We start from the raw sequence: 55011 nt of genomic DNA, 5'->3' as shown, positions 1-55011 counted from the left end.
CTTGTCCAGCGGGTCAGACGGAGCTCATCACGATGAAAGCCATCTTCCTTCTTGTGCCCGTGAAAGCCGCTCTGGCACTCGCGCTGGCCATCGGCATGACGGTGGTGATCGCCATGGTGTTCGGCGAACTTAAGGAAGACGAGCAGAGGCATCTGGAATAGCTCTCACAGATCTCAATAGGCTGAACCGCAACGGGAGCGTCGCAGCCATGACAGGGGCCGATGAAAGGGTTGACCTGGGCCCCCTTCGCCGGGATTACGGGCGCGCCACCTTGCGTCGCAGCGACCTGCATCCCGATCCGGTGGAACAATTCCGGTGCTGGTTTGAGGAAGCCGTGGAGGCCAACCTGCTCGAGCCCAACGCCATGGTGCTGGGCAGCGTTAATGGCCAGCGCCCCAGCGCCCGCACGGTGCTGCTCAAGGCCTTTGATGCGCGGGGGTTCGTCTTTTTCACCAACACCAACAGCCGCAAGGCCCAGGAGATCGCAGCTCATCCGGCGGTGAGCTTGCTGTTTCCGTGGTATGGCCTTGAACGGCAATGCATCATCCTCGGACGAGCCGAGCGCATCAGCCTGGGCGATGCGCTGGCCTATTTCCGTTCGCGTCCCCAAGGCAGTCGCCTCGGGACCTGGGTGTCGCAGCAGAGCCGTGTGATCTCCTCCCGGCAGGTGCTGGAAGACCAGTGGCGGGCGATCACCGAACGCTTCCGGCAGGGTGAGATTCCCATGCCGCCTGCCTGGGGTGGGTATAGGGTAATCCCTGAAGAACTGGAGGTGTGGCAAGGAGGCTTGCACCGCCTGCACGATCGCTTTCGCTACCGGCGCAACGGCGATACCTGGCTGATCGAGCGGCTGGCGCCGTGAAGCAGCTGTGCCGCCGCCGGCGGATCAGGCGGCCTGCAGCTGCTGCAGCTGAGCTTCCAGCCGCTGCTGGTGCGCAGCTGCAGCCGCTGTGATTTCCAGCAGGGCAATGCACACACCCTGTGGCGCTCGATCACCGAGCAGCTGTTCAGCCTCCCCGACAGCTGCCTGCTCTATCCCGCCCACGACTACACCGGCCGCACGGTCACCTCGGTGGCAGAAGAAAAGGCCTTCAACGCCCGGCTCGGCGGCGCCGCGACGGAGCGCGATTTCGTGGGCCACATGGAGGCCATGACGCTGCCGCACCCGCACAAGATCGCCGAGGCCCTCCCGGGCAATCTGCGATCCGGCAAGCCGCGCGACGCCTCTGCTTCCGCGCCCAGCTGGGCGCCGCTGCAGCGCAGCTATGCGGGGCTGCCCGAGCTGCCGCCCAGCTGGGTGGCCGAGCACCGCGAAGCGCTGACCCTGCTTGATGTCCGCTCCGCCGAGGAATTCCACGGCCCCGACTGCCAAGTGGCCGGCAGCCTGCTGCTGCCCCTGCCGGAGCTGGAGCAGTGCAGCGGCGAGATCCCCGCGGGCAAGCCGGTGGTGGTCTGCCATTCCGGCAGCCGCTCGGCCCTGGCCACCCACCAGCTGCTCAAGGCCGGCCACAGCCAGGTGGCCAACCTGCGCGGCGGCCTCGCCCGCTGTGGCGATGAGGGTTACCCGCTCGAGGACATCGTCGCCTGATCGTTCTCCCCCGTCCGTTTCCATCCCCCCTCCACTGATCGCCATGACCCAACCCCCAATGCCCAGGAGCGGGCCATCCCGCTGCAACAGGTGGAGGGCAAATTCACGGTGACCACCAGCGCCGACTGGATCCTTGAGCAGCTGAATGGTGCCTTTGTCATCCGGCTCGATCCAGACGTCTCAAGCCAGGAGCACAGCCGCGCCGACGTCGACGCGATCACCTACATCAAACAGCGCATGAAGCTCTGTCCGGTGTCGCGCAACCTGCCGGATTCAGTGGTGAAACGCATCGACCTCTCGCTTGCAGAATGAAACCCGCAGGATCCGTGCACTCCTCCACAGGACGGATGATGATCCAATGCCCCCTGGTGCCGGTCGACACCCATGTCTGACGCTGCCTCCTTCGGCTATGCGGTGCGCCTCACGGGCCTCTGGGCTGCCTGGCTGCTGGTGATGCTGTTCCACGTGGAACTGGGCCTGATGCCCCTGTTCCATGGCCTCTCGGTGGAGATCAAGAGTCAGGTGGCGTCCTCGCGGGTGCCGCGGCTGTTCCTGGCGATGCTGTTCTATTTCCTGCTGCCGGTGGGGGCGTTTCTGGTGGCGGTGCATGCAATCGCCGATCCAGCGGGCTGGAGCGCCAGCGCCCCATGGCGGGCGGCTCAGTTCTGGTTCAGCGTGGTCTACAGCCTCACCAACGTGGTGCACCTGACGGCCGACATCCGCATCCCTGACTCCCGCACGGATCAGGTGCTGCTGATGGCGGTGCTCACCTTGATCGGTCTGCTGATCAACCAGCAGGCCTGGGCCTGGTGTCAACTCTGACGGGTGGCTACTCCGAACAGCCTGGTCTGGATTCTGGTCGGCGGGCTTGCTGATGAGCCTGGTGGCGATGGTGGGTGCCCTCACCCTGCTGCTGCCGCCCCGGCGGCTCCAGCAGCTGCTGCTGCCCCTGGTGTCGCTGGCGGCAGGGTCGCTGCTGGGTGGCGCACTGTTCCACATGCTGCCGGAGGGAATGGAAGCGATGCCATCGCGCAGCGGCAGCCTCTGCATCGCCGCCGGCTTCATGACCTTCCTGGCGCTGGAGCAGTTCCTGCAATGGCACCACTCCCATCGCCATCCCGGCAGGAGCGGACCGGATGCCGCCGCAGGCGGAGCCTCCCGCCAACCGATGGCGATCCTGGTCCTGCTGGGCGACGCCCTGCACAACTTCATTGGCGGTCTGGGTATCGCCAGCACCTTCCTGCTCAACCCTGATGCCGGTGTGGCGGCCTTCGTGGCGGCCGTGGCCCATGAGGTGCCGCAGGAGCTTGGGGATTTCGCGATCCTGGTCCACAGCGGCTGGAAGCCCCGCACCGCCCTGCGCTGGAATGTCATCTCGGCACTCACCTTCCCGCTTGGAGCGGTGATCGCCTGGCTGATCTCCCGGTCGCTGCCCGTGGGGGGCCTTGTGCTGTTTGCCTGCGGCAACTTCCTTTACATCGCCGCTTCGGATCTGGTGCCGGAGATCAAGTCGGCCCGCAGTCTGCGTGATGCCACCATCGGGTTCGTCTGGTGCAGCGCAGGTCTGCTGGTGATGATGGCGCTGGCGCAGTGATGGCCTGTGGTTGGCACCGGTGGATGAAGCGTCGGCGCTGGCATGCATTGGCGGCTGCGCTGCTGGCGCTCTGGCTGGCCTTGGTCCCGCAGGTCACCGTTGCCGGACAAGTGCTGGAGGTGTTCGTGCGCCAGGGCTGCCCCCATTGCGCCACCGCCGCGCCCAGGCAAGCCGGCGCAGCGGCAGCCAACAGCCACAGCAGCCGTAGAGAAGCGGAGAACAGCCCGGGAGATTGTCGTCCAGCGACAACCTGGCGCCGATGGAAGCAGGCCCCAGTAGGAAGCTCCGCACAAGCCGGCGGACTCTGGGGTCCGCCGGCTCGTGCGCTCCAGGGCAAGGTTCAGCGGAGGTCTCGGCGACTAACCGGCCAACGTGGTTGTCGCCTGGTGCCGATCAGAGGAAGTTAGTGCTGGCAACGGCTCGGACTGATGGGTAGCTCAGTTTTCGTGTCGCCTCCAGCGTCATCGCCCCCCGGTTGTCGCCGGCGACAACCGGGGGGCGATCAGTTCCCCTAACCGGCCAACTTGATTGACGCCAATCGGCCAAGGGGCTTGACGCGGGACAGTCGGCGGATGGCGAGGACGACGACGAGGAGTTGTTCTGATGCCCCTCGATCGACAGGACCAGAACGCCGGGGCCTGGAGGGGCAGGCCCCTTCACCGGCCCGGTCCCCAGCTGCCTGCCTTCTGCCGCACCCGCCGGCCCACCACCGTGGCCGTCACGGCCAGCAGCCTCACCGCCCTGCGCCTGCTGGTTGTGCTCGGACTGCTGTTTCAGCTCAGCACCCTGCTGTTCGTGCTCGCCGGGCCCGTGCCGCCGCAGCCGCTGGCCAGCCCCAACTCCGTCTTTCGCTCCGATGCCGGCACTGACGCCGGTGAGGTTCCCCCCATCACACCGCTTTCAGACCGATGAATCAATCAGCTCCGAATTCATCTACGCCGACTCCTTCCGCTCCGATGGCATCCCAGTCCCTGATCTCCCTTTCCTGGAATGGCACACCGATCCAGCGACGCAGCACCGACGGCTACGTCAACGCCACGGCAATGTGCCGAGCCAACGGCAAGCGGTGGACCAAATACCGCGAGTCGGACCGGGCTAACGAGTATTTGGAAGCCCTTTCGACCGAAGCCCGAATTTCGGTCCACGCTTTGATCGAGTCCCGCGCCGGAGGTGTTGATGGGGGCGAAACCTGGATTCACCCCCAGGTAGCTGTCGACCTGGCCCGGTGGATCAGCGCACCGTTCGCGGTGTGGATGGATGGCTGGTTCCTGGAGAGTCTCCAGCAGGCTCAACCGGCGCCGGTGGAATCGCCCCCGCCCCGGCTGCGAGAGGTCGAGGTGATCGCGCTGGTGGAACGCAGCATCACCCTGTTCGAGCAACTGGGCGGCCTCGATCAACTCGATCAACTCCTGTTCAAGGACATCGTGCGCAGCAACGTGCTCACCGCGAGTTCGGGACTGCTGCCCGGCGCCCCGACTGACCAAGAGCTCACCCTGGGAGATGCCTGGCTGGAGGTGTTCCAGCAAGCGCTGCCGCGCAACCAGTTCTGCGCTGCCGGCAAGCTCGTGGCCAGGGCCTACCGCCAGGAGTTCGGCGAAGAGCCCCCTTGCCGCCAACAGTTCGTTGACGGTGCCCCACGCCAGGTCAAGAGCTACCGCCGCTCCTGGTTGATCGAGACCCTCCAGCGCTTCCGCGCTCAACCGGCAGGAGGCTGATGGAGACGCCGACAACCTCATCGCGCCAGCGGGTCTGGGTCACGACAGCAGAAGCCTGCGCTGCCCTGGGCATGAGCCGCGAAACCCTCCGCCAGCTGCGGCTGCGGGGGGTGCTCACCCCCGGCAAGCACTACAGGCGTTGGGGCTGCACCCAGGGCCGGGGCCCCCTGCAGTGGCACCTCGAGAACGTGGAGGCCACCATCACCGGCTGGAGCCGGCGGCATCTGCAGCACTGACAGCCACGAAGCGGACGTAGAGTCATGTCTCTACGAGTGGCCGTGAACGGCCGAGGGCGTTCCTTGACACAGTCCAGGCCTCAAGATCGCTCAGCTGACGCCTGCCAGCACTTCCCGCAGGCGATCCGCCGATGGGGGAACAGCCTGGCGGTCAGGCTCCCGGCCGATTGCCTGCGTCAGGCCGGACTGCAGGAAGGCGATCAGATCGACATCGTCGTTGGAGCTGATGGCCGCCTGAGCCTGGAGCCTCTGCGCAAGCTGGATCGCTCTGCCCTGGCCGCTGATCTGCGCCAGCTTCAGTCAACCATGCCTCTCACCCCTTCAGTGACCGAGGAATGCCGCGGCGGTGAACGCTGGTGACGCTGAGCCATCGATGATCTATCTCGACACCAGCGTGGTGGTGGCTCTGCTGACCCCAGAAGAACGCAGTGCGCAAGCGCTCGACTGGTTTGGGCAATCGCGCGAAACCTTGATCAGCAGCGACTGGCTGATCACCGAAACCCACAGCGCCCTGGGAATCAAGCAGCGCCATCACGGCCTCAGTTCTGAAGCACGCCAGGCCGCTGGGGAGCAGTTCGAGCGCCTGCTGAAGGGCGGAGTGGAACTTCGTTCCCTCGATCGCGAGCGCTTTCACCAGGCCGCCGAGCTGCTCCAGGATTCGGCCATGGGTCTCCGGGCGGGTGACGCCTTGCATCTGGCGGTGGCGCTGCACAGCCGCTGCACCCATCTGGCCAGCTTCGATGGGCGGATGCAGCAAGCCGCGGCTGCCCTCGGAATGAGGCCAGCACTGCAATAAGTCGCCAATCCGTTGCAGGGCCTGCAGAGGAAAGCCGGTCTCAGAGGGCATCAAGGCTGACCCGCACTGGCTCCTGTCCGTCCGCCAGACGCGAGTCAGTGAGACGGTTCAGCTCCAGGTCTTCCACCAGGTCCATCAGTTCCTCGTAGGCCTTAGCCGGCACGCAATAGAACGCTGGCTCGTTGCGGTTGAGCACCGCGACGGCCATCCCATCTCCCGCAGCCACGGTGGCCATGGGGTTCTTCTTGTGCTCCGAGATGCTCACTGCGATCTCGGCCAACACGCGATGCGCCATGAACAAACCGGCCCAGCTCTTCGGTGCAGTCTGAATCGTGGGAAAGAGCCGTAAGCAACCCTCAGGGCTAAGCCGGATGCGGCCCGGGCCTTCGCCAAAGCGGAGGAGGTGTTCCTTATGCCACCAGAAAACGCTGCTCCGCCTTGGCGAAGGCGTCATCCACCACGTCATCCCCGCACCAGCGGCTGTAGGCCGCCAGGTGGGTCTGCACGCTGTGGCCCATCGCCGCGGCCACGACCTTGGGCGGCAGGTCACAGATCACGTGGGCCCGGTGGGCGTAGCCGTGCCGGCAGGAGTAGAGCACCAGCTTTTCGCCCTGAGCTTCGTAGTCGCGCTTGAGCTCCATCCAGAGGGAGCGACGCCGCAGGTACTGGCTGATGTCCTGAGCACCATGGCCGGGACGCATCGGGGGCAGGCGATCTGCTGAGAACGAGGCCTCCAGGTTCCAGGCCGCTGACCACTGGTCGCAAGGAAGCAGCCGCAGCGGCCTGGGCTTCGTCTTACCGCGAGCTGCCACTTTTTCGTAGAGGCACCAAAGGCGTCCCTGCCTGAGCTCCAGGTGCTGGATCTCCTCGGGCCGTAAGCCATAGGCAGCGATCAACTGGAAACAAAGACGCCAGCGCTGATCTGGGATCGCTTGAACCATCGCCAGGATGTGCTCCACAGCCATCGGCGTGGTGACCATGCGCTGCTGACGGGATCGGCCGATGTAGGGGCTGAGATCCTGGGGAGGACTCCACTCCTGGCTGAGTGCCCCCTGCTGCACCAGCCAACGCAGCAGCGCAGCGGTGTACTGCACCTGCAGCTGGCGTGTACGGCAGCCAGGCCGCTCTGCCCACTGCGCCGCCGTCAGTCGCAATAACGCGTCGGCATCAGCTGACCCGCCACTGGAACGATCGGCCAACAGCTCCACCATCAGGCCCATCCGAGGCCGGTACATCCGCTCCCATGTGGCGGTTTTGACCTCACCACCGCAGAGTTTGTGATCGCGGTAGAGCTCCACAAGGGCAGACCAGGCGAGGCTCTTGGCGGGATCTGCCGCAGACTGAACGAGGAAGCCCTATCGGTGGAAGCCAGCGGCGCCTGACCTGGGTAGAGCCTGATTAAAGCGTCTTCAAGATCCTCGCCGTCCTGAAACGCCGAATGCAGGGCCACCACCGCATCCCGCACTTCATCCACATGGTCCCCATCCCAGGGAATGGGCAGCAGCAGCTGGCGGCGATGTCCGCCGCCGGCGTTAGCCGTGATGTTCAGTCGGACCAGGCCGCGATGGTTGGCGACACTCCAGCCACGCCGACAACCGAGGCGAGACAAGGAGTGAGACACCCCCGCACGCAGCACCGTCTCCCAGGCAAGGGGGGCAGCCATGTGAGGAGGAACGTGAGAAGGTATGTGAGAAGGTTGCCCTCCAAGCCTGGCATGCCCGTGCAGAGCCAACCACACGCTGGAACCCCGAAAGCCGGTGCACAAGCGGCTTTCGGGAGATTTTCAAGGCCCTGCCTGAGATGCGCGATGCCGGGTTCGAACCAGCGACATCCTGCTTGTAAGGCAGGCGCTCTACCGCTGAGCTAATCGCGCGCAGAAGGCAAACTACACCCCAATATCGGCCCGGTCCCCAATTCATGGCCAGACGCTCGCCTCGGCCTGTCCAGCTCCAGCGAAAGCTGCGCTGGCAAATGGAGGCCCTTGCTGTGCAGCTGCTGTTGGTGGTGCTGAGCGGGCGCTCCCACCGCACAATGATCCGTGGGATTGCGCTGGCCCATCGCCTGGCCAGGCCCTGGCTCGTTCACCGCCATGCCACAGCAATCGAGAACCTCAAGCGCGTCTACGGCGATCAACTCAGCATGCGCCAGCGCCAATTGATTGCGCAGCGCTCAATTGATAGCTTTTTTCTATCCTGCCTGGAATCGATCATCCAACCTGTCGACAGCGCACGGATCAGCGCTGAAGGAGAGGGCCTCGAGGAGCTGTTGCGTCTGCACCGCCAAGGCCAGGGAGTGATCATCGGCTCCTTGCATCTGGGCTGCTGGGATATTGGACTGCGATGGCTGAGTCAACAGATTGACACCCTGTCGGTGATCTACCGGCCCGCCCGCAACCCCTACAGCGACCGCCTGCTCAACCAGGCCCGCAGCGCCAACAGCAACTGCGACTGGATCCCTCAAGGCAACGTCAAAGCCATGTTCCGCTGGCTGCGCAGCGGCGGCAGCCTGGTCACGATGACCGACCTCTACAGCCCCAGCAGTGAGCTGCAGGTCGATTTCCTGGGACTTTCCACCTTCTTCGCCAAGGGGCCAGCGTCCCTATCCCAGAAATCAGGTTGTCCCCTGTTTCCCGTGGCCCAAGTTCGCGAAGACAACGGCCGCTTCCGCTTGATCTTCGGGGCGCCCCTCTGGCCTGGCAGCGGCCCAACGGCCCTCGCCGCCCAGATGGCCGCCCTAGCCCGCTGGCATGAACCGTGGATCCAGGGCTATGCCGAGCAGTACTACTGGATCAACCGGCGCTGGCGCGCCGGTGATGGCAGCGGCGAACGACTGCGGCCCGTCGGCCCGCCCGCAGCGCGGGTGCTGAAGCTGGCGGCAGCGGGGCCCTGAGCGATGGCCAGCGGCCGCAGCCACGACCGCGCCACCTGGATCCTGGCGCTGCCCTTCGGAGCCCTGTGGTGGCCTTGGCTGGGGCTGGCCGGTGTTGCCGCCGCCGGAGGGGCCTTCCTGCTGGGCGGTCTGCTGCTCTCCCCCGACCTCGACACCCGCTCCAACCCCACCCAGCGCTGGGGGCCGCTGCGGCTGCTGTGGTGGCCCTACCGGCGCCTGCTGCGCCACCGCTCGCTGCTGTCCCACAGCCCGCTGCTGGGCACAGCCGGGCGCCTGATCTACCTGGCGGCCACGCTGCTGGCGATCTGCCTGCTGCTGCAACCGCTGGGGGGGCCGCCACCGCAACAGCTCCTGGCTGCGTGCGGCACCCTTTGGCAGACCCAACGCCCGCTGGTGGTGGCAGCGCTGGTGGGCCTGGAGGCCAGCAGCTGGCTGCACCTGATCCAGGACGGTGATCCCATGCCCAAAACACCGCGGCTGCTGCGAAGGTGGCGCCGACCACGCGGCCGCGTCCGATGAGCGCCCCGACCGATCCAAGCCGTGCCAATCCAAACCGTGCCGATCCAAGCCTGGCAGCCCTCGCCGAGCTGATCGCCGTGGTGGCCCAACTGCGCGATCCCGAAGGTGGCTGCCCCTGGGACATCGAGCAAACCCACGCCTCCCTGGTGCCCTACGTGCTGGAGGAGGCCCACGAGGTGGCCGATGCGATCCGCCATGGCAACGACGCGCACCTAGCCGAAGAACTGGGCGACCTGCTGCTGCAGGTGGTGCTGCACGCCCAGATCGCCAGTGAGGAAGGTCGCTTTGATCTCGCGCAAATTGCCCAGGGGCTGAACGCCAAGCTGGTGCGCCGCCACCCCCATGTGTTCGGCGAGGTCGAGGCGGCCGACAGCGCAGCAGTGCGGGCCCACTGGGAGGCGATCAAGGCCGAGGAGCAGCAGGAACGGGCCGAGTGGGCCGAAGGCGAAAGCCATGCCCCCTCAGCCAGCCCCCTCAGCGATCGCCTGGCGGGCAAGGTGCGCGGCCAGCCCGCCCTGGCCGGCGCCATGACCATCTCCAAAAAAGCCGCCGCGGCCGGCTTCGAATGGGACGACATCACAGGTGTGTGGGAGAAGGTGCACGAGGAGCTCGACGAGCTCAAGGAGGCCGTAGCGGAAGCGATGGCCAGCGGCGATCGGGCCCATGCCCAGGAGGAGCTGGGTGACGTGCTGTTCACCCTGGTGAACGTGGCCCGCTGGTGCAGTCTCGACCCCGAGGCCGGCCTGGCCGGCACCAACCGCCGCTTCCTCGATCGCTTCTCCCGCGTGGAGGCAGCCCTGGGCGGCGAGCTGCAGGGCCGCAGCATCCGCGAGCTGGAGGCGTTGTGGCAGCAGGCCAAGGCCCAGATCCGGGCTGAACACGCCCAACCGCCAGGCGGCTGAGCCCCCGCAACAACACCGTCGCGAGTTCTGTACAGGCCGTACAGATTCAGGGACACCGCCACCAACCCCTCAATCCTCCGGCAGCTGGGGACGCGAGCGCCGCTGACCCTTGATGGCACTGCGCTGTTTCTTGGCCGCCAGGCGCCGCTCCTTGGAACCCCGGGTGGGCTTGGTGGGTCGCCGCGGCGGCGGCGGTGGCTTGAGCGCCTCCTGCAGCAGCTCCACCAGGCGCCGCTGGGCCGCCACCCGGTTTTGCCACTGGGAGCGGTGTTCACTGGCGGCGATCACGATCGCCCCATCCACGAGCTTGTCCTCCAGCCGCCGCAGGGCACGGGCCTGCAACACAGGCGGCAACGCCCGGGACGCCGTCAGGTCAAACACCAGCTCCACCCGCGAGTCGGTGGTGTTCACGTTCTGGCCGCCCGGGCCGGAGGAGCGCGAAAAGCGCCAGGCCAGCTCCGCCGCCGGGATCCGCACCGCCGGGGTCACCTGCAGGTCGTCGCTGGGGCGCGCTGGGGCCATGGCCTGAGCCTGTCACGGGCGACACACCGGCGATGCGCAAGGCTGGAGATTGCAACCCCTGAGCCATGGGCTGGATCGACGAGATCTTCGACGGCGTGCGCTACGGCCTGGCCGGCCAGGTGATCGCCGAAGAGCAGTCGCCCTTCCAGCGCGTCACGATCATCGACAGCGAGCGCTACGGCAAGGGCCTGCTGCTCGATGGCTGCTGGATGACGGCTGAGCGGCAGGAGCGGCACTACCACGAGGCGATCGTGCATCCGGCCCTCTGCGGCGCGGCGAGCATCGAGCGGGTGCTGGTGATCGGTGGCGGCGATGGCGGCACCGCCCGCGAGTGCCTGCGGCACGCCGGCGTGCAGCACCTCGACATGGTGGAGATCGACGGCCTGGTTGTGGAGTGGAGCCAACAGCACCTGCCGAGCATCGGCGGTGGCTGCTGGAGTGATCCCCGCTTCCACCTCACCGTGGGCGACGGCATCGCCTGGGCCGCAGGCGCCGCCGACGCCAGCTACGACGTGGTGATCGTCGATGGCTCCGATCCGGCTGGCCCGGCCGAGGGCCTGTTCAACCGGGCCTTCTTTGAGCAATGCCGCCGCATCCTTAAGCCCGGCGGTGTGTTCGCCACCCAGAGCGAATCCCCCGAGGCCTTTCGCCAGGTGCACATCGACACGGTGAAGGTGATCCGCGAGGTGTTCGGCCACGCCGATCCGATGTATGGGTGGGTGCCGATGTATCCGAGCGGCTGGTGGAGCTGGACGTTCGCCGCCACAGGCGGCCGTCGCTATCTGCAGCCGGATCCCGCCCGCGCCGCGGCCGTGGTCGCTGGCTGTGAGATCTGGAGCCCGCGCTGGCAGCGCGGCGCCTTCGACGCCATCCCCGCCGGCATTGAGCGCGCGCTGGCCAGCTGAACCAGCCGCAATGCAGCTGCATTGCAATTGGCGACGATCGCTTGCCATGCACTGCAGAGAATCCATAGTGCCGCCATGCGCAGGAGTGCCATGGAACCGGCCGCCAATCTTGCCGCTCTGGTGCCACCTGATCGCTGGTGGCCACTACTGCCCACACGCCAGCTGAAGCGCCAACCGACCGCCCTCGAGCGCCTGGGAACCCAGATGGTGGTGTGGCGCAACGCCCGGGGCGAGGCCCATGCACACGAGCGCTTCTGCCCCCACCGCCGCGCCGACCTGGGGCGAGGCCGGATTAGCGGCACCAATCTGGTATGCAAATTCCACGGATTTGAATTTGATGGCAGCGGACAATGCCGGTTGATGCCCTGCGAGGGAAGCGCGGCCAAGATCCCACCTGGAATGGCCATTCGGCGCTTTCCAACCCTGGAAGCCCACGGATTTCTCTGGTGCTGGAGCGGGAGCCCAGACGCCATGCCCGACTCTGTCCCCTATCTGCCGGCCCTGGCCGGGGTCCCACCGCTGGCCTCGGCCGACACGGAGATGGTCTGGGAGATGCCGATCGAGCGGTCGGTGGAGCAGTTGATGGACATCCACCACACCCCCTTCACCCATCCGCTGCTGTGGCTCTCACTCAGTTCCAAACGCAACACACGCATGGTCTACGAAGACCTGCTGCTCGAGGGTGAGCACTGGCGGGGCACGGCTCGTTTCGAGCCCGATGGCGGTGGCGGCAAACCATTTCGGCTGCCCCACCAACTGCTGTTCCCCAACCAGAGCCTGCTCGACTTCGGTTACGGCATTTATCTGTACGCCACGTTGGTCCCGATCAACCGGGAGCGCTCGATTGGCTGGGTGCGCTACCTGGTGAAAGCCCCTTTCCCTCGCGCGCTCTCCGCCATCTCCAACTGGCTAGAGGCTCGCTTTGTGCAGCCGGACGACCTGGCGGTGCTGCTGGCCAACCGGCCAGCGCGTGGCGGTCTTGAGCACCAGTGCCTGGTGAAGGCAGATACCTTCATCGCCCACTGGCACCGCCGCTGGGGCCACCTGGTGCGGGGTGCCTACGACGACGAAGCCAGCAACGGCCCCTGAGCTCAGCGCCAGAGAGTCCGCAATGAGGTGAGCTGCAACCCAAACGCCGGCGCTGCCATGACAACAGCAGGAGGGCCCGGACTGACGCAGTCGGCCAGCAACACCTCAATCAGGGCCTTCGGCAAACCAGCAAATCGCAAGAGGGGGGCTAGCCAGACGGGGATCTGCAAGCGGCGCACCCGCCGCCCTCGGTTCAACAGCGCGATCAATTGATTCAGCCCGTACACCTCCGGCCCCTGCAGGTCAAAAGAGCCATCGACACCCTGTTCCAGGGCAGCCAGGATCGCGTCCACCACATCGGCCAAGGCCACAGGCGCCCAGCGCTGTCGACCGCTGCCCAACACCATGACCAAGCCACCGCCGCCGGCGATCAGGCTGCGGGCGGTGGGACCAGGCTGATCGGGCGGCCCCACAATGTGGCTGCAGCGCAGGATGGTGGTGGTCACGCCCGTGGAGCGGAGGATGGCTTCAGCCGCACCTTTGCTGGCCAGATAAGCGTTGGCTGAGCCAGCGTCTGCGCCGAGGAAGCTGAGAAACACAATCCGCCGGCAGGTTGCAGGCGAAATCGATGCCGCCACCCGCTCGCTGGTGGCGAGATTGGCGGCGGCGTAGTCACCCCGGGCTGGCTTGAGATTGCCCGCCAGATGCACCACAGCCGCTGCTGAGGCCAGAGCCTGCTCAGCCACGGGGGATGCCATCCAGTCGCTGTATTCATCACAGCCCGTGAGGCCAGCTGGGCGGCGCACCAACGCCTGTGCACGGATGCCACGGTGCTGCAACGCAGCCACCAGCGCCCGGCCGACCTGGCCGGAGGCCCCAGTGATCACAAGGGGCTCAGGGATTGGGCACATCACCATCGCAACGTGGCTGCAAACGTGTCATCGACCAGCCATGCGACGGCGGGTGCCCTCGGTTTAGCCAGACAACGGCGATCTGACTTCCCGAGGGCTGCCGATCAAACTGATGGGATCCAGATCATGCGATCCCTGCACAGCTCGGCCTTGAACGCTCTTTTGACCAACGCTTTGTTCGACACCGACGGCGCCATCTACATGGGCAGCCAGCGCGACCCGGCCGGCTGCCGGGTGGGCCTGTTCGGCGTGCCCTACGACGGCACCACCTCCTTCCGCCCCGGCACCCGCTTCGGGCCGGGCGCGATCCGCGAGGTGAGCAGCGGCCTGGAGAGCTACTGCCCCCAACTCGACCGCGATCTGGAGGAGCTCGCCATCGCTGATCTAGGCGCCGTGGAGATCCCCTTCGGCGCCCCCGAGCCGGTGGTGGCGGCGGTGAAGCAGGCCACCGAGGCCGTGCTGGCCATGGGCCTCAAGCCGCTGATGCTCGGCGGCGAGCACTCGATCAGCTCCGGCGCCGTAGCGGCCGTGGCGGCCCAGCACCCGGATCTGGTGCTGGTGCAACTCGATGCCCACGCCGACCTGCGCCACGAGTGGCTCGGCGCCCACCACAGCCACGCCTGCGCCATGCGCCGCTGCCTGGAAGTGCTGCCCAGCCAGCAGCTGCTGCAGATCGCCATCCGCAGCGGCACCCGCGAGGAGTTCAGCGAACTGCGCCAGAGCGGCCGTCTGGTGGCGATCGAGCGGATGGCCGAAGCGCTCAAGCCCCTGCGCGGCCAGCCTCTCTACCTCACCGTGGATCTGGATTGGTTTGATCCGGCGGTGATGGCCGGCACCGGCACCCCCGAGCCTGGCGGCTTCCTCTGGCGGGATTTCGCCGCCATGGTGGAAGAGCTGCGCCACCACAACCTGGTGGCCGCCGACGTGGTGGAGCTAGCGCCCCAGCTGGATCCCACCGGGGTGAGCAGCGTGCTAGCGGCCAAGGTGGTGCGCAGCCTGATGTTCTTGCTGGATCGCTGAGCCGAAAGGGCCTTCAGTAACAACAGGTGCCGCTGGTGCGTTGCTCCCGCAGGCGCTCATGCTGCTGGCTGATCAGCAGCACCGCCAGGGTGGGGTGGTTGTGCAACAAGTTGAGGAAGCGCAGCCGATCGAGCCGCAGAAGTTCCACCGGCGTGCGGGCCAGGGCGTCGTTGCGGTAGATGCCATCGCGCCACACGATGTCCTGGTAGCTGCACAGCTCACCGGGCCGGTAGCAGAGCTTGTCCCCGGCTTCGCTAATCACTTCGATGATGCCGCGCCGCACGCCGTAGATGGCATCAGCTCGGTTGCCCCGGGAAAACACCTTGGCGCCGGTGGGGAGGGTGAGAACCTCGCAATCCACCTGAGCTGCCATCAGCTCGATCGACGTATTGATTGCCGGAGATGCCACCACGCCCGTCACCCCCTTCAAAACATTTGCCTCCTTAATACAACCTAGCCGCCTCGCAGTGCCCAGACTTGGCCTACAAAAGCAGGCCACTTGAAGCAAGCTTCACATTTGCTTCAGCTTTCTGCCAGTGCCGACTCGAGGCTGAGCTGCTGGTTCGGCTGCGCTGACGCTCCTCCTCCAGAAGCTGGCGCGGCCATCACGGGCAACCGCGGCGGACGGGCGGTCCAGTGATGACACCAGAGTTCTGCCGCCAACTCGGGATGGATCGGCAACCGCCGCAGCTGGCACCAGCCAAACTCCCCCCCCGTGGGAGGAGCGCAGTGGCGGCAGCTACGGCAGCAAGGGCGCGAACCCATCCAGGCAGGACTTGGGTCTCTCAAGGTATGGACGACTGCCGCCTCCGGGTAGCCGGAAAACCGAATCTTCCGAGTTCCTTCTGGATTCCCGCCATGGCTGCATAGGATCCGCCCCATGGGCCTCCAGCACACTCCCCTATATGACGCCGCCACGGCGGCTGGCGGCCGGATGGTGCCCTTCGCCGGCTGGGAGATGGCCGTGCAGTTCACCGGCCTGGTGGCCGAACACCACGCCGTTCGACGCCAGTGCGGGGTGTTCGACATCTCCCACATGGGCGTGCTCAGCCTGCGGGGCGATGGCGCCAAGGATGCCCTGCAGGCCTTGGTGCCCAGCGACCTCTTCCGCATCGGCCCCGGTGAAGCCTGCTACACGGTGCTGCTCAATGCGCAGGGCGGCATCCGCGACGACCTGATCGTTTACGACCAAGGCCGGATCGCCGATACCGACGCGCTCTTGGTGGTGATCAACGCCGCCTGCGCCGAGGCCGACACGGCCTGGATCCGCAGCCAGCTGGAACCCCAGGGCATCACGGTGGCCGACCACAAGGGCGATGGGGTGCTGCTGGCCCTACAGGGGCCGGAGGCGGCAGGCCGGCTGGAAGCGCTGGCAGGCACCAGCCTTGCTGGCCTACCCCGCTTCGGCCACCGCAACCTCGATCTGCCAGGGATCGGAACGGCTTTTGTGGGCCGCACCGGCTACACCGGCGAGGACGGCTTAGAGCTGCTGCTGCCCCGCCCGGCGGGCCTAGCCCTCTGGCAGCGGTTCCTGGACAGCGGCGTCACCCCCTGCGGCCTCGGTGCCCGGGACACCCTGCGCCTGGAGGCAGCCATGCACCTCTACGGCGCCGACATGGATGCCACCACCACACCCCTGGACGTGGGGCTGGGCTGGCTGGTGCACCTGGAGATGCCCAAGCCTTTCATTGGCCGCGCAGTGCTGGAGCGCCAGACCACCGAGGGCGTGAAGCGCCGACTGGTGGGCCTGAAGCTGCAGGGCCGCGCCATCCCCCGCCATGGCTACCCGGTGCTGGCCGCCGCGGCCGCTGCGGGAACCACGCCGCTCGGCACGGTCACCAGTGGCGGCTGGTCGCCGAGCCTGGAAGCGGGCATCGCTTTGGCCCTGGTGCCCGCCGAGCTGGCTAAGCCGGGCACCGAGCTGGCGGTGGAGATCCGCGGCAAGGCCGAGCCAGCCCTGGTGGTGAAGCGGCCCTTTTACCGGCGCTAAACATTCAGCTGTCGCCAATTCTGTACAGCCTGTACGGACTTCAGGACGGTCCACCCATCTGAGCTGCTGGGGAGCCCTCAGATGGGACAATCGCGAATCCCAGACCCGATCCCAGATGCGCAGCCACGGATGCGGCGACCTGCGCCACGACGCCAGCGGCCAGGCCGTTCAGCTCTGCGGCTGGGTGGACCGCAGCCGTGACCACGGCGGCGTGATCTTCATCGACCTGCGCGACCGCAGCGGCACCGTGCAGATCACCGTCGACCCGGACAACGGCGCTGCGATGTTTGCCGTGGCCGAGCACCTGCGCAATGAAACGGTGATCCAGGTGCAGGGCACGGTGCGCGAGCGCCCCGCCGACGCCATCAACGACAAGCTGGCCACCGGCCGCATCGAGGTGCTGGCCAGCGCCATCACCGTGCTCAATGCCGTGAAGGGCAACCTGCCCTTCCCCGTGTCGGTGCACGACGAGGAGAACACCCGCGAAGAGCTGCGGCTGCGCCACCGCTATCTCGATCTGCGCCGCGAGCGCATGAACGGCAACCTGCGCCTGCGCGCCCAGACGATTCAAGCCGCCCGCCGCTTCCTGGAAGACCAGGGCTTCATCGAGGTGGAAACGCCGGTTCTCACCCGCTCCACCCCCGAAGGCGCCCGCGACTACCTGGTGCCATCCCGGGTGTGCGGCGGCGAGTGGTTCGCCCTACCCCAGTCGCCCCAGCTGTTCAAGCAGCTGCTGATGGTGGGCGGCATCGAGCGCTACTACCAGGTGGCCCGCTGCTTTCGCGACGAAGACCTGCGCGCCGATCGCCAGCCTGAATTCACCCAGCTGGACATCGAGATGAGCTTCATGGGCCAGGAGGAGATCCTGGAGCTCAACGAAGCCCTGATCGCCAGCATCTGGAAAAGCGTGAGGGGTGTGGAACTGCCCCGCCCCTTCCCACGCCTCACCTGGCACGAGGCCATGGCGCGCTATGGCACCGACCGGCCCGACACCCGCTACGGACTGGAACTCTCCGATGTCTCCGACCTGGTGGCCGACATGGGCTTCAAGGTGTTCAGCGGTGCGGTGGCCGCCGGTGGCTCGGTGAAGTGCATCGCCGTGCCCGGCGGCAATGACGCCATCAGCAACGTGCGCATCAAGCCCGGCGGCGATGTGTTCAGCGAGGCCCAGAAGGCCGGTGCCGGTGGGCTGGCCTTCATCCGCGTGCGCGAGGGCGGCGAGATCGACACCATCGGCGCCATCAAGGACAACCTCACAGACGCCAAGAAGGCCGAACTGCTGGCCCGCACCGGGGCCGAGCCCGGCACCCTGCTGCTGTTCGGCGCCGGCGACACCGCCACGGTGAACAAGGCCCTCGATCGGGTGCGCCAGTTTCTGGCCCGCGAGCTGGGCCTGGTGAAGCCCGACCGCGACAACGACAGCTGGAACTTTCTCTGGGTGGTGGATTTCCCGATGTTTGAGTTCAACTCAGACGAGAACCGCCTCGAGGCCCTGCACCACCCCTTCTGCGCCCCCAACGCAGACGATCTCAGCAACGACCCGGCCGCCTGGGCCACCACCCTGCCCACGGCCCGCGCCCAGGCCTACGACCTGGTGCTCAACGGCCTGGAGCTGGGCGGCGGCTCCCTGCGCATCCACGATTCGGCCCTGCAGCGCCAGGTGCTGCAAACCATCGGCCTGCCCCTCGAAGAAGCCAACCAACAGTTCGGCTTCCTGATGGACGCCCTCGACATGGGCGCCCCGCCCCACGGCGGCCTGGCCTTCGGCGTGGACCGGATCGTGATGCTGCTGGCCGGCGAGGAGTCGATCCGCGACACCATCGCCTTCCCGAAAACCCAGCAAGCCCGCTGCCTGATGACCCAGGCTCCGGCCGGGGTGTCTGGCAAGCAGCTGGAGGAGCTGCACGTGGCCAGCACCTGGGTGGACGAGGAAGCTGGCTGAAAACCAAAACAAATCGGGGGAATCAACGCCTCCGCCCCCATGCGGGCAACGGTGAAGCAACCACCGACCGTTGCGGTTGCCCAACACCCCCGCCATCACCGACCTGGTGCGGCTCTATCTCCAGGACATCGGCCGGGTTGACCTGCTGAGCCAGGAGGAGGAGCTCACCCTGGCTCGCCTGGTGCAGCGGCGCGAGCGACTTCTGCAGGAGGGAGCTGAGCCCGAGCTGGCTGCAGGCGAACGGCGCCAGGCCTTGTACCGCGGCAAGCGGGCCAAGGAGCGGATGATCCAGGCCAACCTGCGACTGGTGGTGGCGGTGGCCAAGAAGTACCAGCGTCGCGGCCTGGAACTGCTGGATCTGGTGCAGGAAGGCGCCCTCGGGCTGGAGCGGGCCGTGGAGCGCTACGACCCAACCCGCGGGTTTCGCTTCAGCACCTACGCCTACTGGTGGATACGCCAGGGGATCACCCGGGCCATCGCCAGCCAAAGCCGCACGATCCGGCTACCTGTGCACATCACCGAGAAGCTCAACCGGATCAAGCGCGCCCAGCGGGAGCTCACTGCCCGCCTCGGCCGCACCCCAACCGTGGCCGAGATCGCCCGGGATCTGGAACTCAGCGAAGCAGCGGTACGCCAGACCCTGCTGCAGGTGCCCCGCCCCGTCTCCCTGGAAGGGCGAGTGGGAAAGGACCAGGACACGGAGTTGGGCGATCTGCTGGAGGACAGCCACAGCACACCGGAGCAGGAGCTGGCCCGCGAGCAACTCCACAACGACCTCACAGCCCTGCTGGAGGAGCTGAACAGCCGTGAGGCCGAAGTGATCCGCCAGCGGTTTGGCCTGGAGGACGACACACCCCGCACCCTGACAGAAATCGGAGAAGCCCTGCACCTGTCCCGGGAGCGGGTGCGCCAGATCGAATCGCGGGCCCTGCTGAAGCTGCGTCAGCCCCAGAACCGCTGCCGGGTGAAGGATTACCTGGGCAGCCTCGACTAAACCAGCCAAACCGGGCTAAAACGAAGTCACTACGGATAAGCCGCCATGGCCAACACCGCACCCCCGATTGACATCGGCATCCCCGAGCCCCAGCGCCTGCAGATCGCCGAGGGGCTAGGCCGGGTGCTGGCCGATTCCACCGTGCTCTACGCCAAGACCCACGGCTTCCACTGGAACGTCACCGGGCCGATGTTCAACACCCTGCACCTGATGTTCATGGAGCAGTACACCGAGCTGTGGATGGCCCTCGACGCCATCGCCGAACGCATCCGCGCCCTGGGCTGCCCGGCACCCTTCGGCGGCGCCACCTACGGCCAGCTCTCCTCCATCCCCGAAACCCAGGGCATCCCAGCCGCCCTGGAGATGGTGCGCGAGCTGGTGCTGGGCCATGAGGCCGTGGCCCGCACGATCCGCAGCGTGATGGTTACCGCCGACGCGGCCAACGACCAGCCCACCGCCGACCTGCTCACCCAGCGGCTGCAGATCCACGAGAAGACCGCCTGGATGCTGCGCAGCTTGCTGGAGGGTTGACGGAGTGCCGATTGGGCGTCTGGCTTCCGCCGAGCGAAAGCCTCCAGGGCTGAGCGGGCCCAAGCCCTCCCCCGGCTCCTGCGGGGTCTGGCTGCGGTGAGCGCGGTGTTGCCCGCGCAGCAGGCGTGACCGCCGAACCCAGCCAGCCCCGCAGGCGCAAGGGAGCCTTGGAACGCCCGGTACATTGAGGGATCGGTCTAGGGATATGAGCAAGTTCGTCTTCGTCACCGGCGGTGTGGTGTCGAGCATCGGCAAGGGCATCGTGGCCGCGAGCCTTGGGCGGCTGCTCAAGAGCCGCGGTTACAGCGTCTCGATCCTCAAGCTTGACCCGTATCTGAACGTGGATCCGGGCACGATGAGCCCCTACCAGCACGGTGAGGTGTTCGTCACCGAAGACGGCGCCGAGACCGACCTCGACCTAGGCCATTACGAGCGCTTTACCGACACGGCCATGTCGCGTCTCAACAGCGTGACCACCGGTTCGATCTACCAGTCGGTGATCAACAAGGAGCGCCGTGGCGACTACAACGGCGGCACCGTGCAGGTGATTCCCCATATCACCGGCGAGATCCGCGAGCGCATCCAGCGGGTCGCTGCCAACTCGGGCGCCGACGTGGTGATCGGGGAGATCGGCGGCACGGTGGGCGACATCGAATCGCTGCCGTTTCTGGAGGCGATCCGGGAATTCCGGGGCGATGTGGGGCGCCACGACCTGGCCTACGTGCACGTCACCCTGCTGCCCTTCATTGGCACCTCGGGCGAACTGAAAACCAAGCCCACCCAGCACTCGGTGAAGGAGCTGCGCTCGATCGGCATCCAGCCAGATGTGCTGGTGTGCCGCAGCGACCGGCCGGTGAGTGAGGAGCTGCGGCGCAAGATCGGCGGCTTCTGCGGCGTCCCCGAACGGGCGGTGATCCAGGCCCTCGATGCCGACAGCATTTACGCCGTGCCGCTGGCCATGGAGCAGGAGGGCCTCTGCCGCGAGGTGCTCGACGTGCTGCAGCTCAGCAACGCTGAAAGTGACATGGCCCGCTGGCAGGAGCTGGTAACCAAGCTGCGGCACCCGGGCCCGGCCGTGAAGGTGGCCCTGGTGGGCAAGTACGTGCAGCTCAACGACGCCTACCTCTCGGTGGTGGAGGCGCTGCGCCATGCCTGCCTGGATCGGGACGCCTCCCTCGACCTGCACTGGATCTGCGCCGAACAGATCGAAACCCAGGGCGCCGAAACCCTGCTGGCAGGCATGGATGCGGTGGTGGTGCCCGGTGGATTTGGCAATCGGGGCGTAGACGGCAAGGTGGCGGCGATCCGCTGGGCGCGGGAGCAGCGGGTGCCCTTCCTGGGCCTGTGCCTGGGCATGCAGTGCGCCGTGATCGAGTGGGCCCGCAACCAGGCCGGTCTGGCCGATGCCACCAGCGCCGAACTGGATCCCGACACGGCCCACCCGGTGATTCACCTGCTGCCCGAGCAGCAGGACGTGGTGGACCTGGGCGGCACGATGCGGCTCGGCGTCTACCCCTGCCGCCTGGCGGCAGGCACCCTGGGCCAGAGCCTCTATGGCGATGAGGTGGTGTACGAGCGCCACCGCCATCGCTATGAGTTCAACAACGCCTACCGCAACCTGTTCCTGGAATCGGGCTACGCCATCAGCGGCACCTCTCCGGACGGCCGGCTGGTGGAGCTGATCGAGCTCAAAGACCACCCCTTCTTCACCGCCTGCCAGTACCACCCCGAATTCCTCTCCCGCCCGGGCAAGCCCCATCCGCTCTTCCGTGGCCTGATCGAAGCCGCCCAGCAGCGGCTGCCGCGGTCGCCCCAGGAAGCCCTCGCCAGCACCAACGCCGTTGCATGACGGGCACCCTGCCCATGGTGGAAACCTTCCACTCCCTGCAGGGGGAAGGCCTCCACGCCGGCCGCAGCGCCTTCTTCATCCGGCTGGGCGGGTGCAACGTGGGCTGCAGCTGGTGCGACACCAAGCACTCCTGGCCCGCGGACGTGCACCCGCAGCGACGCCTGTCGGCACTCGCTGCCGAAGCCCAGGCCGCCGCGATCACCGGAGCCGCCTTTGTGGTGATCACCGGCGGAGAACCGCTACACCACGATCTGGCACCCCTGTGCAACGCGCTGGCTGCCGCAGGGCTGCCGCTGCACTTGGAAACCAGTGGCGTCGATCCGCTGAGCGGCCGCTTTGCCTGGGTCACGCTCTCGCCGAAGGCCCACCGGCCGCCGCTGGCGGAGTTGCTGGCGGCCTGCGATGAGCTGAAGGTGGTGGTGCACGGGCCGGAGGATCTGGACTTCGCGGAAGCGATGGCCACCCAAGCCCAAGCAGCCCGCGGCGGCAACGCCAGCCCCCAGCTCCTGCTTCAGCCAGGCTGGGACTCCGCCAGCGGCCAGGCCCAAGCGATCGACTACGTGCGCCAGCACCCCCAATGGCGGCTCAGCCTGCAGAGCCACAAGCTGCTGGGGCTGCGCTGATCAGATGCGCCGGAGCGCGTCCGTTTTGTCTTTAAACCCACCCAGCAGCAGCTGCAGGTAGCTCACCTTGCGCAGCTTGATGTTGGCGATGAGGCTCATGCCCACCTGCAGAGGCAGGATCTGGCCGCCCTTGAGCTTGAACTGCTGGGAATCGAGGCCCACGATCGCCGGAAAGCGATAGACCTGATTGCGTTCATCCGGCGGTAGGGCATCGGAGCCGATGCTCTTAAGCGTGCCCGCCAACACGCCGAAATCGGTGGCCGGGAAGGAATCGATCGAAATATCCACCGGCTTGCCCACCCGCACAAAGCCGATATCAGAGCTGGCGATCTCCACCTTAGCCTGCAGATCGGAGAAGGGCACGATCTTCATCACCGGCTCACTAGTTTGCGCCACAAAGCCCGCACCCTTGGGCTTGAGATCAAACACCAGCCCATCCACAGGAGAGCGCAAATCCTGATAGCGGATGTTCACCGAGATCTCGGTGAGGCGGCTGCGCAGATCGGCCAACTCGCCATTGAGCTGCTGCACCTGCTGCTGCAAGATCGCCGTTTGACGGAGGCGATCCATCTGTACCTTCGCAAGCTGCCCTTCCACCTCGCGCACCTTGTTGTTCTGCTGCAACACCTGCAGCTCCGCGGCAGCACCAGAGCTCTTCAAGGAATCCAAACGCTCGAGAATCTGACGCTCCAGCACCAGATTGCGGCGCAACACCTGTTGCTCAGTGTCGTTGAAGCTGAGATAGCGGCTGAGCTCCAGCTGTTTAAGCTGTTGTTGCTCTTGCTTGGCTGCGATTCCCTGGCGAACGCTGGCCTGCCGGTCGACAGAGGCTTCGTTGTCGAGTCGCATCAACACCTGGCCCTTTTTCACCCGATCACCCTCCTTCACGAGCAGCTCATCCAACACTCCGCCTGCCGGCATCTGCACCGTTTTCACATTGCCGATCGGCTCGAGCTGACCCGGCGCAATCACCACCTCATCGGTCTGGGCCAACGCCAGCCAGGCCAGGGCCGCACCAGTGGTGCCCATCAAGGTCCAGATGATCGTGCGCACCAAAAAGCGCGATTGCTGCAGCCCGAGCTCCTCGCGGTTGGATTGCACCCGCCGTTCGATGGCGGATTGGGCGGCACGCACCAGCGCGCCAGGCTTCAGGAAAGGAGACATCAGACGGATTCCTGCTGGCGGTAGAGGGCGAAATAACGACCGCGCTGCTCGATCAAAGCGTCGTGGGTGCCGGTTTCCACCACAGCACCCTCATGCAGCATCACGATCCGTTCAGCCCGCCGAATCGTGGAGAGCCGGTGCGTGATGAAAAACACCGTGCAGTGCTGCAAGCCATCCAGCAGGTTTTCACAAACGCGGCGCTCGGTGTCGTAGTCGAGCGCGCTGGTGGCCTCATCCAGCACCAGCAGACGCGGCTTGGAGAGCAAGGTGCGCGCCAGAGCCAGTCGTTGACGCTGGCCGCCAGAGATGTTGCCGCCCCGCTCGCCCACGTTGGCGCTGTACCCTCCCGGCAACTCCATGATGAAGTCGTGGGCGCAGGCCAGGCGCGCTGCTTGCACAATCGCTTCGCTGCTGGCATCGGGGTCAGTGAGGGCGATGTTTTCAGCCACTGATCCGGAAAACAACAGCGGCTCCTGGGGCACGATGCCGATCTGACGCCGCAAGGAATACAGCTCCACCTTGTCGATGTCGTAGCCATCGATCAGGATCCGGCCGCTGTTAGGGGCATAAAGACGCGAGAGCATCTTGGTGAGGGTGCTCTTGCCGCTCCCGCTCTGGCCCACCACTCCCACAAACGTGCCAGCCGCAATGGTGAGGTCGATGTGGTTGAGCACCAGCGGCCCGCCGGGCGTAAACGAGAAGCACACATCGTTGAAGCGCACCTCACCCTCGATCGGCGGCAGCGGAATCTTGCCTTTGTCGGCCTCATCCGATTCCTCCGGCGTATCCACCACATCAGCAAGCCGCTCAAAGCTCACCTTCAGCTCCTGGATGTTTTGCCAGATCGAGGAGAGCCGCAGCATCGGCTGGGTCACGTAGCCCGAGATGATGCGGAAAGCAATCAGCTGGCCCAGGCTCATCTCACCCTTGAGCACCAGCGTGGCCCCCACCCACAGCACCAACAGCTGCGAGAGCTTCTGCAACACCTTGGAGGTTTCGGTGAGAACCGTGCCCGTCACGGTTTTTTCAAAGGTGCGGGCGATGTAGTTGTTGTAGAGGCTCTGCCACTTCCAGCGGCTGATCATCTCCACGTTCTGAGCCTTCACCGTTTGGATGCCAGTGAGCACCTCCACCAGGTGGCTCTGGGTGCGGGCATTGTCCTGGGCTGCGTCGCGGTATTGGCGGCGAAACAGAGGCGCCCCCACCACCGTGAGGCCCACCTGAATCGGCAACACGCACAGGGCGATCAAGGTGAGCAGCCAGCTGTAGAGCAGCATCACCACCACGTAGATCACCGAGAAGGCGGCATCCAACAGCGTGGTGAGAGCCTGGCCAGTGAGGAAATTGCGGATCTTCTCCAGCTCGGCGATGCGGGTGCCGAGCTCACCCACCGGGCGGCGATCGAAATAGCCCAGCGGCAATCGCAGCAGGTGATCGATCACCTCAGAACCCAGCCGCAGATCGATGCGGTTGGTGGTTTCCGTAAAAAGAAAGGTGCGCAACGCGCCGATCACACCCTCCAACAACGTCACCACCACCAGGGCAATGCCGAGGACCTGCAGTGTGTCGAGGCTGCGCTGAGAGATCACCTTGTCGATGATCACCTGGATCAACAAGGGATTGGCCAGGCTGAACAGCTGCACCACAAACGAGGCCAGCAGCACCTGCAGCAGGATGCCGCGGTAGCGCCGCAGCGCTGGCCAGAACCAGGCAAAGCCGAAGCGTTGCTCGGGGGTGGTGTTGCGCCGCTCCAGCAAGAGAAACTCGATGCCTTCGGGGAAGACATCCGGCAACGCCTCAGGCGGCACCTGCACCATGCCCTCCCGCGGCGAGGCCACTTGCAGACCGCGGGCATTGGCAGCGCGCACCAGAGCAAAGCCCTCTTTCCAGGGGATCAGGGCCGGGGTTTGCAAGCGGGTGCCCTGACTGGTGGGCACCCGCAAGCCACTCACGTGCAGACCCATCATCGCGGCGATATTGCCGCAGAGCTGCAGGTCTGGGGTCTGGCCGCGACGCAGGGCATCGCGCAGGATCTTCTCGATCGCATCCCGCCGGAAGGGCAGCTCCAGCTCCGCCGCCAGCATCTGGAAGCAGGCCAGAGTTTCCTCGAGCGGCCCCTCGCCGCGCAGCAAGCGGAAGGGCTTCTGGTCGCGCTCGCCCAGATCCAGGCCAGAAGCCAGCGGTCCGGTCCCAAGTCCCCCTGCCGATGCAGCACCAATGGGCACCAAAGCTCCGGCCGCAACAGGTTCGGCCTCCACCAGCTCAGGGCTGCTGGCAAGCGGCTCCAGCCAGTTGGCGGCGATGGCGATCAGGCGGGCCGGCAGGGGTGGCTTGGCGGCGGGAGGACCGGCGGCGGGATCCAGCCGGGAGCCAAGCGGGTGAACGGGCAGGTTGTTGCTGGCGGCCAACAGAGCCAGAGAAGCAGGCAAAGCGGCCAGGGCAGCCTGGGTTGGCTGCACCAGCACGGCCGAGTGGCGTGCCTCCTGCAGCAGTGCCGGCAGGCTGCTCTGCGAGCGGGGGTGGGCCTCCACCAGCAGCTGCACCAGGCCAGCCAGTTCGGCAGTAAACAGCTGCCCGCCGCACCACTGGGCAAAGCTGGGCTCACGCTCGAGCAGCTGCAGCACCAGGGCATCGGGCAGGGCCAGGGCCTCCAGCTCACTGGCGGCGCTCACCTCTTCACAGGCCTGCACGCGCAGCAGCGAGGCCAGGCCCACCACATCGCCAGGCCCCAGCTTCTCGAGCGTGGTGAGGCGGCCCTGATCCCGACCCAGGAGGCGCGCCTGACCGGCACTGATCCAGAGGATCTCGCTGGGGATCAGGCTGCTATGGCAGAGCGGCTGGCCCGCGCCGAAACGGCGTGGGCTGGCGGCAGAGGCCAGGGCGGCGGCACCCTCGGGGCTAAGGGCCTGGAAAGCGGGATGGCTGCCGAGCAGCGCGGCGGGGGTGGCGGCAGGGCTCATGCGAGCTGCTCCTCACTGCCGGGCAGCACCAGCGGCCGCAGCTGCTCGAGCTGAGCGGCCACCTCGGCCTCCAGCCAGTCGTCAAAAAGTTCCTGACTCATTTGTTCAGCCATGACCTCATCAAACGTGGCCGGAGTGAGCGATTCCACCCGAAACACCAGCCACCAGCTCTCGATCCGAAACGGCTCCTGCACCAGCCCTGGCGTTGCGGTGCGCAGTCGCTCCACCAGCATGGGGTGGGCCTGGGTGAGAGGAGCTGGCCCCACCACACCGCGCGTGCTGCGCTCCGGGCCCTCCGAATACTCAGCTGCCAAATCGGCGAAATTGGCCGCCCCTTCATCCAAGCGCAGGTAGAGCTCACGGGCCAGCCCCTCATCGCCGAGGCGAATCAGGCTGTACACCACCCGATCGAGCTGAGTTTTGCGCTCGAGAAAGCGGGCCTCCGCCTTGGGCTTGTAGAGCCGATCGCAGTGGCGCCGCAGCCGCAGCGGTCGCTCGATCAAGGCACTGAGGGCCTCTGGGCTGAGCAGTTGGGCCTGACGAAACAGCTCAAGCTCCTCGGCGCTGCCGATGCGCCGCTCCCGGGCAAAGGCGGCGAGCGCCAGCTGCCGCTCGTCCTCGCCGAGCTGCTCTTGGGCGAGGACGTTGACAATCAAGCGTTGACGCAAGTACGGCCAAAGCAAGCCTTCCTCAGCCAATCGGGCCAAGGAAGCTAGGGGCAAACCTGCAAACTCAGACATCAAACAGCTATAGCCCCACTAGCAAGAGTAAGTCAACGAGAAAGTGAGATTCAAGGTCCTTAGGATAATGCCATTTCGCATAGTAACGAGTCTTATTTGGCAGCGCTATCGCTTCACAGCTTGCTCCTGCCGCGTCTCGGCCTTCCATAGACGCCAGCGCACCTGCAGATCCTTTGGGGTGTAAATCACGATCGGCAGGCTGGCGTTGTAGGGCACCACGGTGGGCTGACCAGCCAAAGGCACGAAGGCCCTGCGCTTGGGCTGATCGGGTGGGCAGGCCATGCGCGTTGAAGCGGAGAGATCGCCGCCGCTGACGCGGTAAACGCGGTAGCCCCTTCCGGGCAGGCTCTCGTAGCGGATGCGGCCGCGCAACAGCTGGCGGTTGCAATCCACCTCCAACTCCCGGCCCACGATCAACTCCACCCGCCAGTCGGCCGGGTTGGGGGAGATCACTGGATCGCTACTGGGGCGCAGCACTCCGGGCAACTGGATCACCCAACGGGATTCACCGGGAGCTGGCGCCGGATAGGGCTTGAGATCGAGGCGCGGAATCGCCGAGGCCGGTGTGACGGCCAGCGCCAGCGGCAGTGCGGCCGCCGCAGCAGCCAAGGTCGCCGCGCGACCCCAAAGCATCCCCATTGAGTTATCTCAGCACTGCCGCCATCGTGGCGGGATTGAGCGCCGCTGGCCTCAGGGAAGATGTACATCTGTACAACCTCTGTGAGCGACTCGCGAAGCAGACCCTCGCCCTGGCCGTTTCGCATCCGTGACCATGCCCACTCCGCCCCTGGCCATCGCCCTGCTCTCCGGCGGTTTGGATTCCGCCACCGCCGCGGCCCTGGCGGGCGAGGCCGGCCACCGCGTGATCGGGCTCTCCTTCGATTACGGCCAACGCCACCGCCGCGAACTGGAAGCCGCCACGGAGCTGGCCGTCGCCCTGGGCCTCGAGGAACACCACACCATCGCCGTCAACCTGGCGGCCTGGGGCGGCTCTTCCCTCACGGATGGAGCCCTGGCCATCCCCATCGATGGCGTCGAGGCAGGTGTGATTCCCAGCACCTACGTGCCGGGCCGCAACACTGTGTTCATCGCCCTGGGGCTGAGCCTGGCTGAAGCCCGCGGCGCCGAGCGGCTGGTGCTGGGAGTAAACGCCGTCGACTATTCCGGCTATCCCGACTGCCGCCCCGACTACCTGGCCGCCTTCCAGACCCTGGCCAACCTGGCCAGCAAGGCCGGTCGCGAAGGCCACGGCGCCCAACTCTGGGCGCCGCTGGTGAGCTGGAGCAAGACGCGCATCGTGCAGGAAGCCCTGCGGCTGGGGGTGCCGATTGCAACCACCTGGAGCTGCTACGCCGGCGGCGAGCAACCCTGCGGCGTGTGCGACAGCTGCCGCATCCGCGATGCCGCCCTGATCGAAGCCGGACGACCCGACCTGGCCAGCCACCCGACGGCCCCATGAGCCAGCGCCACCCCCTGTCCTGGCGGGAGCCCTGGCCGTTGGTGCAGGCCCTGGCCGCGGCACTGGGCAGCGAAGGGCTGGTGTGGCTCGATGGCGATGGCAGCCCCCAGGGCCGCTGCAGCCGCCTGGGCCTGGCACCACTGGAGCAACGGGTGTGCCGAGGGTTACCGGGCCAGGCCGGGGCAGAGGATCCCTTTGCCGAGTTGGCCGCCCTGGCCGAGGGCGGCGGCCACTGGATGGGCTGGCTGAGCTACGAAGCCGGGGCCTGGGTGGAACCGGCCTCCCACTGGCATCACCCCGACATGGCCCTGCTCTGGGCCGCCCGCCACGACCCGGTGCTGGTGATCGACCACGAGGCCCGGGAGCAGTGGCTCGAAGGCGAAGATCCAACCCGGCTGGCCGCCTTTGCGACGCTGCTGGCTGGCCTGGATCTGGACGGGGCAGGCACCCACACCCCGGCAGACCCGCCACAGGCAGCCATCCCCCCGACGGCCTGGCACTGGCACACCCCACCCGAGCGCTTCGCCGAGCAGGTGGCGCAGATCCTCAGCTGGATCGCCGCCGGCGATCTCTTCCAGGCCAACCTCACCGCCTGCTGTGAGCACCAGCTGGAGGGCGCCGCCGATCCCCTGGCGCTCTACGGCCGCCTGCGCCGCGCCTGCGCCGCACCCTTCGGTGGCCTGGCGATCGCTGGTGCCGCAGCAGCCGGAGAAGCGGTGCTGTCGGCCTCGCCGGAGCGCTTTCTGCGGGTGGATGGGGCCGGGCTGGTGGAAACCCGGCCGATCAAGGGCACCCGGCCGCGCCACCGCGACCCCGAGGCCGATGCGGATGCCGCCGCCGACCTGGTCTGCAGCCCCAAGGACCGGGCCGAAAACGTGATGATCGTCGATCTGCTGCGCAACGACCTGGGCCGGGTGTGTGTGCCGGGCTCGATCCAGGTACCCCAGCTGGTGGGTCTGGAGAGCTACCGCCAGGTGCACCACCTCACCTCCGTGGTGCAGGGCCAGCTGCGAAATGGGCTCACCGCGATCGATCTGCTACGGGCCTGCTGGCCGGGGGGGTCGATCACCGGCGCCCCCAAGATCCGCGCCTGTGAGCGGCTGCATGGCCTTGAGCCGGTGCCCCGCGGGCCCTACTGCGGCTCCCTCTTCCGGTTGGGGAGCGATGGCAGCTTCGACAGCAGCATCCTGATCCGCTCACTGCTGCTGCGCGGCCAGCGGCTGCGGGCCCATGCCGGCTGCGGCATCGTGGCCGACTCCGATCCCGGCGGGGAAGCCGAAGAACTGGGTTGGAAGCTGCAACCGCTGCTGGAGGCCCTGGCATGAGCAGTCCAGCTGCGACCATCGCCTGGCTGGCCGACCCCTCGGGGCCAGGGTGCTGGGGCCCGCCGGAAGATCTGGCGCTGCCGATCAGCGATCGGGGCCTGCTGCTGGCCGATGGCGTGTTTGAAACGCTGCTGGTGGAGGGGGGCCGCGCCTGGCTGCTGGAGGAGCACCTCGATCGCTGGCAGCGCTCCGCTGCCCTGCTGGCCCTGCCGCCCCCACCGGGCGTGGCGATCGTGAAACCCCTGATCACAGAAGCCAGCCGCCGCAGTGGCATCGGCAGTGGCATCAGGAGTGGCATCAGGAGTGGCGCCCTGCGGCTCAACTGGAGTCGGGGCTCAGGGAGAAACTCAGGCAGCGGGGCAGGGAGCCGCGGGATCGCCATTCCTAATGCGTGCACCCCGCGCTTCTGGCTACAGCTCAGTGCCATCGAGCCGTGTTTTGAGCCGGTGCGGGTGATCGTCAGCCCCACCGAAGAGCGCAGCGCCACCAGCCTGCTGAGCCGTTGCAAGAGCTTCGCCTACGGGCCCTCGATCCAGGCCCGCCGCCAGGCCCAGGAGGCCGGCGCCGATGACGCCCTGCTGCGCAGCTCCGCTGGCGGGCTCTGCTGCGGCACCACCGCCAACCTGCTGGTGCGCCGCAACAGCAGCTGGATCACGCCGCCGCTAAGCCATGGCTGCCTGCCGGGCGTCATGCGGCAGCGGGCTCTCGATCGCAGCCTGCTGGTGGAGCAGCCGATCCAGGAGCAGGATCTGGCCCGCTGCGAAGCGGCCTGGTTGATCAACAGCCTGGGCTGCCGGCCGATCAGCCACCTGGATGCCACCCCCTTGGCCGGCGAGGGCACAGGCAGCAGCCTTGGCGGTGAGGCCGAGACGTTCTGGCGGCAACTGCTCCTGCCCAGGCGAGGATGATCACATGACGACTCGTTGATGACCAGCTCCGGACTCTCCCGCCAGCTGGGGCTGCGCAGCCTCACCCTCGCCGTGGTCACCAGCACCATCGGCTCGGGCTGGCTGTTTGCCCCCTTCTATGCCGCCCGCAGTGCTGGCCCGGCCGCTCTCGGCGCCTGGCTGTTGGGCGGCGTGCTGGCCTTCAGCCTGGCCCTGGTGTTTGCCGAGCTGGGCTCCCTGGTGAGCAGTTCCGGCGCCCTGGCCCAAATCCCCCTGCTCAGCCACGGCCGCACCGCCGGCTTCATCGGCGGCTGGAGCGCCTGGATCGCCTACCTGGCCCTGCCCACCATCGAGGTGCTGGCGGTGTTGCAATACCTGGCCAGCAGCTTTCCCTGGCTCACCGTGGCGGCCACCACCAGCCAGGGCGGGGCCGGCCAGGTGCTGAGCGGCCCAGGGCTGGCCCTGGCCACGGCCCTGCTGGTGGTGCTGGCCTGGATCAACCTGGCGGGCGTGGGCTGGTTGGCCCGCTGGATCGATGGGCTCACGACCTGGAAGCTGGCCATCCCCCTATTGATCTCGGTCACCCTGATGCTGGCCTCGGGCCATTGGGGCAACCTGCGCGCCATCCCCCAGGCCCCCGCCCAAACCCTGCAAGGCATGGTCACGGCGATCAGCAGCGGCGGCATCCTGTTTTCCCTGCTGGGATTCCGCACCGCCATGGATCTGGCCGGCGAGGCCCGCCGGCCCCAGCGCACCGTGCCCCTGGCGATGGCCCTCGGCCTGGGCATGTCCCTGGCCGTTTACGTGATCCTGCAGTTGGCCTTCCTGGTGTCCGTTCCCCCCGACCAGCTCGCCGGCGGCTGGGCCCGGCTGCAACTCAGCGCCCATGGCGGACCGCTGGTGGCCCTGGCCATGGGCCTGGGCCTCGGCTGGGTGGCGCGGCTGCTGCTGCTTGATGCGGTGATCTCCCCCAGCGCCACGGCCATGACCTACATGGGCGCCTCGGCCCGGGTGGGCTGGATGATGGGGCGCTGTGGGCTGCTGCCGGGCAGCCTCGGACGACTCAACCGTCAGGCCGTACCTTCGGTGGCGCTGCTGGTGAGTTTGGCCATGGGGGTGCTGATGCTGCTCAGCGGCCCCAGCTGGCAAACCGTGGTGAGCTTCCTAACGGCCACCTTGGTGATCGCCCTGGCCATGGGCCCGGTGAGCCTGATCGCCTTGCGAGAGCAGCTGCCCCAGGCCCACCGCGCCTACCGCCTGCCCGGTGCCCGCCTGTGGTGCCCCGCCGCCTTCGTGCTGGCCACCTGGGCGATCAGCTGGTGCGGCAGCAGCGCCCTGCGCGGCGCCAGCCTGATCGTGCTGGTGCCGGCGAGCCTGTTTGCTCTGGCTGATCGGCAGCAACTGCGCCAGGGCCTGTGGTGGTTTCTCTACCTGGGCGGCATCGTGGCCATCACCAGCATCGAGCTGGGGCTGACGAGCCAGCTCAGCGTGTTGGCGGCCTGGGCCCTGGTGGTGTTTCCCATCGCCACCCACTCACGGCTGGCGCAGGCCCACCCGGATGCCCAGGTCGAGCCCACTCAGTTGCAACCCGATCAGTTGCAGCCCATCGTCGAGATGCGGTAGGTGAAACCGGTAGCGGCTTGATCGGCACTGGCGCCGATCTTGAAGTTGAGCTGGCTCACGGTCTTGCCGGGGATCGCCGGGAAGGGGCCCCACATCCGACCCGTTCCCACCTGGGGTGCAAACGACTCGTTGATCACCTGCAGGCTGGAGCCATCGGTGAACTTCAGGTATCCCTGAATCGGATAGGTGGCACTCACCGAGGAGTTGGCGGTGAAGAAAAACTTGTAGCTGCCGTAAGGCTGGGTGACGAAGAAATCGGTGTTCCAGTTGGGGCGGCCAAAGGGATTGCCCGGCCCAATCGTCTTGGTGATGATGTTGGTGACGCCATCGCCACCAACGGGGGCCAGGAACTGACAGGTCTGCGCCTGGGCCGGCAAGGAGCCCGCCAGGAGACCTGTGCTGCAGAGACCTGCGGCGGCGGCGGCAACAAAAGAAGAGCGCATCAACAATCCAAAGCGTGAACTTGAGGCCCAGTCCTAGCCAGGGAGCAGGGACTCGACAACCAACCCGTCACCAGGCCCAATCACCAGACCCAAAGCTTCAAACGCTCAGGAAGCGCTGGATCATCTCCTTGCTGAGGTCGGCGGTGGAGCCACTGGCCACGATGCCCCCCTTCTGCATGGCGTAATACCAATCGGCCTGGCGCACGAAGCTGGCGTGGTGCTCGACCAGCAACACGGAAATCCCCGTCTCGCGAATGATCCGAGCCACGGCGCGCTGAATGTCGAGTACCACGGAGGGCTGGATGCCTTCGGTGGGCTCATCGAGCAGCAAGAGGCGGGGCTTGCCCAATAGGGCGCGGGCAATCGCCAGCTGCTGCTGCTGGCCGCCGGAGAGGTCGCCACCGCGGCGGGCCAAAAACGTTTCCAACACGGGAAACAGCTCAAACACCAGCGGATCGATGTGGCGATGGCGCGCCATCCCCCCCGGTAGAGCTTCCAAGCCCAGCAACAGGTTTTCGCGCACGGTGAGCTGGGGGATGATCTCCCGCCCCTGGGGCACGTAGCCGATGCCGGCCCGGGCCCGGCGATGGGGCGGCAGACCGCCGCAGGCGCTGCCAGCCAGGTCGATGCGACCGCTGCGCTGGGGCACCAGACCGATGATCGACTTGAGCAGGGTCGTCTTGCCGACGCCATTGAGCCCGATCAAGCAGGCCATCTGACCCGGCGCGATCGAGAGATCGACGTTGCGGAGGATATGGCTCTCCCCGTAGTAGACGTTCAGCCCGCGCACGCTCAGCAGGTGGCCGGCCTCGTCCTGGGGGGGATAGGAGTGAGAGGTCATGGTGGGGGAAGAGATCATGCGTCTGCCTCAACGCCGCTGTCCTCAACGCCGCTGTCCTCGACGCCGAGGTACACCTCAATCACGCGGGGATCGCTCTGCACTGCATCCATCGGGCCCTCACACAGCACGTGGCCCTCGTGCAGCACGGTGACCGGGCAATCGAGCTCGCGGATGAAGTCCATGTCGTGCTCAATCACCAGCACGGTGTGGTCACCGGCCAGGCTGCGCAGCAGAGCCCCGGTGCGCTCGGTTTCCTCCTCGGACAGGCCGGCGACGGGCTCATCCACCAGCAGCACGTAGGGATCCTGGGCCAGCAACATGGCGATCTCAAGCCACTGCTTCTGGCCGTGGGACAAGCTGCCAGCCCGCTGGGAGGCATGGGCCTCCAGACCAACCACCGCCAGCAACTGCTGCACCCGATCGCGCTGGCGGCTGTCCAGACCGCCGAACAACAGGCTGAAGGGGGCGTGGCTGCCCTTCACGGCCAGCTCGAGATTGCGCCGAGGGGTGAGGTTTTGATATACCCGTGGCGTTTGAAACTTGCGGCCGATGCCGAGCCGGGCGATGCGGTGCTCGGCAATCCCCAGCAGCGAGCGCCCTCGAAACACAACATCCCCTTTGGTGGGGCGCACCTTGCCGGTGATCACATCGAGGAAGGTGGTTTTGCCAGCACCATTGGGACCGATTACGGCCCGCAACTCACCGGGAGCCAACGACAGATTGAGGTCGTTGAGCGCCAAGAAGCCATCGAAGCTGACGCTCACCTGGCGCAGTTCAAGCACTGGAGTGGAAGCGGACACCGTCATGGGGCACCTCCGGGGATAGAGCCAAGGGCCTCGCGTTCGGCCTGCACGGCGGGGTCGAGATCCAGGCCGGGATAGGTGGGTGCCAGTGGCGGCCAGCCCACCATCGCCTGGATCTGACGGGGGCCGCCCTGGCGGCACCAGCCGACCAGACCATCGGGCAGGGCCGTGACCACCAACAGGAACAGACCACCCTGGATGAACAACCAGGTTTCCGGCAGCTGCTCACTCACCAGGCTCTTGGCGTAGTTGATCAGCACGGCGCCGAGCACCGCACCGATCAGGGTGCCGCGGCCGCCCACCGCAACCCAGATCACCATCTCGATCGAGAAGGGCACCGCCATGTATTGGGGCGAGACGATGCCCGACTGCACGGTGTAGAGCGCACCGCTGACACCAGCCATGGCACCCGCGATGGCGAACACCAGGGTCTTGTAGGCGGTGGGGTTGTAGCCGGTGAAACGCAGCCGCGGCTCGTCGTCGCGGATGGCGATCAGGGCATCGCCAAAGCGGCCGCGGGTGATCCAGCGGCACAGCGCCCAGGCTGCCACCACCAGCACCAAGGTGAGCCAGAAGAGGTTGCGCTGCATGGCGTCGCTGCCCACCAGCTCCCCGAAAATCCGAGCCGTATCAGTTTTGAGACCGTTGGTGCCGTTGATCAACTTCTGCTGGCCATTGAAGAAGTTGAAAAACACCAGCAAGGCCGCCTGGGTGAGGATCGAGAAATAGACCCCCTTGATGCGGTTACGAAAGACCAGATAGCCGAGCACTCCGGCCACCAGGGCCGGCAGCACCCAGATGCATAAACCGGTAAACAGCGGTGAATGGAAGGGTTGCCAGAAAGCCGGCAGGGCCTTCACGCCATACAGGCCAAAGAACTCCGGCAATTCACCGGGTGGCAAGGCAAGCAGCTGCAGGTGCATGCCAACGGCATACCCACCGAGGGCAAAGAAAATGCCTTGCCCCAGGCTCAGCATCCCGGTGAAGCCCCAGATCAAATCGATCCCCAGGGCCACAATCCCCAAGGAAAGAAAACGGCCCAGCAGATTGAGCCGGAACGGCGGCAGGATCGCCGGAAGAATCAGGCCGGCTGCCACAAGCAACAGCCAGGGCAGCCAGGTGCGCCATTTCGCCATGGCTCAGGCCTCCACCATGCGGCCCTTCTGCGGAAACAGACCAGCCGGCCTGAACTGCAGAAACACCACAACCAAAGCAAACACGAGCACCTTGGCCATCGAGGTGGTGGCGAAGAAGGTGATCAGCTCATTGAGGCCAGCGGGCATGGCGGGCCACACCAACAACAGCGAACCCGAACCGATCACGTAGCTGAGCACGCCGATGCCCAGGGCCGCCACCACGGTGCCGAGGAGTTTGCCAACCCCGCCGAGCACCACCACCATGAAACAGTCGACGATGTAATTGCCGCCCAGGTTGGGGCCTACCGAACCCAGCAGGGTTACCGCCACACCGGCCACACCGGCCAAACCGGATCCCACCAAAAAGGTGAGCGCGTCGACGGTTTCGGTGGGAATCCCCAGGCAGTCACTCATCGAGCGGTTTTGGGTGACGGCGCGAATGCGGATCCCCCAGACACTCTTCTGCAGAAACCAATGCACGGCCACCAGGGCCAGGGCCGTGAGGGCAATGATGAATAGACGGGCCGTGGGCATGTTGACGGCACCGAGATCGACCGAGCCCCGCAACCAAACCGGTGCGGTGACATCAATGTTGCGGGCACTGAACCAGGGCTGATCCAGCACCCGCACGCCACCCAAACCAGAAGCCAGGGCGATGCCAACCAGGCCGGCGATCACCCAGGTGGCCACTCCAAGCACAGGCGCCCAGCGGCGCTGCCCCCAGGGCCTGGGCAACAGCCGCGGCGCCACCAGGCCCAGGGCGACGGCCACCAGCAGGCCAATCACAAAAGCACTGCTCACCGATCGCACGAACTGCTGCAGGATCAGGCTTACGCCCCAGGTGGCCAGCAACGTTTCCAGGGGCCGGCCATAGAGACGACGAATCACCGTTTTCTCCAGCAGCAAACCAGCCAGGCCACTCACCAGAAAGGCCAGCGGAATCGCCACCAGGATGTAGAGCGGGAAGATCCCCTGTAGCGGTCCATTTTTGAAGAGGTTTTGCACCACAAACGTGGTGTACGCGCCCAGCATCATCAACTCGCCGTGGGCCATGTTGATGACACCCATCAAGCCGAAGACCACGGCCAATCCCAGGGCCGCCAGCACCAGCACCGAGCCGATGGCCAGGCCGTTGAAGAGTGTGTCGTAAAGAAGATCCATGGCGCCCAGTAGGGCTCAGCAAAGGGAAATCACAGGAAATAAAAGAGGGGGAGACAATGCTCCCCCCGGTCATGACGCAATTGGCGAGCCCAGGGCTCACATCTTGAACTTGCCAGCGTCGGGGCGGTTCTGGGTCCAGTCGCAGGTGAAGCCCTTGGTTTCGGGCACGTACTGATTCCAGGCCACGGGCTTCACGAAGCCTTTGTTCTCGAGGATCTTGAACATGCCATCCTTCTGCACCTCACCGATCAGCACGAGCTTCTCGACGTGGTGGTTGGGCTGCACGGTCACCTTGCCCTCGGGAGCATCGAAGCTCACCCCAATCAGGGCCTCGCGCACCTTGTTGTCATCAACGCTATTGGCCTTCTCGGCAGCAGCAGCCCAGAGGTACACCATCATGTAGGCGGCTTCAGCGGGATCACTGGTGACCCGGCTGTCGCCGTACTTGGCCTTGAAGTTTTTGGTGAACTCCTTGGAGGCCGGGGTGTCGAGGCTCTGGAAGTAGTTCCAGGCCGCATAGGTGCCTTCGAGATATTCAGGCCCAATCGCGGCGATCTCCTCTTCGGCGATCGAGAAGCTCATGATCGAGTAGCCATTGGCCGGGGTGATCCCAGCGGCCTTCATCTGTTTGAAGAAGGCCACGTTGCTGTCGCCGTTGAGGGTGTTGACGATCACACCGCCCTTGGGCAAGGCCTGCTTGATCTTGGCAATGATCGGAGCCACTTCCGTGTTGCCGAGGGGCAGGTAGTCCTCGCCCACCACCTTGCCGCCGTTGGCCTTGAGCTGCTCCTTCATGATCGTGTTGGCGGTACGTGGATACACGTAGTCCGAGCCCACCAGGAAGAAATCTTTGCCCTTGTTCTGCAGCAGCCAGTCCACGGCAGGCTCGGCCTGCTGGTTGGGTGCTGCACCGCTGTAGAAGATGTTCTTGGAACACTCCTGACCTTCGTACTGAATCGGGTAGAAGAGGAAGTGGTCCTTGGCCTCAAACACCGGCAGCATCGCCTTGCGGCTGGCGGAGGTCCAGCCACCGAAGACGACGGCCACCTGGTCCTGATCGATCAGCTTCTTGGCCTTCTCAGCAAAGGTGGGCCAATCGGAAGCACCGTCTTCCTCAACAGGGACGATCTTGAGCTTCTTGCCATCGACCAACACGCCACCCTTGGCGTTGATCTCATCGATGGCCATCAACTCGGCTTCGGCCACCGTGTTTTCGGAGATGGCCATGGTGCCGGAGCGGGAGTGAAGGATGCCCACCTTCACTTCGCCGTCAAAGTCCCCGGAGGCCTGCTCACCGCCACCACAGGCCACCAGCGACAGGCTGGCCGCCACCGCCGTGGCACCGGCGACATAACGGAAGGCCGCCTTGCGCATGAGGGAAGGATGCATAAAAACTCCTACGAAAAAACCGCTGAATGTGCCGCTGCTGTTCAGCGGTGCTGTGGAACGTATCCAGCCGAACGGGTTGCGCTGTGTAGCGGTTGCAACGATTCCTTCAACCGCTGCAACGAAGGCATCAACACAACTGAATCCATCACAACAAAGCAACATTCAGCGGCAGCGCTGTCTGTGGCGATGGCTACCAAATCAGGGCAACTGGGCCCACAGAAACTGCTCCACAGCATCCAGCCCCTCACCAGTGCGGATGTTGGTGAAGCACCAGGGGCGCCCGCCACGCATGCGCTCGGTGTCGGCCTCCATCACCGCAAGGCTGGCGCCCACCATCGGCGCCAGGTCGATCTTGTTGATCACGAGCAGGTCGGAGCGGGTGATGCCCGGCCCGCCCTTGCGCGGGATCTTGTCGCCGGCGGCCACATCAATCACGTAAATGCAGAGGTCCACGAGCTCGGGGCTGAAGCTGGCGGCCAGGTTGTCGCCGCCGCTCTCCACCAGCACCAGATCCAGATCGGGAAACGCCGCCTCCAGCTCCGCCACCGCCGCCCGGTTGATCGAGCAGTCTTCGCGGATGGCGGTATGGGGGCAGCCGCCCGTTTCCACACCGCGGATGCGCTCGGGCTCCAGGGCTCCTGCGCGGGTGAGGAACTGGGCGTCCTCCTGGGTGTAGATGTCGTTGGTGACCACCGCCAGCTGCAGCCGATCGCGCAGCCGCCGGCAGAGGGCCTCCACCAGGGCGGTTTTGCCCGAGCCCACCGGCCCGGCCACGCCCACCCGCAGCTTGCTCATCCGAGGCCCTCAGCTGCGAAACAGCCTGGAATAGAGCTCGGCATGGCGCAACTGGGCCAGGCCCGATCCCACGCCTCCGCTCCAGAGCGCATCAGGATCAGCGACCGCCAGCTCAGCGGCGCGGGCGGCAATCAACGGCGCCAGCCCGAGCTGCAACCGCTGGCCCTCGGTGGCCCCCAGGGGTACAAGGCGCACGGCGGCGCTGATCTGGTTGGCCGTCCAGCCGTAGAGATAAGCCTCCTCCAGCGCAGGGGAGCCGATCTCCAGGCACAGCCCCGCCCAAGCGAAGGCCGCCGGCCAGGCCAGGGATGGCGGCGCTGCCCCAGGCTCCAGCTCTGGCAGGGGCCAGCCCAGATCAGCCAGCAGCTGCAGCAGCGACGCCCCCATCTGGCGCTGCTGAGCCCGCAGCTCCGGTGCTTCCCGCAGGGCCAGCAGCCACCCATCAAGATCGCGCATGGCTGTGGCCCCGCCGGCATCGCCCTGACGCCAGCGCTCCAACCCCTCAGCCAGCGCAGCGAGGGCGGCAGCTTCCAGCGCCAGGGTGCCCCGCTCCAGTTCGGCCCGCAGCCAGGGCAACAGGGCCGCTGCATCGCTCAGGCGACCCTGCTGAACCAGCACCTCCAGGCCCTCGGAATAGCTGAAGGCGCCCACCGGCAGGGCCGGGCTCACCAGCTGCAACAGCCGCAACCGGGCCGCCGCCGGCCCGCCGGCCCCCTCAGTGGTCATGGTCACTGGCATGGGAATGAGCGTGCCCCGCATAGGCCCCCGCTTCCGGGCAGAACGGTGCCCGCAGCCGCCGCAACTCAAGCCCGCGATGCTCCAGCAGATCGGCCAGCACGCTGTCGTGGAGCAGCAGCAACCGATCGGCGTGGATCTCCATCGCCACGTGGCGATTGCCCAGGTGATAGGCCGCCTGCAGCAGGGCCAAGCTGTCGTGCGAGCCAATCTCCAGCACATCCTCCTCAGCTGCCACCACCTCCACTGCCACCCCCGGCGAAGACACCCCCAGCGAGGCGTCAGAAGCCTGCGCCGGCAACAACCACTCACCCGGCCGCAGGGGTTCCTGGCGGGGGAGCTGCAACAGCACCTCCTGGCCTTCCTGGCACACCCGCCGTCCTCGCAACTGGCTGCGCTCGTGGGCTCGCAGCGGCAGGCGCCAGTGCTGGGCCAGCTGGCCCGGCCTGGAGGCCTCGCGGGCAATCAGCTGAAGTGGCCCCGGGAGCTGGTCAGCCATGGCAGCCAATGGGTGTGCAGTGGTCCTTCCAAGCGTGATCCATCCTGGAGCGATCCAATTAAGGCGTGAGGCGGGGATCCTGCACCACCTCAAGCAGCTTCTGGCGGCTCAACTGGGAACGCACCACCAAGGGCAGGGGATCGGCGCCCATCGTCACGCCGCCCTCTTTCTGCGCTGACGGCACCAGAGCCGGGGCCGGGCCGTCCGTGCGCAGATGACGATCAAAAAAGGCCAGGCTCAAACCCCTCAGCTCTGTTCGGGCCAAGGCCCTGTCCGGCCCCAGCAGAATCGCGGGCAAGCTGGCAGGGCCATCCAGGAACGAGAGATGGGTGCCGTGCTGCTGCATCACCAGCAGGGAATCCGGCTGCCTGATTGCCGAATAAGGCACAAGCTGCTGGGACGCAGCCGGAGCAAAAACATCCTGGCTGCCGGCGATCACCAGCAGGGGTACCGCCACGTCTGCCATCGACGCCGCACTGAAGATCGGATTGGTGACCGGGTTCACGGCCACGGCCACCCGCACCCTGGGATCGCAGAAGTCGCGCCGCTCCACCACCTCGCCAGGGGCCTGGCACTGCCAGATCACCGCTGGATTCAGCACTAGCCGGGCGGGATCCGCCAGGGCCCTGCAGCCCTGCTTGAGGTGGTCCCAATCGAGGCTGGCGCCAGCCAGGACCACCGCGGTGTAGCCACCGAGCGACTGGCCCAGCACCCCCACAGCATCGGTGCGCACCCGTTCACCCCAACGGCTCTGCACCTGATCGATCAGGTCGCTCACGGTGTGGGGTTGGCCGTACCAGGCGTTGGGCTGGGGAATCGTGCCGGTGCCCCGAATCGCCGCCTGTATCGCCTGGCCACTGGTGAAGGGGAAGTTGAGCGCAGCCACCGCATAGCCGTGGGACGCCAGGTGCTGGCCCAGGTAGAGCAGGGCGTTCATCTCTGTGTTCAAGCCGGGGGCCAGCACCACAAGGGGGGCTGGGGCCGGAGCCTGCGGCAGGTAGGCCAGGGCCTCGACCTGGCTGCCATCACGACCAACGAACCCAAAGGATTCGGTGCTGAAGTGGCGTTGCCCTGAACCTGCCCAGGCCTCCAAACTGAAACCATCCGGCGGCGATCCAGCGCCCAGCGCCAGCATGCGGGGATACAGCTGACTGAGCAGATTCTGTTCGTGGCTGATCTGCTCAGCCAACGACTGCACCGCCGCGAGATTCACCCCCAGGCTCGGCAGCGGATAGGCCTCCAACACATCAATCAGCCGCAGCTGTCCATCGCCCGCCTCAGCCGCCGCCTGGATCAAGGCGGACGACACAGCGGCCTGGGCAACAGCCGGGGGCCGATCCAGCACCTTCACCAACTGCTGAAGAATGCGCTCCCCCAGCGGCCTGGAGAGAAAGTTGGCCACCATCACCGTCGTGACGGGGAGCGGCTGGCTCAGGGCGGTGCGCAGGTCCTCACGCTGGGCTGGCTTGAGGCGATCGAGAAAGAAGCGCAGGTCGGGGTTGATCGCACCAGTCCGGGCGAAATCCGCCAGGGCCGGCACCGCAACCGAGCGTTCCAGCTCCCCCAGTCGGGCCGTGACCCGCTGGGCTGCCGATGCCGGCGCGCCTGCCAGGCTGCAGCCAGCCAGCAGGAACGCCAGCCGCCATGACCAGCTCCATCGCCAGCGTTCTCTCGATCGCCAGCGTTCCATGGTGATGGCCTTACACAAAATCACCCTAGGAAAGAGGCTCGAACGCGCCAATGGTGGCTTTGCAAGCAGCAGAAGCAACAGCCGAATCCTCCTGGCAGGCCAAGGCCTGGCTGGAACTGGATCGGCCCGGCTCCGGCGGCGCTGGCGAGCGGGTGCAGCACCAGGCCGGAGCGCGCGCCCCACTGAAGTGGCTGCGGGCCACCCACCACAGCGATGGCTCGCTGGAATTGCCCCTGCTGCACACCGCCGGCGGCCTGGTGGGGGGCGACCGGCTGGAGCTGCGGGTGCACAGCCACAACCAGGCCCGGGCCCTGCTTACCAGCGTGGCGGCCCAGAAGGTGTATGGATCGGTCGGGCGCTTCCGCAGCCAGCCCCAGGGCCGCTGGGCTCACCAACAGCTCAGTTTTGAGCTGGACGGCCACAGCTGGCTCGACTGGATGCCGCAGGAACTGGTGATGTACAGCGGCGCCCTGCTGGAGCAGCGGATCGCCGTGCGCCTGGCCGAGGGCGCCAGTTTCCTGGCCAGCGACGTGGTGCGACTGGGCCGCAGCTCCGCCGGAGAAGACCTGGGGGAGGGCTGCTGGCGCTCGCGACTGGAGATCAGCCGCCGGAGCGGCAATAGCAATCGTTGGGAACTGGTCGATGCGGTCAGCCTGGAAAGGACCAGCCTGGACGGGGAGCACGGCATGGCCGGCCAGCCGGTGTTCGGCACGCTGGTGTGGATCGCACCGAGCACCCTCGACCCGGCGAGCCGCGCCGCCGTGCTGGCCCAGGCGCGCAACAGCAGGGCAGGCCTGAGCGGCACCATGGCCTGCGGCCTGCTGGAGTCGGGGCTGATAGCCCGCTACCGGGGAGACTCAAGCCAGGCGGCCCGGTTCTGGTTCACCCGCATCTGGTCGGGCGTCCATCGGGTGTGTGGCCATCCCGCCCCGCCGATCCCGCGGGTGTGGCCGTTTCAGGAACAGCCCCTGGCAGCACCCCCAGGAGGTTCAAGCTGAACGGGACGCCAGAGCCCGTCCCTGCCAGAGTTGGGCCATGCGAATTGGGCGATGCACCTCACCCCCCAGGAAAAGGACAAGCTGCTGATCGTCACCGCCGCCCTGCTGGCGGAGCGGCGGCTGAACCGCGGCCTGAAGCTCAACCACCCCGAGGCCGTGGCCTGGCTCAGCTTCCAGGTGCTGGAAGGCGCCCGCGATGGCAAAAGCGTGGCTGCCCTGATGGCCGAGGGCAGCACCTGGCTCAGCCGCGACCAGGTGATGGAAGGCATTCCAGAGCTGGTGAGCGAGGTGCAAATCGAAGCGATGTTTCCCGACGGCACCAAGCTCGTGACCCTGCACGACCCCATCCGCTGATCCCCCCACACCCTGATGGCCCCCCTAATCCCCGGCGAACTGCTCCCCGAACCCGGCGACCTCGAGCTCAACGCCGGCCGGCCCGTCACCACCGTGCTGGTGGCCAACAGCGGCGATCGGCCGGTGCAGGTGGGATCCCACTTCCACTTTCATGAGGCCAATAGCGCCCTCAGATTCGACCGTGACGCCACCCGCGGCCTGCGGCTCGACATCCCCGCCGGCACGGCGATCCGCTTCGAGCCCGGCGACAGCCGCGAGGTGCAGCTGGTGCCGTTTGCCGGCGAGCGCCGCGTGTTCGGCTTCAACGGCCTGGTGAACGGCCCCCTCGACTGACGCGCGACCCCCGCATCCCCAACCCATGGCCTACCGCATCTCCCGCCGCGCCTACGCCGAGACCTACGGCCCCACCACCGGCGATCGGCTGCGGCTGGCCGACACCGAGCTGATCCTGGAGGTGGAGCAGGACTTCACCGTTTACGGCGATGAGGTGAAATTCGGCGGCGGCAAGGTGATCCGCGACGGCATGGGCCAGGCCCAAACCACCCGAGCCGAAGGTGCCGTGGACACGGTGATCACCAACGCCCTGATCCTGGATTGGTGGGGGATCGTGAAGGCCGACATCGGCATCCGCGACGGCCGCATCTGCGCCATCGGCAAGGCCGGCAACCCCGACACCCAGGCCGGCGTGACCATCGTGGTGGGCCCCGGCACCGAGGCGATCGCCGGCGAGGGCCACATCCTCACCGCCGGCTCGATCGACAGCCACATCCACTTCATCTGCCCCCAGCAGATCGAAACGGCCCTGGCCAGTGGCGTCACCACCCTGCTGGGCGGCGGCACGGGCCCGGCCACCGGCACCAACGCCACCACCTGCACCCCCGGCGCCTTCCACCTGGCCCGCATGCTGCAGGCCGCCGAGGGGCTGCCGGTGAACCTGGGCTTCTACGGCAAGGGCAACGCCTCCACCCCCGAGGCGCTCGAGGAGCAGGTGCGGGCTGGCGCCTGCGGCCTCAAGCTGCATGAAGACTGGGGCACCACCCCGGCGGCGATCGACTGCTGCCTCACGGTGGCCGACCAGCTCGACGTGCAGGTGTGCATCCACTCCGACACCCTCAACGAGGCGGGTTTCGTGGAGGACACCATCCGGGCCATCGGCGGCCGCACGATCCACACCTTCCACACCGAAGGAGCCGGCGGCGGCCACGCCCCCGACATCATCAAGATCTGCGGCGAGGCCAACGTGTTGCCCAGCAGCACCAACCCCACCCGGCCCTACACGGTGAACACCCTCGAGGAGCACCTCGACATGCTGATGGTGTGCCACCACCTGGATCCCAAGATCCCGGAGGATGTGGCCTTCGCCGAGTCGCGCATCCGCCGCGAAACGATCGCCGCCGAAGACATCCTCCACGACCTGGGCGCCTTCTCGATCATCGCCAGCGACTCCCAGGCCATGGGCCGGGTGGGCGAGGTGATCACCCGCACCTTCCAGACCGCCCACAAGATGAAGGTGCAGCGGGGGCCGCTGCCGGAAGACAGCTCACGCAACGACAACACCCGGCTCAAGCGCTACATCGCCAAAACCACGATCAATCCGGCGATCGCCCACGGGCTCGACTCCCAGATCGGCTCGGTGGAGGTGGGCAAGCTGGCCGATCTGGTGCTGTGGAAGCCGGGCTTCTTCGGGGTAAAACCGGAGCTGGTGATCAAGGGCGGCTCAATCGTGTGGGCCCAGATGGGTGATGCCAACGCCTCGATTCCCACCCCCGGACCGGTGCACGGCCGGCCGATGTTCGCCGCCTTTGGCGCGGCCCTAGCCCCCAGCTGCCTCACCTTCTTGAGCCAGGCGGCCCTCGATGCCGATGTGCCCCGCCAGCTGGGCCTGAAGCGGCCCTGCGTGCCGGTGGTGAACACCCGGAGCGGCATCGGCAAGGCCGCGATGAGGAACAACACTGCCCTGCCCAAAGTGGAGGTGGACCCCCAGACCTACGAGGTATTCGCCGACGGCCAACTGCTCACCTGCGAGCCCGCCGAGGTGCTGCCGATGGCCCAGCGCTACTTTCTTTTGTAGCGAGATCTGCTGTTGCTGATCTTTCGTAGCAACCCACACCGGCACTGACCCCCACGGCTGGACATGATCCCGCCACGCCCAGTGGTCCGGCATGTTTACCGAATACAAACCCAGTGGGGGCTACGACGAATACTTCAGCGCCGTCGATGTGCCGCGCAGCGCCCTGAGCCCCCTGCTGTCCTCCCTGGGCCAACTGGGCCTCGATGAACTCAACCGCAACCACGCCGCGGCCGGCGTGCTGCTGCGGCGCCTGGGGGCCACCTTTCGCCTCAACGGCTCCGGCAGCCATGTTGGTGAGCGCATCCTTCCCTTCGACCCCCTGCCCCGCCTGATCAGCAGCGGCGACTGGCGGACCCTGGAGCGAGGCCTGTTTCAGCGCCTCGAGGCCATTGACCTCTTCTTGGCCGACGTCTACGGGCCCCAGCGGATCCTGGGCGACGGCGTGATTCCCCGCGAAGACGTCGAAAGCTCCCAGGGCTGGCGCCCCCAGCTGCAGGGATTCGAGCCGCCCCTGGGCCGCTGGTGCCACATCTCCGGCCTGGATCTGGTGCGCGACGGCCAGGGCACCTGGCGCGTGCTGGAAGACAACCTGCGCTGTCCCTCAGGCGTGGCCTACTTCCTGGAAAACCGGCGGGTGATGAAGCGGATGTTCCCGAGCCTGTTCTCAGGGCGCACGGTGCAACCGATCGACGACTACCCCTCCCACCTGCTGCAGACCCTGCGGGAGCTCGCCCCCTGGACCGACACCCCCAAGGTGGTGCTGCTCACCCCCGGGGTGTTCAACAGCGCCTATTTCGAGCACAGCTACCTGGCCCAACAGATGGGCATCCAGCTGGTGGAAGGGCGCGATCTGGTGTGCCAAGACGACCGGGTGTGGATGCGCAGCACTGCCGGCCTCGAACCGGTGGATGTGATCTACCGGCGCATCGACGACGACTTCCTCGATCCAGCGGTGTTCCGCAGCGATTCGATGCTGGGAGTGCGCGGCCTGATGTCGGCCTACCGGGCCGGCCGGGTGGCGATCGCCAATGCGCCCGGTACCGGCGTCGCCGACGACAAGCTGATCTACGCCTACGTGCCGGAGATGATCCGCTACTACCTGGGCGAAGAACCGATCATCGAAAACGTGCCCACCTATCTCTGCTCCCGGGAGGACGACCGCACCTATGTGCTGGCCCACCTGGGTGAGCTGGTGGTGAAGGCGGTGGCCGAGGCCGGCGGCTACGGCATGTTGATTGGCCCCCATGCCAGTGGCGAGGAGATCGCTGAATTCGCCGCCAAGATCCAGGCCGATCCCCGCAATTACATCGCCCAGCCCACCCTGGAGCTCTCCACCGTTCCGTCGTTGAGCGAGGGCGAACTGTTCCCCTGCCACGTCGATCTGCGGCCCTACGTGCTGCGCGGCAAGGGGGCCTGGGTCAGCCCCGGCGGCCTCACCCGCGTGGCCCTGCGCCGGGGTTCGCTGGTGGTGAACTCCTCCCAGGGGGGCGGTTGCAAGGACACCTGGATCGTCAGCGAGAACGAGGAGGCCTTGCCATGCTGAGCCGCGTTGCCGATTCGCTCTACTGGATCAACCGCTACGTGGAGCGAGCCGAAAACATCTCGCGCTTTGTGGAGGTGAGCGAAGCCATGGCACTCGACTGCCCGCCCGGCAGTGCCGAGCCCTGGTTGCCCTTGGTGGATGCCAGTGGCGAACGGGAGCTGTTTGATCGCCTCTATCCAACCGGTGGAGCCGACCAGGTGGTGGAGTTTCTGGTGCGGGCCGAGGACAACCCCAACAGCGTGGTGAACTGCATCGCCATCGCCCGGGAAAACGCCCGTCAGATCCGCGAGGTGATCACCACCGAAATGTGGGAGCAACTCAACGACATCTATTGGACCCTGCTCGACAACGAGGGCTTCTGGAAGCAGCCGCCCCAGGAGCAGCTGCGCGACATCCGCCGCGCTTGCCAACTCTTCTATGGCATCACCGATGCCACCCTCAGCCGCGACCTCTCCTGGCAGTTCAGCCGGCTGGGACGGGTGCTGGAGCGGGCTGAAAAAACGACCCGCATCCTCGATGTGAAGTACTTCCTGCTGCTGCCCTCCCCCGATGAGGTGGGTGGCGTGCTGGATGAACTGCAGTGGATCTCCCTGCTGCGCAGCGCCGGGGCTTATCAGATGTTCCGCCAGTCGCGCCAGCAGGCGATCGAACCCAAAGCGGTGGCGTCCTTTCTGCTGCTCGACCCGATCTTCCCGCGGTCGGTGCGCTACTGCCTCGAGCGCATCAACGAAGCCCTCAAGATCGTGCGCGGCCAAGCAGTGCCTGGGGCTCCGGATGATCTGGAATGCCTCAGTGGGCTGACCCTGGCCCGCTGGAGCTACACCTCCATCGACGAGCTGATCGCCGGAGGACTGCATGAATCGATTGACGCCCTGCAGAGCGACCTCAACCGACTCCATGATCTGATCGAGCAGCGCTACTTCATCGCCGAGCCCGCATGCGTGCCCGCGTAATCCACACCTTCACCTACCGGTACAGCGCACCCGTGCTGCTGGGACCACACCGCTTCTGCCTGAAGCCCAGGGGCCATGGATTCCAGCGACTGTTGGATTTCCAGCTGGCCATCAGCCCGGAGCCGGGGCGGCTCTATCCCCTAGTGGCGGCCAGTGGTGATGAGATTTTGCGGGCCCGCTTCAGTGGTGCCGCAGACGCCTTCACCGTGCGGGCCAGCAGCCTGGTGGACACCGAAACAGCGCCGCTGCTGCAGGCCTGCCTGGAAGACAACGAGCCGCTGCTGCCCTATCCGGTGGGCCATCTGAACGGCGACCTGGCCGGCAGCCTCGAGGGCTGGCTACCCAATGGCCAGCACGATCCCGCGGCGGTGGACGTGGCCCAGGAAGCCCTGATGGGGAGCGATCAGCGGGCCTTGATGTTTCTGCAGCAGCTGGTGGAAATGATCCAAGACCGGGTCAAATACACCCAGCGCCACGTGGGCCCCGCCTGGCCTGCCGGGCGCACCCTCAAGGAGCGGGTGGGCTCCTGCCGCGACCTGGCCATGCTGATGGTGGAATCCTGCCGCTGCGTCGGGCTGCCGGCCCGCTTCGTGAGCGGCTACCACCTGGTGGAGCCGAAACCCGAGCGCTACGACCTACACGCCTGGGCGGAGGTGTACCTGCCCGGCGCCGGCTGGCGGGGCTTCGACCCCAGCGGCATAGGTGTGATCGACGATCGCTACATCACCCTGGCCACCTCCTCCAAGCCCGAACTCACGGCCGCCATCACGGGCAGCTTCTCCGGCCCCGCCGGCGTTGAAAGCGCCCTGGAGTGGAGCATTGAAGCGGAGATTGAGGAGCCGGCGCTTACCAGCTCACTCCATGCAACTTCGGCAGGGGTGCCGTCTTGAAGGTGGTGGCAAACAGCCGGGGAATGCGACGGCTGTTGTAAACGCGGAATTCGCGCAGCACCGATGCACCCTCCTCGCGCACGGCCTGGTTGAGCACCACCGAGCCATCGTGATCGGACACCGAGCGATGGAAGGTGCCGGGGGGAATGCGCAGGATGTCGCCACCGGTCTCGAGGCGCACGATGTGGAAGGGATAGTTCCAGCCGAAATTCACCAGATAAAAGGTGCGCCCGCCATGCAGGGCCAGCAGGTTGTCCTCCTGGTGGGGATGCAGATAGAACTGCCAGGCACCGGTCTTCTCCTCATCGGGGGGGCTAACCGCCGGACCGGAGTGGATCACCAGATCGCGGGCATTCGAGCTGGCGACGGTGATGTCGAAAAAGCGAACTGCCGGGGTATCGCGAAACTTCTCATAGGGGACCAGCTCAAACATCGGCGCCGTCTTGGGGGTGGCGGACATGGGAAGAGGTGCCGACCAACCGGCACCAAAGCAATGGCTTAATGAACCGTACGACCCCTGATCCCGGCCGTTGCATCGACTACCCAATCCCCGTTCCCACAGGCCAGTTCCCTGGCTGGTTGCGCGTGGCTGGCTCAGAAGGGGATCGGCATCTCCACCGCCGCCGGCTCGGGAGCACAGGACGCCACCCGTTGATTCACCACTTCCCCGATCACCACGATCGAGGGGGAGGCCAACTCCGCGCGGCACACCTCAACCGCCAGCTGGGCCAACTCGGCAATCACCCAGCGCTGGCCGCGCACCGTGCCCTGTTGCACCGCAGCAGCGGGCGTCGACGGATCGAGGCCACCGGCGATCAACTCTTCGCAGATGTGGGGCAGGTTGTGCAGCCCCATATAAATCACCAGGCCGTCGCTGCTGCGGGCCAGGCCGCGCCAGTCGACGCTGGGCCGGGCCTTGTCGATCTCCTCATGGCCGGTCACAAACGTGACGGAGCTGCCGGCCCGCCGGTGGGTCACGGGAATGCCCACGTAGGCCGGAGCAGCGATGCCCGCGGTCACCCCCGGCACCACCTCCACGGGCACCCCCTGGCGCTCCAGGTGGGCGGCTTCCTCACCGCCGCGGCCAAACAAAAACGGATCGCCGCCCTTGAGGCGCACCACGCAGCGGCACCGGCCCGCCAGCTCCACCAGCACCGCATTGGTGGAGGGCTGGGGCACCGAGTGGTGGCCGCGGCGCTTGCCCACGAAATGCTTCTCGGCGCTGTCCGGCACCAGGGCCAGCACCTCGCGCGGCACGAGCGAGTCGTACACCAGCGCGTCGCACTGCTGCAGCAGGCGCTGGGCCTTCACCGTGAGCAGATCGGGATCCCCCGGGCCCGCCCCCACCAGATACACCGTGCCCGGCGGGTTGGCGCCGCTCATGGCAGGGCCTCCAGCTCGGCCAGCAGCAGCTGACGAAAGCGAGCGCGCTGCAACAACGGCGGACCCACCAGGGAGGCGAGGCTGTCGGTGAGCCGGTTGGCGGCCAGGGCCAGGGGCAGCAGAGGCGGCGGTGCTGGAGCGCCGGAGAGCGGGGCTGGGATCAGGCTGCTCAGGAGACCCTCGCCACTGGGGTCACTGTATGAAGCGGGCACGCAGCGGGCGCCGGTGCACGCCTCCAGATGGGCGAGGAAACGCCGGGCCAGAGGGCCCTCCAGGGGATGGTGCAGCAGCAGGGGCTGGGGGGGCGGCTGAGCGGGTGGCTGGGCCGCTCGCTCGCACAGCTCCGCCATCTCGGCGGCCAGGGCGCGTTGCCAGGCGGGCCAGGCGCCTAAGAAAGGCAGCCGCCGCACGGGGCCCTGAAGCCGCCAATGGGCGGCAATGGCGGGAATGTCGTGGCGCACATGGCCGCCTGGCAGGAGCATCAGGGGCACCAGGGTGAGCGGCAACGCGCTGGCCTCGCCCACAGCAGCAGGTCGCCCGGGGGGCTCGCCGGTGAGGGCCTGTAGCAACACCGGCGCTCGCCGACGCCGCTCCAGCTCAGCCGCCAGCTCCAGCAGCTCCGGAGGCACCACCCCGCCGGCGCGGCCGTGCACCACCAGCAGCAGGGAGCTGGCCAGGGCCTGGGGGAGGGACAGAGCCGCCAGCCGCCGCTGACGCCGCTGCTCCACCGCAGCATCCAGGGGCACACCTGCCAGGGCGACCAACTGGGCACGGGCCGCGGGCAAACGGGCCAGCAAATCGACGGCTGCAGCGGCGAGCGACGAATCGTGGTCGGTGGCGAGGCGGCGCAGCCAGTTGGCCAGGGCGGCCTGCGGCCAGGCACTGAGGCCAACGGCCAACCCCTCCAGGGCCGCGCGCCGCACCGCACCGGGCTGCGGAGCCAAGGCCCAACGGGCCAAGAGCGCCCCGTCCTGGGGCTGGCGCTGGAAGCCCAGCAACGGCAACAGGCAAGCGCTCATCTCAGGGGCTCCAGACTGGTCTGGACTGGCCAGGCGATCCCGCAGCCAGGCCGCCAGCAAAGGATCGCGAACCCCGCCGATCAATGCCGGCCAGCGGGGATCAGGGCTGGGTAGCTGCCACCACCAACGCAGCAGGCGCAGGGCCGATGGCCCATCTAGGCGTTCTGCCAGCACCGTGAGGACGTCAACATCGACGGCAACGGAGCCAGCCTCAATCGCGGCCACCCAGCCAGCGGCTTGCCACCCGGACGTCCGGCGCCAGCGCTGCAGCTCCGGCAAGCGATCCGGATGGCCGCAAGGTGGCAACCGCAACGGCGCATCGGCGTGGTTCAAACGATGCATACCGCCGGGTCGGGAAAGCTTGGCAAAATGGCGAGGCTGCGGTGCTGGATCTGGCCCCGGAGAGGTTGGATCAACAATTCACGCTGGCATTGGCCGGCGGCGGGCGCCGAAGCGCTCCACCAGCAACTGCTCCAGCACATCCGGCAGGTCGCTGAGCGGCACGCCCTTGTCGTGCAGCTCGGCCAGCTTCGGCTCGGCATCCATCGAGCCGCCCAGAAAAATCTTGGCGGCCTCCACCATCTCGCCGTCCTTGCGGGCCTTGGCGCCCATCAGGCCGATCTGGCCCATGTAGGGCTGGCCGCAGGCGTTGGGGCAGCCGGTCCAGTGCATCCGCACCGCATGGGGCAGCTCGACGCGCTGCTCCAGCTCCTCCAGCACCGCCTGGGCGGCTCCCTTGGTGGGGATCAGGGCGAAGCTGCAGTAGGCGTTGCCGGTGCAGCTCACCGCCTCGGCCTGCAGGGGCGAGGGATCGGGGCGGAAGCGCTGCAGCAGCGGTTCGGCCAGCAGGGCCTCGAGACGCTCGGCCGGCACATTCACAATCAGGGCGTTCTGGGCCTCGGTGAGCCGCAGCTCGCCGCTGCCATAGATGCGGGCCAGCCGGGCCAGCTCCACCATCCCCTCGGCATCCAGGCGCCCCATCGGCACATGCAGCCCCGCCCAGTGCAGGCCCTGCTGCTTTTGAGATTGCACACCCAGGCCATCGCGGGGCGCCCGGGTCACCAGATGGCTGCCGTCGTGGGCGGCAGCGGTGGCGGGATCGCCGCCTAACTCCGCCCAGGTGCTGAGCACCGCCTGGCGATAGCTCTCCACACCCAGCTGGTCGATCAGATACATCAACCGGCTCTTGTTGCGCTGCTGGCGATTGCCGGAGCGCTCGTAGTGGCGCAGCACCGCCAGGGTGAAGCCGGGTAGCTGCTCGGCCGGCAGCCACAGCCCCAGCGGGATCGCCAGTTCGTTGCGCTGGGCCGAGAAGAAACCGCCCACCATCACCGTGAAGCCCAGCGCGCCGTTGTGGTGGGCCGGCAGGAAGGCCAGGTCGTTGTGGAGGAGAAAGCTGTCGGGGGCGCCGCCGACGGCCACGTTGAACTTGCGGGGCAGGTTGCGCGGGCCGGCCGGACCCAGCAGCGCCGCCTGGATGGCGTCCACCAGGGGCCGGGTGTCGACGATTTCCTCAGGATCGATGCCGGCCAGGGGATTGCCGGTGACGTTGCGCGGGTTGTCGTGGCCCGACTGGCGGCTGGTCAGTCCCACCCCCTCCAGCGCCGCCATCAAGGGCGCCATGTCTTCGAGCAGCAAGCCCCGCAGCTGGATGTTCTGGCGGGTGGTGAGGTCGGCACTGCCGTGCTCGCCGCAGCGGTCGATCACATCGGCCAGCACCGCCAGCTGCTCGGCGCTGATCACGCCATTGGGCAGGCGCAGCCGCACCATAAAGCGCCCAGGGGTCACCGGCCGGAAGAAGATGCCCAGCCACTTCAGCCGGATCGTGAGGGTGGCCTCGTCCAGGGCTTCCCAGCCCTGGCGGCCCAGCTCCTCCAATCGGGGCGCCAACTCGAGGCCGCAGAGATCGGCTTTGGCCTGCTCCACCTTGCTGAGCACAGGCGGGGAAGAAACAGAAACGCTGGTCATTGGCGGCAGCGGGGGCGCAAAGGAACGTCGGACGTCCCAGGCAGGCCGGGAAGGGCCTGTGGGACCCGAGCAAGCGCCGATGAGAGCTACGCCGTCGGGAACAAAAACAGGGAAGTGGCACCCATGGCGGCGGCGCAGACTTCCGTGCTGGATGATTTCCTTGCTGAAAATCAACGAGATTGTGCGCTGAGGCGCCCGCTGTCCGTGTCGCAACCGCTACCGAACATCAGCAGCCGCCGAGACCAACAGCTGCAGGCCCTCGGAGGGGCTCGGGCCCAGTTCCGCGAGCTGATCGGCAAGGTGGGCAGTGGCGAACACACCAGCACCGGACTCAGCCGGGACGAGGCCCGCATCGCCACAGACCTGATGCTCCAAGGCAAGGTGAGCGAAGCCCAGCTGGGTGCCTTTCTGATCGCCCACCGCATCCGCAGGCCGCTGCCCATTGAGCTGGCGGGCATGCTCGATAGCTACAGACAGAACGGCCCGGTGCTGGAAACCCCAGGCAAGCGGGCGCTCAGTTTCGGGGTGCCCTACGACGGCCGCAGCCGCACCGCACCGCTGCTGCCGCTGCTGGCGCTGCTGCTGGCCAGCAGCGGGCTGCCGGTGGTGCTGCATGGCGGTGATCCGATGCCGGTGAAATACGGCGTCACCCTGGCGGAACTGTTTGCAGCGCTCGGCATCACCTGGCGCGGGCTCACACTCACTGCTGTGCAGGAGAGGTTGGATCTGCACAACCTGGCACTCACCCACCAGCCCGACCACTTCCCGGCGGCCGAGCGCCTGGTGCCGGCCCGCGATGAAATCGGCAAGCGTCCGCCGGTGGCCAGCCTGGAACTGCTGTGGACACCCCACCGGGACCAGCATCTGTTGATCAGCGGCTTCGTGCATCCCCCCACGGAGAAGCGGGCCTGGGAAGCGCTGGAGCTGGCCGGCGAGGCCGACGTGCTCACCGTGAAGGGACTGGAGGGGTCCACCGACCTCCCCTCCAGCCGCGCCGGCATCACCGCCCGGCTGCGCCAGGGAAGCGTGGAGAGGCTGTTGCTGCACCCGCGCGACCACGGCCTCCATGGCGATGACGTGGCCTGGGAAAGCCTGGCAACCTGGCAAGCGCAGGCGCTGGCTGCGCTGACAAGCGAAGGCCCCCTGGCCGGGCCACTGCTCTGGAATCTGGGCGCTTACCTCTGGCTCAGCGATCAGATCGACAGCCTGCCCGCAGCCCTCGAACAGGCCCGCGCCCTGCTGGCAGCCCGCAGTGGCGAGCGCCTCCGGCAGACATTGGCCAATCGGTAGCAACCGCCACTCTCCCCTGGCGGGCCAGCGTGGTGTCTTAGTTGGGTCGGTCAGCTCATGCGCCGACCTGATCTTTTGGCCGGTTCGGTGCGCTTTGTTGTGGAGCCCGACCGGAGTGCAGTTCGCCATCACTCCGGCAGCATCCACGCCGCTCCGCAACACATGTCCAATTTTTCGCGCCGCAAGTTTCTGCTCACTGCCGCTGGCTCGGCGGCCGGTGCCCTCTGGCTCGCCGCCTGTGGCGGCCCTGGCAAGAAACCTGAAATTCAAGCCACCAGCTCGGCCAGCGGCGTTGACGCTCCCGAAGTCCCAGGCGCCACCCTGGGCTTCATCGCCC

General features: G+C 66.8%; 59 protein-coding genes and 1 tRNA gene (1 of these 60 running past the window's edge). 36 read left to right on the top strand and 24 right to left on the bottom strand.

The features are described 5' to 3' along the window. Positions 1-32 precede the first annotated feature (32 nt). From KBY70_RS09780 to KBY70_RS09730, 11 genes are all read left to right on the top strand, one after another. Complete coding sequence (locus tag KBY70_RS09780; protein ID WP_254988351.1) at positions 33-161, top strand: hypothetical protein; 129 nt, start codon at positions 33-35, stop codon at positions 159-161. Positions 162-208: 47 nt separating this feature from the next. Further along, complete coding sequence (pdxH, locus tag KBY70_RS09775) at positions 209-862, top strand: pyridoxamine 5'-phosphate oxidase (protein WP_254988350.1); 654 nt, start codon at positions 209-211, stop codon at positions 860-862. A 69-nt stretch (positions 863-931) separates the two neighbouring features. Continuing rightward, entirely contained in the window at positions 932-1588 is a 657-nt protein-coding gene (locus tag KBY70_RS09770) for a rhodanese-like domain-containing protein (RefSeq protein WP_315859727.1), read from the top strand. A 90-nt stretch (positions 1589-1678) separates the two neighbouring features. Next, complete coding sequence (locus KBY70_RS09765; protein WP_094558868.1) at positions 1679-1900, top strand: hypothetical protein; 222 nt, start codon at positions 1679-1681, stop codon at positions 1898-1900. Between the two features lie 72 nt (positions 1901-1972). Then, positions 1973-2410 carry a hypothetical protein gene (locus tag KBY70_RS09760; protein WP_254988349.1) on the top strand — a complete coding sequence of 146 codons (438 nt, stop codon included), beginning with the start codon at positions 1973-1975 and terminating at the stop codon, positions 2408-2410. 46 nt (positions 2411-2456) lie between these two features. Further along, positions 2457-3182: a ZIP family metal transporter gene (locus KBY70_RS09755; RefSeq protein ID WP_409996048.1), complete on the top strand. Its 726-nt coding sequence runs from the start codon at positions 2457-2459 to the stop codon at positions 3180-3182. 603 nt (positions 3183-3785) lie between these two features. Beyond that, positions 3786-4094: a hypothetical protein gene (locus KBY70_RS09750; protein WP_094558870.1), complete on the top strand. Its 309-nt coding sequence runs from the start codon at positions 3786-3788 to the stop codon at positions 4092-4094. A 44-nt stretch (positions 4095-4138) separates the two neighbouring features. Beyond that, entirely contained in the window at positions 4139-4897 is a 759-nt protein-coding gene (locus KBY70_RS09745) for a KilA-N domain-containing protein (RefSeq protein WP_254988348.1), read from the top strand. Then, positions 4897-5133, top strand: coding sequence for a helix-turn-helix domain-containing protein (locus KBY70_RS09740; RefSeq protein ID WP_143592814.1), 237 nt, complete (start codon positions 4897-4899; stop codon positions 5131-5133). Before KBY70_RS09745 ends, KBY70_RS09740 begins: the two co-directional genes overlap by 1 nt. Positions 5134-5157: 24 nt before the next feature. Beyond that, positions 5158-5493: an AbrB/MazE/SpoVT family DNA-binding domain-containing protein gene (locus KBY70_RS09735; protein WP_094558872.1), complete on the top strand. Its 336-nt coding sequence runs from the start codon at positions 5158-5160 to the stop codon at positions 5491-5493. Then, a complete protein-coding gene (locus KBY70_RS09730) occupies positions 5480-5929 on the top strand; it encodes a type II toxin-antitoxin system VapC family toxin (protein WP_233128372.1) in 450 nt (149 codons plus the stop codon). The genes KBY70_RS09735 and KBY70_RS09730 overlap by 14 nt, the downstream gene beginning before the upstream one ends. Before the next feature lie 40 nt (positions 5930-5969). Here KBY70_RS09730 and KBY70_RS09725 read toward each other — a convergent pair whose 3' ends face one another. The 3 genes from KBY70_RS09725 to KBY70_RS09715 form a co-directional block, all read right to left on the bottom strand. Further along, positions 5970-6224 carry a type II toxin-antitoxin system Phd/YefM family antitoxin gene (locus KBY70_RS09725; RefSeq protein WP_094558873.1) on the bottom strand — a complete coding sequence of 85 codons (255 nt, stop codon included), beginning with the start codon at positions 6222-6224 and terminating at the stop codon, positions 5970-5972. A 115-nt stretch (positions 6225-6339) separates the two neighbouring features. Continuing rightward, entirely contained in the window at positions 6340-7227 is an 888-nt protein-coding gene (locus tag KBY70_RS09720; RefSeq protein WP_254988346.1) for a hypothetical protein, read from the bottom strand. A gap of 503 nt (positions 7228-7730) precedes the next feature. Further along, positions 7731-7802: transfer RNA gene (locus KBY70_RS09715), tRNA-Val, on the bottom strand. A 98-nt stretch (positions 7803-7900) separates the two neighbouring features. Here KBY70_RS09715 and KBY70_RS09710 point away from each other — a divergent pair. The 3 genes from KBY70_RS09710 to mazG are packed head-to-tail and all read left to right on the top strand — an operon-like array spanning position 7901 to position 10239. After that, the gene (locus tag KBY70_RS09710) at positions 7901-8818 is read left to right on the top strand and encodes a lysophospholipid acyltransferase family protein (RefSeq protein WP_158217010.1); all 918 of its coding nucleotides are present in this window, start codon (positions 7901-7903) and stop codon (positions 8816-8818) included. Between the two features lie 3 nt (positions 8819-8821). Beyond that, positions 8822-9337, top strand: a complete 516-nt coding sequence (locus tag KBY70_RS09705; protein WP_254988345.1) for a DUF2227 family putative metal-binding protein — start codon at positions 8822-8824, stop codon at positions 9335-9337. Then, positions 9334-10239, top strand: coding sequence for a nucleoside triphosphate pyrophosphohydrolase (gene mazG, locus KBY70_RS09700; protein ID WP_254988343.1), 906 nt, complete (start codon positions 9334-9336; stop codon positions 10237-10239). Before KBY70_RS09705 ends, mazG begins: the two co-directional genes overlap by 4 nt. 69 nt (positions 10240-10308) lie before the next feature. Here mazG and arfB read toward each other — a convergent pair whose 3' ends face one another. Next, positions 10309-10761, bottom strand: a complete 453-nt coding sequence (gene arfB / locus KBY70_RS09695) for an alternative ribosome rescue aminoacyl-tRNA hydrolase ArfB (RefSeq protein WP_254988342.1) — start codon at positions 10759-10761, stop codon at positions 10309-10311. Positions 10762-10826: 65 nt separating this feature from the next. Between arfB and speE the strand changes: the two genes are divergently transcribed. Then, positions 10827-11666, top strand: coding sequence for a polyamine aminopropyltransferase (speE, locus tag KBY70_RS09690; protein ID WP_254988340.1), 840 nt, complete (start codon positions 10827-10829; stop codon positions 11664-11666). Positions 11667-11741: 75 nt separating this feature from the next. Continuing rightward, entirely contained in the window at positions 11742-12755 is a 1014-nt protein-coding gene (locus tag KBY70_RS09685; RefSeq protein WP_254988339.1) for a Rieske 2Fe-2S domain-containing protein, read from the top strand. A gap of 2 nt (positions 12756-12757) precedes the next feature. Here the strand turns inward: KBY70_RS09685 and KBY70_RS09680 are convergent, their stop codons facing one another. Continuing rightward, entirely contained in the window at positions 12758-13606 is an 849-nt protein-coding gene (locus KBY70_RS09680) for an SDR family oxidoreductase (RefSeq protein ID WP_254988337.1), read from the bottom strand. A gap of 201 nt (positions 13607-13807) precedes the next feature. Between KBY70_RS09680 and speB the strand changes: the two genes are divergently transcribed. Next, a complete protein-coding gene (gene speB, locus KBY70_RS09675) occupies positions 13808-14626 on the top strand; it encodes an agmatinase (RefSeq protein WP_254988359.1) in 819 nt (272 codons plus the stop codon). Between the two features lie 13 nt (positions 14627-14639). Here the strand turns inward: speB and KBY70_RS09670 are convergent, their stop codons facing one another. Further along, positions 14640-14987, bottom strand: coding sequence for a cyclic nucleotide-binding domain-containing protein (locus KBY70_RS09670; RefSeq protein ID WP_254988336.1), 348 nt, complete (start codon positions 14985-14987; stop codon positions 14640-14642). Between the two features lie 519 nt (positions 14988-15506). Here KBY70_RS09670 and gcvT point away from each other — a divergent pair. The 6 genes from gcvT (at position 15507) to KBY70_RS09635 (ending at position 22555) form a co-directional block, all read left to right on the top strand. Beyond that, on the top strand, positions 15507-16616 hold the full coding sequence (gcvT, locus tag KBY70_RS09660) for a glycine cleavage system aminomethyltransferase GcvT (protein WP_094558883.1): 1110 nt from the start codon (positions 15507-15509) through the stop codon (positions 16614-16616). 115 nt (positions 16617-16731) lie between these two features. After that, positions 16732-18558 (top strand): aspartate--tRNA ligase, encoded by a 1827-nt coding sequence (gene aspS / locus KBY70_RS09655; RefSeq protein WP_254988335.1) that lies wholly within the window; start codon positions 16732-16734, stop codon positions 18556-18558. A 76-nt stretch (positions 18559-18634) separates the two neighbouring features. Then, positions 18635-19552: an RNA polymerase sigma factor, RpoD/SigA family gene (locus tag KBY70_RS09650; protein ID WP_315859723.1), complete on the top strand. Its 918-nt coding sequence runs from the start codon at positions 18635-18637 to the stop codon at positions 19550-19552. 45 nt (positions 19553-19597) lie between these two features. Continuing rightward, a complete protein-coding gene (locus KBY70_RS09645; protein WP_094558886.1) occupies positions 19598-20083 on the top strand; it encodes a Dps family protein in 486 nt (161 codons plus the stop codon). Between the two features lie 205 nt (positions 20084-20288). Then, positions 20289-21932: a CTP synthase gene (locus KBY70_RS09640; protein WP_254988333.1), complete on the top strand. Its 1644-nt coding sequence runs from the start codon at positions 20289-20291 to the stop codon at positions 21930-21932. Further along, positions 21929-22555 carry a 7-carboxy-7-deazaguanine synthase QueE gene (locus KBY70_RS09635; RefSeq protein ID WP_254988331.1) on the top strand — a complete coding sequence of 209 codons (627 nt, stop codon included), beginning with the start codon at positions 21929-21931 and terminating at the stop codon, positions 22553-22555. The genes KBY70_RS09640 and KBY70_RS09635 overlap by 4 nt, the downstream gene beginning before the upstream one ends. Here the strand turns inward: KBY70_RS09635 and KBY70_RS09630 are convergent, their stop codons facing one another. The 4 genes from KBY70_RS09630 to KBY70_RS09615 all read right to left on the bottom strand — a co-directional run bounded on the left by KBY70_RS09630 (position 22556) and on the right by KBY70_RS09615 (position 28052). Next, positions 22556-23719 carry an HlyD family secretion protein gene (locus KBY70_RS09630; protein ID WP_254988329.1) on the bottom strand — a complete coding sequence of 388 codons (1164 nt, stop codon included), beginning with the start codon at positions 23717-23719 and terminating at the stop codon, positions 22556-22558. Next, on the bottom strand, positions 23719-26679 hold the full coding sequence (locus KBY70_RS09625) for a peptidase domain-containing ABC transporter (RefSeq protein ID WP_254988327.1): 2961 nt from the start codon (positions 26677-26679) through the stop codon (positions 23719-23721). Before KBY70_RS09625 ends, KBY70_RS09630 begins: the two co-directional genes overlap by 1 nt. Next, positions 26676-27335, bottom strand: coding sequence for a peptidylprolyl isomerase (locus tag KBY70_RS09620; protein WP_254988325.1), 660 nt, complete (start codon positions 27333-27335; stop codon positions 26676-26678). Before KBY70_RS09620 ends, KBY70_RS09625 begins: the two co-directional genes overlap by 4 nt. 189 nt (positions 27336-27524) lie before the next feature. Continuing rightward, positions 27525-28052: an ecotin family protein gene (locus KBY70_RS09615; protein ID WP_254988324.1), complete on the bottom strand. Its 528-nt coding sequence runs from the start codon at positions 28050-28052 to the stop codon at positions 27525-27527. A gap of 139 nt (positions 28053-28191) precedes the next feature. On the opposite strand from KBY70_RS09615, the gene queC reads away from it, so the two are divergent. From queC to KBY70_RS09595, 4 genes are read left to right on the top strand one after another with little or no spacing between them, the layout of a single operon-like run. Further along, positions 28192-28878: a 7-cyano-7-deazaguanine synthase QueC gene (gene queC, locus KBY70_RS09610; RefSeq protein ID WP_254988357.1), complete on the top strand. Its 687-nt coding sequence runs from the start codon at positions 28192-28194 to the stop codon at positions 28876-28878. Continuing rightward, a complete protein-coding gene (locus KBY70_RS09605; protein WP_254988323.1) occupies positions 28875-30203 on the top strand; it encodes an anthranilate synthase component I family protein in 1329 nt (442 codons plus the stop codon). The genes queC and KBY70_RS09605 overlap by 4 nt, the downstream gene beginning before the upstream one ends. Beyond that, on the top strand, positions 30200-31111 hold the full coding sequence (locus KBY70_RS09600) for an aminotransferase class IV (RefSeq protein ID WP_254988322.1): 912 nt from the start codon (positions 30200-30202) through the stop codon (positions 31109-31111). Before KBY70_RS09605 ends, KBY70_RS09600 begins: the two co-directional genes overlap by 4 nt. An 18-nt stretch (positions 31112-31129) precedes the next feature. After that, the gene (locus tag KBY70_RS09595) at positions 31130-32713 is read left to right on the top strand and encodes an APC family permease (protein ID WP_254988321.1); all 1584 of its coding nucleotides are present in this window, start codon (positions 31130-31132) and stop codon (positions 32711-32713) included. Here the strand turns inward: KBY70_RS09595 and KBY70_RS09590 are convergent. The 10 genes from KBY70_RS09590 to KBY70_RS09545 form a co-directional block, all read right to left on the bottom strand. Beyond that, positions 32683-33156 (bottom strand): hypothetical protein, encoded by a 474-nt coding sequence (locus KBY70_RS09590; RefSeq protein WP_254988320.1) that lies wholly within the window; start codon positions 33154-33156, stop codon positions 32683-32685. The two genes, KBY70_RS09595 and KBY70_RS09590, sit on opposite strands and share 31 nt — an antisense overlap. 97 nt (positions 33157-33253) lie before the next feature. Then, positions 33254-33997 (bottom strand): urea ABC transporter ATP-binding subunit UrtE, encoded by a 744-nt coding sequence (gene urtE / locus KBY70_RS09585; protein WP_094558894.1) that lies wholly within the window; start codon positions 33995-33997, stop codon positions 33254-33256. Positions 33998-34011: 14 nt separating this feature from the next. After that, the gene (gene urtD, locus KBY70_RS09580; RefSeq protein WP_094558895.1) at positions 34012-34803 is read right to left on the bottom strand and encodes an urea ABC transporter ATP-binding protein UrtD; all 792 of its coding nucleotides are present in this window, start codon (positions 34801-34803) and stop codon (positions 34012-34014) included. Beyond that, positions 34800-35936: an urea ABC transporter permease subunit UrtC gene (urtC, locus tag KBY70_RS09575; protein WP_254988319.1), complete on the bottom strand. Its 1137-nt coding sequence runs from the start codon at positions 35934-35936 to the stop codon at positions 34800-34802. The genes urtD and urtC overlap by 4 nt, the downstream gene beginning before the upstream one ends. 3 nt (positions 35937-35939) lie before the next feature. After that, complete coding sequence (locus tag KBY70_RS09570; protein ID WP_094558897.1) at positions 35940-37097, bottom strand: ABC transporter permease subunit; 1158 nt, start codon at positions 37095-37097, stop codon at positions 35940-35942. Between the two features lie 96 nt (positions 37098-37193). Continuing rightward, complete coding sequence (gene urtA, locus KBY70_RS09565) at positions 37194-38486, bottom strand: urea ABC transporter substrate-binding protein (RefSeq protein ID WP_369801999.1); 1293 nt, start codon at positions 38484-38486, stop codon at positions 37194-37196. A gap of 198 nt (positions 38487-38684) precedes the next feature. Beyond that, positions 38685-39281: an urease accessory protein UreG gene (gene ureG, locus KBY70_RS09560; RefSeq protein ID WP_094558899.1), complete on the bottom strand. Its 597-nt coding sequence runs from the start codon at positions 39279-39281 to the stop codon at positions 38685-38687. A gap of 9 nt (positions 39282-39290) precedes the next feature. Next, positions 39291-40007: an urease accessory protein UreF gene (locus KBY70_RS09555; protein ID WP_094558900.1), complete on the bottom strand. Its 717-nt coding sequence runs from the start codon at positions 40005-40007 to the stop codon at positions 39291-39293. Continuing rightward, positions 39997-40515, bottom strand: a complete 519-nt coding sequence (gene ureE, locus KBY70_RS09550; RefSeq protein ID WP_254988317.1) for an urease accessory protein UreE — start codon at positions 40513-40515, stop codon at positions 39997-39999. Before ureE ends, KBY70_RS09555 begins: the two co-directional genes overlap by 11 nt. Before the next feature lie 58 nt (positions 40516-40573). Continuing rightward, positions 40574-42205, bottom strand: coding sequence for an alpha/beta hydrolase (locus tag KBY70_RS09545; RefSeq protein ID WP_254988316.1), 1632 nt, complete (start codon positions 42203-42205; stop codon positions 40574-40576). A 53-nt stretch (positions 42206-42258) separates the two neighbouring features. Between KBY70_RS09545 and KBY70_RS09540 the strand changes: the two genes are divergently transcribed. From KBY70_RS09540 to KBY70_RS09510, 7 genes are all read left to right on the top strand, one after another. Beyond that, entirely contained in the window at positions 42259-43203 is a 945-nt protein-coding gene (locus KBY70_RS09540; protein WP_254988315.1) for an urease accessory protein UreD, read from the top strand. Positions 43204-43254: 51 nt separating this feature from the next. Then, complete coding sequence (locus tag KBY70_RS09535; RefSeq protein WP_094558904.1) at positions 43255-43557, top strand: urease subunit gamma; 303 nt, start codon at positions 43255-43257, stop codon at positions 43555-43557. A 15-nt stretch (positions 43558-43572) separates the two neighbouring features. After that, on the top strand, positions 43573-43890 hold the full coding sequence (locus tag KBY70_RS09530; protein ID WP_094558905.1) for an urease subunit beta: 318 nt from the start codon (positions 43573-43575) through the stop codon (positions 43888-43890). A gap of 25 nt (positions 43891-43915) precedes the next feature. Continuing rightward, positions 43916-45628, top strand: a complete 1713-nt coding sequence (gene ureC, locus KBY70_RS09525) for an urease subunit alpha (protein ID WP_094558906.1) — start codon at positions 43916-43918, stop codon at positions 45626-45628. Between the two features lie 91 nt (positions 45629-45719). After that, positions 45720-47171, top strand: coding sequence for a circularly permuted type 2 ATP-grasp protein (locus KBY70_RS09520; RefSeq protein WP_094558907.1), 1452 nt, complete (start codon positions 45720-45722; stop codon positions 47169-47171). After that, a complete protein-coding gene (locus tag KBY70_RS09515; RefSeq protein WP_094558908.1) occupies positions 47165-48124 on the top strand; it encodes an alpha-E domain-containing protein in 960 nt (319 codons plus the stop codon). Before KBY70_RS09520 ends, KBY70_RS09515 begins: the two co-directional genes overlap by 7 nt. Beyond that, positions 48109-49014, top strand: coding sequence for a transglutaminase family protein (locus KBY70_RS09510; RefSeq protein WP_254988312.1), 906 nt, complete (start codon positions 48109-48111; stop codon positions 49012-49014). The genes KBY70_RS09515 and KBY70_RS09510 overlap by 16 nt, the downstream gene beginning before the upstream one ends. Here KBY70_RS09510 and KBY70_RS09505 read toward each other — a convergent pair. The 4 genes from KBY70_RS09505 to KBY70_RS09485 all read right to left on the bottom strand — a co-directional run bounded on the left by KBY70_RS09505 (position 48971) and on the right by KBY70_RS09485 (position 53384). Further along, the gene (locus KBY70_RS09505; RefSeq protein WP_094559194.1) at positions 48971-49447 is read right to left on the bottom strand and encodes a redox protein; all 477 of its coding nucleotides are present in this window, start codon (positions 49445-49447) and stop codon (positions 48971-48973) included. The genes KBY70_RS09510 and KBY70_RS09505 overlap by 44 nt on opposite strands. Before the next feature lie 161 nt (positions 49448-49608). Continuing rightward, the gene (cobA, locus tag KBY70_RS09500) at positions 49609-50397 is read right to left on the bottom strand and encodes a uroporphyrinogen-III C-methyltransferase (RefSeq protein WP_254988311.1); all 789 of its coding nucleotides are present in this window, start codon (positions 50395-50397) and stop codon (positions 49609-49611) included. After that, entirely contained in the window at positions 50394-51758 is a 1365-nt protein-coding gene (locus KBY70_RS14405) for a CbiX/SirB N-terminal domain-containing protein (RefSeq protein ID WP_261356059.1), read from the bottom strand. The genes cobA and KBY70_RS14405 overlap by 4 nt, the downstream gene beginning before the upstream one ends. Before the next feature lie 78 nt (positions 51759-51836). Beyond that, a complete protein-coding gene (locus KBY70_RS09485; protein ID WP_094558912.1) occupies positions 51837-53384 on the bottom strand; it encodes a ferredoxin--nitrite reductase in 1548 nt (515 codons plus the stop codon). A 249-nt stretch (positions 53385-53633) separates the two neighbouring features. On the opposite strand from KBY70_RS09485, the gene KBY70_RS09480 reads away from it, so the two are divergent. Both KBY70_RS09480 and KBY70_RS09475 read left to right on the top strand, forming a co-directional pair. After that, the gene (locus KBY70_RS09480) at positions 53634-54674 is read left to right on the top strand and encodes an anthranilate phosphoribosyltransferase (protein WP_254988353.1); all 1041 of its coding nucleotides are present in this window, start codon (positions 53634-53636) and stop codon (positions 54672-54674) included. Positions 54675-54836: 162 nt separating this feature from the next. After that, positions 54837-55011 carry the 5' portion of a CmpA/NrtA family ABC transporter substrate-binding protein gene (locus KBY70_RS09475; protein ID WP_094558914.1) on the top strand. It continues 1142 nt past the right edge of the window, so only the first 175 of its 1317 coding nucleotides appear in the window; the start codon lies at positions 54837-54839; its stop codon lies off the right edge, out of view.

The sequence above is a fragment of the Cyanobium sp. ATX 6E8 genome, assembly GCF_024346335.1.
GTDB lineage: Bacteria > Cyanobacteriota > Cyanobacteriia > PCC-6307 > Cyanobiaceae > Cyanobium_A.
This window is presented reverse-complemented; position numbering and strand designations above follow the sequence as displayed.

Excerpts from the sequence above, each read along its gene's own strand:
- queC (WP_254988357.1), top strand. The coding sequence starts at position 28,192 with ATGCCCACTCCGCCCCTGGCCATCGCCCTGCTCTCCGGCGGTTTGGAT.
- KBY70_RS09595 (WP_254988321.1), top strand. The coding sequence starts at position 31,130 with ATGACCAGCTCCGGACTCTCCCGCCAGCTGGGGCTGCGCAGCCTCACC.
- KBY70_RS09735 (WP_094558872.1), top strand. The coding sequence starts at position 5,158 with ATGTCTCTACGAGTGGCCGTGAACGGCCGAGGGCGTTCCTTGACACAG.
- KBY70_RS09645 (WP_094558886.1), top strand. The coding sequence starts at position 19,598 with ATGGCCAACACCGCACCCCCGATTGACATCGGCATCCCCGAGCCCCAG.
- urtE (WP_094558894.1), bottom strand. The coding sequence starts at position 33,997 with ATGACCTCTCACTCCTATCCCCCCCAGGACGAGGCCGGCCACCTGCTG.
- KBY70_RS09570 (WP_094558897.1), bottom strand. The coding sequence starts at position 37,097 with ATGGATCTTCTTTACGACACACTCTTCAACGGCCTGGCCATCGGCTCG.
- KBY70_RS09630 (WP_254988329.1), bottom strand. The coding sequence starts at position 23,719 with ATGTCTCCTTTCCTGAAGCCTGGCGCGCTGGTGCGTGCCGCCCAATCC.
- KBY70_RS09515 (WP_094558908.1), top strand. The coding sequence starts at position 47,165 with ATGCTGAGCCGCGTTGCCGATTCGCTCTACTGGATCAACCGCTACGTG.
- urtC (WP_254988319.1), bottom strand. The coding sequence starts at position 35,936 with ATGGCGAAATGGCGCACCTGGCTGCCCTGGCTGTTGCTTGTGGCAGCC.
- KBY70_RS09530 (WP_094558905.1), top strand. The coding sequence starts at position 43,573 with ATGGCCCCCCTAATCCCCGGCGAACTGCTCCCCGAACCCGGCGACCTC.
- KBY70_RS09625 (WP_254988327.1), bottom strand. The coding sequence starts at position 26,679 with ATGAGCCCTGCCGCCACCCCCGCCGCGCTGCTCGGCAGCCATCCCGCT.
- KBY70_RS09505 (WP_094559194.1), bottom strand. The coding sequence starts at position 49,447 with ATGTTTGAGCTGGTCCCCTATGAGAAGTTTCGCGATACCCCGGCAGTT.
- KBY70_RS09590 (WP_254988320.1), bottom strand. The coding sequence starts at position 33,156 with ATGCGCTCTTCTTTTGTTGCCGCCGCCGCCGCAGGTCTCTGCAGCACA.
- KBY70_RS09555 (WP_094558900.1), bottom strand. The coding sequence starts at position 40,007 with ATGACCACTGAGGGGGCCGGCGGGCCGGCGGCGGCCCGGTTGCGGCTG.
- KBY70_RS09780 (WP_254988351.1), top strand. The coding sequence starts at position 33 with ATGAAAGCCATCTTCCTTCTTGTGCCCGTGAAAGCCGCTCTGGCACTC.
- KBY70_RS09760 (WP_254988349.1), top strand. The coding sequence starts at position 1,973 with ATGTCTGACGCTGCCTCCTTCGGCTATGCGGTGCGCCTCACGGGCCTC.
- KBY70_RS09705 (WP_254988345.1), top strand. The coding sequence starts at position 8,822 with ATGGCCAGCGGCCGCAGCCACGACCGCGCCACCTGGATCCTGGCGCTG.
- aspS (WP_254988335.1), top strand. The coding sequence starts at position 16,732 with ATGCGCAGCCACGGATGCGGCGACCTGCGCCACGACGCCAGCGGCCAG.
- KBY70_RS09725 (WP_094558873.1), bottom strand. The coding sequence starts at position 6,224 with ATGGCGCATCGCGTGTTGGCCGAGATCGCAGTGAGCATCTCGGAGCAC.
- KBY70_RS09710 (WP_158217010.1), top strand. The coding sequence starts at position 7,901 with ATGGAGGCCCTTGCTGTGCAGCTGCTGTTGGTGGTGCTGAGCGGGCGC.
- KBY70_RS09600 (WP_254988322.1), top strand. The coding sequence starts at position 30,200 with ATGAGCAGTCCAGCTGCGACCATCGCCTGGCTGGCCGACCCCTCGGGG.
- KBY70_RS09740 (WP_143592814.1), top strand. The coding sequence starts at position 4,897 with ATGGAGACGCCGACAACCTCATCGCGCCAGCGGGTCTGGGTCACGACA.
- KBY70_RS09750 (WP_094558870.1), top strand. The coding sequence starts at position 3,786 with ATGCCCCTCGATCGACAGGACCAGAACGCCGGGGCCTGGAGGGGCAGG.
- KBY70_RS09640 (WP_254988333.1), top strand. The coding sequence starts at position 20,289 with ATGAGCAAGTTCGTCTTCGTCACCGGCGGTGTGGTGTCGAGCATCGGC.
- ureG (WP_094558899.1), bottom strand. The coding sequence starts at position 39,281 with ATGAGCAAGCTGCGGGTGGGCGTGGCCGGGCCGGTGGGCTCGGGCAAA.
- speB (WP_254988359.1), top strand. The coding sequence starts at position 13,808 with ATGGGCAGCCAGCGCGACCCGGCCGGCTGCCGGGTGGGCCTGTTCGGC.
- KBY70_RS09685 (WP_254988339.1), top strand. The coding sequence starts at position 11,742 with ATGCGCAGGAGTGCCATGGAACCGGCCGCCAATCTTGCCGCTCTGGTG.
- urtA (WP_369801999.1), bottom strand. The coding sequence starts at position 38,486 with ATGCATCCTTCCCTCATGCGCAAGGCGGCCTTCCGTTATGTCGCCGGT.
- KBY70_RS09615 (WP_254988324.1), bottom strand. The coding sequence starts at position 28,052 with ATGCTTTGGGGTCGCGCGGCGACCTTGGCTGCTGCGGCGGCCGCACTG.
- mazG (WP_254988343.1), top strand. The coding sequence starts at position 9,334 with ATGAGCGCCCCGACCGATCCAAGCCGTGCCAATCCAAACCGTGCCGAT.
- KBY70_RS09510 (WP_254988312.1), top strand. The coding sequence starts at position 48,109 with ATGCGTGCCCGCGTAATCCACACCTTCACCTACCGGTACAGCGCACCC.
- ureC (WP_094558906.1), top strand. The coding sequence starts at position 43,916 with ATGGCCTACCGCATCTCCCGCCGCGCCTACGCCGAGACCTACGGCCCC.
- KBY70_RS09485 (WP_094558912.1), bottom strand. The coding sequence starts at position 53,384 with ATGACCAGCGTTTCTGTTTCTTCCCCGCCTGTGCTCAGCAAGGTGGAG.
- arfB (WP_254988342.1), bottom strand. The coding sequence starts at position 10,761 with ATGGCCCCAGCGCGCCCCAGCGACGACCTGCAGGTGACCCCGGCGGTG.
- KBY70_RS09680 (WP_254988337.1), bottom strand. The coding sequence starts at position 13,606 with ATGTGCCCAATCCCTGAGCCCCTTGTGATCACTGGGGCCTCCGGCCAG.
- KBY70_RS09745 (WP_254988348.1), top strand. The coding sequence starts at position 4,139 with ATGGCATCCCAGTCCCTGATCTCCCTTTCCTGGAATGGCACACCGATC.
- pdxH (WP_254988350.1), top strand. The coding sequence starts at position 209 with ATGACAGGGGCCGATGAAAGGGTTGACCTGGGCCCCCTTCGCCGGGAT.
- KBY70_RS09605 (WP_254988323.1), top strand. The coding sequence starts at position 28,875 with ATGAGCCAGCGCCACCCCCTGTCCTGGCGGGAGCCCTGGCCGTTGGTG.
- KBY70_RS09635 (WP_254988331.1), top strand. The coding sequence starts at position 21,929 with ATGACGGGCACCCTGCCCATGGTGGAAACCTTCCACTCCCTGCAGGGG.
- ureE (WP_254988317.1), bottom strand. The coding sequence starts at position 40,515 with ATGGCTGACCAGCTCCCGGGGCCACTTCAGCTGATTGCCCGCGAGGCC.
- cobA (WP_254988311.1), bottom strand. The coding sequence starts at position 50,397 with ATGAGCGGCGCCAACCCGCCGGGCACGGTGTATCTGGTGGGGGCGGGC.
- KBY70_RS09520 (WP_094558907.1), top strand. The coding sequence starts at position 45,720 with ATGTTTACCGAATACAAACCCAGTGGGGGCTACGACGAATACTTCAGC.
- speE (WP_254988340.1), top strand. The coding sequence starts at position 10,827 with ATGGGCTGGATCGACGAGATCTTCGACGGCGTGCGCTACGGCCTGGCC.
- KBY70_RS09535 (WP_094558904.1), top strand. The coding sequence starts at position 43,255 with ATGCACCTCACCCCCCAGGAAAAGGACAAGCTGCTGATCGTCACCGCC.
- KBY70_RS14405 (WP_261356059.1), bottom strand. The coding sequence starts at position 51,758 with ATGCATCGTTTGAACCACGCCGATGCGCCGTTGCGGTTGCCACCTTGC.
- urtD (WP_094558895.1), bottom strand. The coding sequence starts at position 34,803 with ATGACGGTGTCCGCTTCCACTCCAGTGCTTGAACTGCGCCAGGTGAGC.
- KBY70_RS09545 (WP_254988316.1), bottom strand. The coding sequence starts at position 42,205 with ATGGAACGCTGGCGATCGAGAGAACGCTGGCGATGGAGCTGGTCATGG.
- gcvT (WP_094558883.1), top strand. The coding sequence starts at position 15,507 with ATGGGCCTCCAGCACACTCCCCTATATGACGCCGCCACGGCGGCTGGC.